This window comes from Gardnerella sp. DNF01205, from assembly GCF_049244135.1.
Taxonomy (GTDB): domain Bacteria; phylum Actinomycetota; class Actinomycetes; order Actinomycetales; family Bifidobacteriaceae; genus Bifidobacterium; species Bifidobacterium leopoldii.
Map to the genome: position 1 here is coordinate 1,383,165 of NZ_CP058378.1, position 57,671 is coordinate 1,440,835.

Below are 57,671 nucleotides of genomic sequence, written 5' to 3' on the forward strand. Positions count from 1 at the left end.
TACGTACTTTACAAACACATAATTTGGCAAAACTTTAGGATTCTTGCCATCCTGCAACTGAGCACTATACTTGTTGCGCATCCAGTTTCTGTAAAGACGGTTGATTTTAGCCAAAACTTTGTTCTGCAAGTCTTGCTTTACAGGTTCGCCAGGCTTCAACTCCTTACCATCATCACCCGTCTTAGGAGCGTTACTTACAAACCAAACATTACGCTTAGTAGCATTTTGCGCTTTAGGCCAGCATTCAGGCATGCTGTCTTCACGATCCTCACCAAGAGCTGCACGGTCGTTGTTTGCAGCAGAAGCATCGTCACTATCTACGGATCTAAACGAAACAGAAGACCTAGACTTACCGTTAATTTTATCCTTGTATTCGTCAAGAATCTTAGAATGGCCGCAAGGATTTACAACGCTAACAATAGGCACTTTAGCAGCAATACTTAAATCAGCATCCTGAAGAGTATTCGAGCGAGGCTCATCACCCCACTTATCCGTCCACTCAGCTTTATAAACAGCAAGATTCTTAAGAGGAGTATTAGAATCGCCATCCGGATCAGTACTCAAATAGCCAGCATCAAACGGATAAGGGTTTGTCCTGGAACCCTTCTTCTGTTTTATTGAACCATACCTATTCCTTGAACCATACTCATCCTTATTAACAGGCGGGAACAAGTTAGGGTCGAAAGCCATTACCTGCTTATACAAGTCAGAACGTTTGCCAACAAAATTCACAAACCCAGCATTATTATCAAGCTTATCAATAATAAGAGGATTAGGAAGCGGCTGATCGTAAGAATAATACTTAGGAGTCTTGTTATTTTCGTCATATTCCTCAGTTTGCAAAGGCTTAAACACGTCTGCTTGCGTAATAACCCTATACCACAAATCCTGAGTTTCGCTCATGTGATACGTTCTATCGTTATATCTAAGCTCAAGCTTATGCCTACCAGGCTCTGAATCCTTCGTATTATGGTCATTCATACCAGGATTACGGAACCACTGATTGCCTCGGGCATAACCGTTATTCGCAGAATAATAATCAGGCAATAAGCGTATATCTTGATTCTCGTTCATAAGACTTGAAGATCCCAAAGGCTTATTGACTATTCCAAGTAACACACTAGAGAATGAAATATGCCTGAGTTCAAGAAAATTACCGTTGTCACTGTTGTACGGTCCTAAACCAGTACCCTTAAGGAAGTGGTATCTAGGAGCCTGAATATCTATGATTCGCGGCGCACCATACCATTGCTGATGCATTACAGTGTACATGTAGTAGTTAGCGTCACGTCCAAAATTAGTCATGGAATATTTACTGGCTTTAGTAACACCAAACGGGTCAGTAGCACCATAAAAACCTCTGCTTTGTTTCTTACCGTAGTAAGATCCTGCAGCGTAGAAGAATGAAAAGTTTTCGCAACCCGTGCCATCACTCACGTTATTAGAAGAGCAATATGAGTCGTTTTTATTCGTAGAAGTTGTAGTAGTGAAGTGAATCTTATACGTATAAGCAATCTCGCCGGACTTAATTTTATTCACAAAACTAAATACGCGCTGCGTGTCACCTTTTATAGATCTATAAAGATTTTGCACGAGAGCAATATAAGCAGGACTATAGCCTCTGCTATAGCTTCCTTCGACTTTAGGAACAACTTTAAGATCGCCTTCATCCAAAGCACCATAGCTACTGGAATTAATGCAGTCCAAACCTGTGCCATCACGGCACCAACCAATAGCGTCAGAACTACTCAAATCCTCAGTTGTTACAGCCTCCGGAAGAATCCTAGAATAATTGCCATTCTTACTGTCGTCAGTGCCGCGCATCTTATTCCAAGCTGCAACTAAATCGTCTCCAGAATCAAAATCGTTACCGTCAGTTTTAATGCTGCATAAACCGTTAGGATTATCCCACGAGAATGAGCAGGTTTCGCGAGGAGGATTATTGTTGCCTTGCTTCTTCTTATACAAAGCAGTAGCTTCCCTGCCGCTGTAAAGAACACGCTGAATATACTGCCTTCCGCCTTCGCTACCCTTGTCTAGAATCTGACCTTTTGGAATCGTAAAGTAATCAAGAGCAGCACCAGCGCCTTGAGTACGGCCGCCAGCGTTAAAAATAACATCCCACACGAAGCCGCCGCCGGAAAGCTTAGGAGTACGCTTTACAAACACGAAATCTGCAGTGTCATCTATAGGCAAGTTAATTCTGTCGACGCCAGAACCCTTATGGTTAAAAGCCATGTTGCGTAAACGGCCCATAATAAAAGTGCCCTTAGGGTATGGAGTGAAGTAAGTTGCGCCGTAATGATCCGTGCCGGAAGGATCTTCAGGCACAGAACCGTTCTCGTAGTGGCCGCGAGGCCTCGTTGCTGCACTAGCAAATGTGTCACTAGATTCCAAGCTGTATCCAAGACTATTAACATCCAAATCGTGACCGTTCGTAGCGCGCAAACCAGCGCCGTCGCCGTCAGTAGTAATGCATGCGCCGCGAGCGTAATCCTTGTTGCACCCAGGTCGATACTCTTCGTAAGATTCACGAGCTGAATAATTAGAATCGCGGCTTTGCGCTTTTGCTTTTTCTTCTTCTACAGCACGATCAAAAAGCGACGATCTTGATTGGGAGCTGAACGGAGAAGCAAACGGCATACTTGTGCCGGAGCCTGAGTAAGAGTCAAAAGATCGAGAGAATGGATTTCTTGGATCCATAAATCCTTGTGAATTGCCAAAACTTTGGGATGCAGAAGACTGAGAGGAAGAAGAATCTTGGTAGGAAGATAAGTCTGTGCCTGTGGATTCAGATGAGTCTGGATTAGAATCTGGATTACTGAAATCAGACTTTAGATCAGTTTTAGGATCAGACTTTGCGGAATTATTAGCGGAATTACTTGCAGAATTATTATTACTATCCAAAGCAACTGCTGTTTCAGCACTCAAGCAAACAGGCAGCAACATTGCTACCGAAAGAAAACACACAAGAACAGTTTTAAGAGCGCTGGCAAAAGAGCTGCTGAACACACGATATGCAGAAACAGACTCGCGTTTAGATGAACGTTTAGTTGAAAGTTCAAGCACACAATTAGCTATACGATTAGCCAAACGCTTAGTCACACTTTTAGCCACACGGCACATATGCTGAGTCGCACGTTTAGCTACACGAGTTGCACATTGAGTCAATTGACCTATGCGAACAAGAACGTTTAGCATAATCGTCCAAATACTCTTCATTGTTTCCACCTGTTTTGCATTGTTTTACACTGCTTTGCGTCGCCAACACGGCACCGCAAGTTTGTTATTAAGTTTTGTTATTAAGTTTTGTTATTAAGTTTTGTTATTAAGTTTTGTTATTAAGTTTTGTTATTACCTATAATCAATCGCTCATAAACCGAGAATTCTTATAAGCCAGTCGAAAGTCTTTTCGCTGTTACCACTCCGCTTGCGTTTTTTGCGCGAACTAGACTTTTTGACTTTCGGTCGTTTTTTCGGGCGATTTTCAATCGCCTTAGCTTCCTCGAGCACAAGATCTGCACTGCTCACTGTGCTGGTCGATGTGCTGTCTGCACTTCTGTAAGCACTACCTACTGCACTGATATTGACATCAGTAGCTGCCGGCGCATCAGCCTCAGCATCACCCACAGCATCAGAGGCAACATCAGAAGCAACATCATCATTACGCTTTTCAGTTTTCTTTTTCTTCTTAACAGGCAAACCAGCCCACCAAATGTAGCCACCAACAATACACAGGCTTCCAAAGCACGCAACAATCCACCATGGAAATCGCGGAACATCAGGCTTTTTACCACGAAGCGCCTTGTCTGCCGCAGGCGTTGGAACCACTCGTTCGCCAGTAACCAAAATGCGTTGCGTGTTGATGCCAAGCGGCGTACAAGTAATCAGCGTCATCAAATCTTTACCAGGAACGGCTGCAATCTTCTTCGTCTCATCAGGGTTTACAACGATCTTGTCAACAACCTTGTAAGTGAGAATCTCGTCGAAAACCTCAATGGTAAAAGTGTCACCTTTTCCAACTTCGTCCAGCCTGGTGAACATTTCCGCACTTGCCAAACCGCGATGTCCTGTAATCACAGATCGCGTTCCCTTGCCGCCAACCGGAAGCGAAGTTCCACGCAAATGACCAAGACCTTTCAGAAGAGTGGCATCTTCTGTGCCGTGATACACAGGCAAATCAAGATCAATTTTTTTGATGCGCAAACGAGCCATAAGCCCGTCATCGTTTACTTTCAATTGATCCCAGTAATCCTGGCTCGCATCGGAAGTAGCTCCGTGAGAAGTTGGTATGTTCGTATTTGCCTCGTAAATAGCACCCGACGAAAGCTTACTGTTATACTCACGAGCGCGACGGAGCTGCTCGTGCGGAGCAGGGACCGCGTGTGTAATAAGCTTTGCATACTCGGCCGCCACTTCCGACATGTGGTACTGGCTTAGCCACATGGCGGCATGCGGGTAAATAAGAGACGCAAACGACGCAAGCAACAGCAAAGCCGGAACTATGCACGATTTAGAAAATCGCCACTTTTTTTGAGCGGATGCTGTTTGGGTTGTTTGAGGCTTAGTAGGCTTAGTAGGCTTAGTGTCGCCGCCATCTGGATAAGCTCGAGCGTCACGATTACCATGTTCATCACGATAATCGCGCCGATCTGGCTTAACCGCCACAATGCGGCTCTCAAAAAACCTAAACATGCTAGTAAATCCTCATGAAAGCGCTCGCGCAGTACGATTTCTGCGCGAGTAACACTTTTCAGCGTTTTTTCGTTACTGGTGCAGACAGCGCGCTGCGCGAGTAACATATAAGCCCACTTTTTCGTTACCAACGCAGTACAGTTTCTGCACCAGTAACACTTGGCAGCTTTATTCGCTAGTCATTTTTGCGAGATACTTGGCTTTCGTCTATGAGTTTTGTCTGGCGTTTGGCTGGCAAATTTCTGTAGTAGCTGTGAGGGTGGGTGTTACTTGTCTTGCAGCGCTCCGCTCTTATACCTTATTTGGACTTAGCATCCAGATAGTTAATTTAGTTTTTTACTTACTTTTTCTGCATAAATAGTATTTATCAGCAAGATTATTACTATCGTTCCGCTTTTATATTGCTCGACCAAGCAACACCCACCCTCACTACTAGTAAAACCGCTAGTGTTTTTTGTGTGGTAGGAGTGCCTAGCGTAGCTTGTGCAGCAGCAATGACGCTAGTGTTCTCTATGCAGTAAATACTCAACGTCAGCAGAGCAATAATGCAAAGCCACTGAAACATTTGACGGGAATTTACATGGGTTTTGTCGCTACATCAGATGTTTTGTAGAACATTCGCCGGAAAATTCCCAGCATTTGCGCGACACCTGACTGTGCAACTAACCGCTCAAACCGGTTGCATAGCTTGTTTCGAAACCAAACTGTGCAACCGGCAAAGCAAATCAGCTGAACAATTGTTCAAGTCGCCCAGCCAGCCGAGCGAGTTTTACTCCTGCTCTTGCTCCTTGCGACGCTTCATTACAATGTAGAAGAACGTGCCGCCCAAACCAAGAACACCGCAAAGCGTCAAAATCACCAAGCCGCGAGCACCAGTCATAGGCAAGTTGCCGAGGATTTTGTCAAGTTCAGTAGCCTGGGAATTAACGATCTCGTGAGCGTTATCATTATTAAGACCTGCTGTTGCCTGTTCTTTGGTTTCTACTTTAACCTCGTAGCAAGTCGGGGTTTCATTCAGCTTGAAGCCGGCAGGAGCCTTGGTCTCAACAACGCAGTAGATCTTGGAAGCAACATCGTTAGTTCCAATGAACAAGTTTGCAGTCGTTTCACCCTTATCATCAGTTGCCTTAAGCTTAATAGCGTTGACATCTTTATCACCTTTATCAAGCTTTCCTTCGATAGTTTCCTTGGTTGCAGTACCTGAAACCTCGGCAAACGTTGTACCTTCTTTAACTGGATAAACAGTGAACTCTGCACCCTTTAATGGCTTCTTGCCAGACTCTTTAGTCTTAGCATCATTAACCTTGGTGATCTTCAAGGTAGCAAAATGCGAAGTGCCGTGAGGATTCTTATCGCATGGCTTATCTGCAGTTGGGACACACGGGTGATCTTGATCACCGTCTTCACCAATCTTGCTATCGTCAATCCAGCCATTAATCGAGTTAGTGACGTTCTTGGTTCCATTAGCAACCTTAGTTTTTAAAGTGACCTTCAAAACGTAAGTATTAGTACCGAAATCTTTGGAGATATCCGCCAACCTTGTATCAGTAAGGCTAAACGTTACCTTATTATCAGCATTCGCAACCGTGTAGTCAGTAGTTACAGCAAGCGGTACATCAGTTGCTTTAGAACCAGCAGGCGTCTTTGGTGTCTTAACGAGCTTAACGTCAGATACGCTATCATACGTCAAACCATTAGGAAGAGCATCGATAAATCCAATCTTCTTATAAGCTTTATTGTCACTAGGAGGCATCAAAGGAATAGAAATATCCCACGGAATAACAGTGTTACTATTTTCATCAACATAAAGCTTGGTTGGAGTCTTTGGTGTCTTAGTAGGAACGTCGTCACTGGTATCATTCTTTGGATACACATTGACGTTGTACAACCATTCCCATGACTTATCAGTCTTGTGAGGCAAAGGCGTTGTGATGAAGAACGGATCAACCTTACCAGTAACAGTTACAGACTTCCACTTTTCTCCATCTTTAATTTGAGCACCTTTTGTGTCAGTTTCTTCAACGTAGTAAAGCGATTCGTCAAGATTATTAAACTCTGCAGAACCATCTTCACCAGTTGTTTTAGCTTCAACTTTAGTCTTAGCAAATTTAGGAGTATTACCTTCGAAGAATGAAGCTGCTTTCTTAGTAGCAGGGTCGAGACTCTGAATCTCTTTGATTTTCTCCCAGCCTTCAGCCTTAGACAAATCAATCTTCTTGGCATTCGCATCAGTTCCTGCCGTAAGCGTGACTTTGTAAAGCGTGAACTCAACGCCCTTAACCGGCTTCTTATCTTTAACAAGATCGCTCTGATCAGAGCCATCAGATTTAGTAGCAGTTGCAGGACCTTGGTACTTGTGAATAGTTATACTCGTTTTTTGTTCTGCAATGTTTGCAGTATTTGCGCCTTCGGCATTCTGATCACCATTCGCCCACGCGATGGATCCTGCGATGCAGCAGGTACCTAGCGTGCAGGCGGCGGCCACGAGTGCCACGGCGCGCTTTAACTTTGAAGTCTGTAGACGCATATTTCCTCTCTTCAATAAGTAAACTCTAATCGTCTTACATCTTTATTTAGGCTCAACAGCAGGTTACAAGCTAAACAAAAGGTTATGACATACTAACAATTGCATTGACGACAGCATCAGTGCAAACACACAGATGCGAACGCAGAAATACAACTGCAACCTTCACCATTCAGCTTTTTTCGCAAATTGTGCGATAACGCTCAACCATGAGTACATATAATATTAATCGATATTTAGACGAAAAATGACGTGCAGTATAACACAGTCAAATGTTTATGTTTCTGAGCATCTACCCCCCCCCCGGTACAAAAATCGTTGAAAAACAACGCATTTGAGGGGTGTCAAATAACCAGTTCTTCTTGTTTTTTGCGTTTTTTATTTTTTCTCAAAACCCAAATCGCGGCGTGTCGCATTGATTCGCTTTTCGCTTAAAGCGTAGCGCTCCAAACACGAGAAACCTACCACACATTCGGAGAATTTAACTTGGTAAACCACTCCAAACACGAGAAACCTACCACACATTCGGAGAATTCAACCTGGCAAACCACTCCAAACACGGGCGCGACGACCTACTTGAGCACAGCATTGTGCGCGCGAAGGCAATTCGGAGCGCCGAGCTTACTCAAGGTTGAAAGCACACTGTGCTTTCAACGCGAGTTTCGTAAGCGAGCGCGTAATCCGCGCAGAACGCCAACTGCGTCAGTAACAAAAAGGGCTTCAAGCCCGAAAGCTTGAAGCCCCATTTATATTAGATTAGTACCGCTCAGCACCCACCAAACGCAACACGCTCAGCACGAACCAAGCAGAATGCCAGCGTCATCACTCAGCTTCGTCGCCATAATCGCTCTGACCACCCTGATCGTCAAGGAAGTCATCTGGATTAAAGTCGTCGCCGAGCTTCATATCACCAAAATCAATGTTGGAGAAGTCAACATCGCCCATATCGCTCTCACCGAAGTTCGAAGGCGTGCTATCTGCACCGCCCAAACCAAAGTTCGGATAAATAGAGTCGCGAACCTGAGGATCCGGCTCCACACTAGCATTGCGGTAACGTGCCAAACCGGTACCAGCTGGGATGAGCTTACCGATAATCACATTCTCCTTCAAGCCCTTAAGGTCATCTTCCTTCTGGCTCAAGGCGGCCTCAGTAAGCACACGCGTAGTCTCCTGGAACGATGCTGCAGAAAGCCAAGAATCCGTAGCCAAAGAAGCCTTGGTAATACCCATAAGCTCTGGTCGACCAGCAGCAGGCTTTCCGCCGTTCTTTACAGCAGCCAAGTTTGCCTCGCGGAACTTTGCTTGATCCACAAGTTCACCTGGAAGAAGATCCGTATCGCCAGAATCGATCACCGTAATGCGGCGAAGCATCTGGTGCACAATAACTTCAATGTGCTTATCGTGAATATCAACACCCTGAGAACGGTACACGTTGTGCACTTCTTCCACGATGTTCACCTGAGCCGCACGCGGACCAAGAATACGCAGAATCTTCTTAGGATCCACAGAACCTTCAATCAGCTGCGTACCAACCTCAACATGGTCGCCATCTTTTACAAGCATTGGCGCACGACGAGTCACTGGGTAAACGATTGGATCAATCGTAGTGTCGTCTGGAGTCAAAGTCACCTGACGGCCGTGATCAGTATCCTCGACCTTCACAACGCCTGGGAACTCAGCGATTGGAGCCTCACCCTTAGGAGTACGAGCCTCGAAAAGCTCCGTAACACGAGGAAGACCCTGAGTAATATCAGAAGCCGAAGCGACGCCACCAGAGTGGAAGGAACGAAGCGTAAGCTGCGTACCAGGTTCACCAATGGACTGTGCTGCAACAATACCAACAGCCTCACCAACATCCACGAGTCGGCTTGTAGCCAAGGACCAGCCGTAGCACTTTGCGCAAACGCCGCGCTTGGATTCGCAAGTAAGCACAGAACGCGCCTTAACTTCCTCAACGCCGTGAGCAACCAAATCACGCAAAACGTCCATAGAAAGCGCGTCGCCACACTTTGCCAAAACTGTCGTACCGTCAGCAGGATCAATTACGTCTGCAGCAAGCAAGCGCGAGTATGGACCACCGTCAGCAGCCTTAACAAGCGTCAAATTGCCGTTTTCGTCGCGATCAGCAATCTTCATCATAAGACCGCGCTTAGTGCCGCAATCTTCTTCACGCACGATTACTTCCTGCGAAACATCCACAAGACGACGAGTCAAGTAGCCAGATTCTGCCGTACGAAGTGCGGTATCTGCCAAGCCCTTACGAGCGCCGTGCTGCGAGATGAAGTACTCCAACACGGAAAGACCATCGCGGTAGTTTGACTTAACAGGTCGAGGAATAATCTCGCCCTTAGGGTTTGCCACGAGACCTCGCATACCAGCAATCTGGCGAATCTGCATCCAGTTACCACGTGCGCCTGACTGAACCATGATGTTCACGTTGTTGTCATCGTGGAAGTTTTCACGCATTGCGTCTGCAACCTTGTCGGTGCATTCAGTCCACAAGTTGATCAACTCTTGACGACGCTCTTCGTCTGTAAGAAGACCCATATCGTATTGAGAGTTGATTTTTGCAGCCTGATCCTCGTAATCTTGCGCAATTTGCTCGCGATTTGGAGGAAGCACAATGTCAGAGAATGCCATCGTTACGCCAGACCAAGGAGCGCGAGTAAAGCCGAGATCCTTCAAAGCGTCGAGTGTTGCTGCAACTTGAGCTGTAGAATAGCGGGTTGCAATATCGTCGACGATCTTAGAAAGTACGCCCTTTGGCACCTGCTCGTTTACGAACGGATAGTCGACTGGCAAAGTTCCGTTGAACAAAATGCGTCCGCAAGAAGTTGCAAACAGTACAGTCCCGTCCTTAAAACGCTCTTCGCGCACAACGTCTGGGCTGCCTGGCTCAGGGTCAACAACCTTAAGCTCAGCAGGCTCCCAATTCTTTGGCAATACGAAGTCTGCAGGAACTCGAATCAGCACCTTAGCTTGCATATCAATCTCATGCTTGTCGAGAGCCATTTCAGCTTCAGCAAGCGAGGAGAAGATTCGGCCTTGACCTTTTGCTCCGTCAATTACGGTAGACAAGTAGTAAAGACCCAGAATCATATCCTGAGAAGGCATAGTCACGGTGTGACCGTCTGCTGGCTTCAAGATATTGTCGGAAGCCATCATCAAAGTGCGCGCTTCCGCTTGAGCTTCTGCAGAAAGCGGAAGATGCACTGCCATCTGGTCACCATCGAAGTCTGCGTTGAATGCAGCACAAGCAAGTGGTGGCAGGTGGATTGCTTTACCTTCAACCAAAATCGGCTCGAATGCCTGAATACCCAAGCGGTGAAGTGTAGGTGCGCGGTTAAGAAGCACAGGATGTTCGGAAATAACTTCTTCCAAAACGCCCCAAACTTCGGAGTCGCCGCGGTCAACCAAACGCTTTGCGCTCTTCATATTCTGAGCGAAGCCCTGATCCACCAAACGCTTAATAACGAACGGCTTGAAAAGCTCCAATGCCATTGGCTTTGGCAAACCGCACTGATGCATGCGAAGGCTTGGACCAACGACGATTACGGAACGACCAGAGTAATCAACACGCTTACCAAGCAAGTTCTGGCGGAATCGGCCTTGCTTACCTTTAAGCATGTCGGAAAGCGACTTTAATGGTCGGTTGGATGCGCCGGTTACTGGGCGTCCGCGGCGACCGTTGTCGAAGAGTGAGTCGACTGCTTCCTGAAGCATGCGCTTTTCGTTATTAAGCATAATCTCAGGAGCACCAAGCTCAATAAGTCGCTTCAAACGGTTGTTACGGTTGATTACACGACGGTACAAATCGTTCAAATCGGAAGTTGCAAAACGACCACCATCGAGCTGAACCATTGGTCGCAAGTCTGGTGGGATTACTGGAATTACGTCCAAAACCATAGCTTCTGGCTTGTTTCCAGTAGTCAAGAACGCGTTTACAACCTTCAGTCGTTTCAAAGCGCGAGCCTTGCGCTGACCGGTTCCGTTGTCAATTTCTGCGCGAAGTTCTTCGGCAGCAGACTTCAAATCGAAATCTTGCAAACGCTTCTTAATAGCTTCAGCACCCATGCAGCCTTCGAAGTAATCGCCATAGCGATCTTCCATCTCGCGCCACAAGTCAACGTCGCCTTCCATATCGCCGGCACGCAAGCCCTTGAAACGATCAAATACGGCGTTCAAACGCTGAATTTGCTCGTCATAGCGAGTACGAATAGCAGACATTTCGCGTTCTGCACTAGCACGCAACTTAGATCTTGCAGCACCTTTGCCTTCGCCAGATTCTTCCAGCTCATGCAAGTCTTCTTCAACTTTCTTAGCGCGCGCTTCAATTTCGTTATCACGACGCTTGCGAAGGTTGCCGATTTCTGTATCGAATTCGTCTTGCAAATCTGGAAGATCTTGGTGACGCTGCTCTTCGTCGACTTTCGTAACCATGTAGGCTGCGAAGTAGATTACTTTTTCAAGATCCTTAGGTGCAATGTCGAGCAAGTAGCCCAAACGGCTTGGCACACCCTTGAAGAACCAAATGTGCGTTACCGGAGCTGCAAGCTCAATATGACCCATGCGTTCGCGGCGAACGCGACTGCGGGTAACTTCTACGCCGCATCGTTCGCACACGATTCCCTTAAAGCGCACGCGCTTATACTTGCCGCATGCGCACTCCCAATCGCGAGTTGGACCGAAGATCTGCTCACCGAACAGACCGTCCTTCTCTGGCTTTAGGGTACGGTAATTAATGGTTTCTGGCTTCTTTACTTCGCCGTGGCTCCAGCTACGGATATCTTCGGCGGTTGCCAGTCCAATCCTCAGTTTGTCAAATGCGTTGACGTCCAGCACTCTTATCGTCCTGTCTCATGAAATTGTTTTTAACGTTTCTTAATTTCTTAAAGTGTGTTCGTTACCGAATCACTGGTATTCAGGTTCAACAGCAATCTGATCTTCCTTGGCGGACGAATCTGGTCGAGCGCCAATATTGAAGCCAAGATCGTCGGAAGATGAAACTGGGTCGTCCTCTTCATCCTTCATGTCGATTGCGACGCCTTCAGCGTTCAACACCTCAACATTAAGCGAAAGCGACTGCATTTCCTTAAGCAACACCTTGAATGATTCAGGAATGCCAGCTGGTGGCAGGTTATCGCCCTTGACGATAGCACCGTACACGCGCACACGACCGTCGACGTCATCAGACTTCGTAGTCATCATTTCGTGCAATGTGTAAGCAGCACCGTAAGCCTCGAGCGCCCACACTTCCATTTCGCCGAAGCGCTGACCGCCGAACTGAGCCTTACCACCCAACGGCTGCTGGGTAATCATGGAGTAAGGACCAGTGGAACGTGCGTGAATCTTATCATCAACCAAGTGATGCAGCTTCAAAATGTACATGTAGCCCACAGAAATTGGCTTCGGGAATGGCTCACCAGTACGACCGTCGAATAAGGTTGCCTTACCGTCAGAGCCAACAAGCTTGTCACCATCGCGATTTGCGAGTGTTGTAGAAAGCAAGCCCTTCAAAGTTTCTGGTCGCACGCCGTCGAATACTGGCGTTGCAACTGGAGTGCATGGATCGCCATGCTCAGCACCTTGCGGCACGTACTTCTTCCAAGCTGCTTCCAAGTCTGGATCCAAGTTAATATCCCAGCCAGCGTGAGCAATCCAACCCAAGTGAAGCTCGAGCACCTGACCCAAGTTCATTCGAGAAGGCACACCCAACGGGTTAAGCATGATGTCAACTGGAGTACCATCAGCCAAGAATGGCATATCTTCTTCTGGCAAAATGCGGGAAATAACACCCTTGTTGCCGTGACGACCGGAAAGCTTATCGCCTTGCGTAATCTTACGATGCTGAGCAATGTAAACGCGAATCATTTGGTTCACGCCGTTTGGAAGCTCGTCACCGTCGTCTTCAGCGTCTTCACGAGTGATTTCCTTAACTGCAATCACAGTACCAGTCTCGCCGTGTGGCACGCGCAAAGAAGTATCGCGCACTTCGCGGCTCTTTTCGCCGAAGATTGCGCGGAGCAAACGCTCTTCTGGAGTAAGCTCGGTTTCGCCCTTAGGAGTTACCTTACCAACCAAAATATCGCCAGCTTCGACTTCAGCGCCAATACGAATAATGCCGCGCTCGTCGAGATTTGCAATCGCATCTTCGCCAACGTTTGGCAAGTCACGAGTAATCTCTTCGGAACCAAGCTTGGTTTCGCGAGCGTCGATTTCGTATTCTTCAATGTGAATAGAAGAAAGCGTATCGTCTTGCACAAGACGCTGGGAAATAATCACAGCATCCTCGTAGTTGTAACCGTTCCAAGGCATGAACGCAACGAGCAAATTCTTACCCAATGCAAGTTCGCCCTTTTCGGTTGCAGGACCGTCTGCCAAAACTGTACCAGTTTCAACGCGCTCACCGTCTTTAATAAGCGGCACTTGGTTGTAGCAAGTAGTCTGGTTAGAACGCTGGAACTTTGAAAGCTTGTAGCTGGACTGAGTTCCATCGTCGTTCATAACGCGAATAATATCTGCAGAAACGTAAGTTACTACGCCCGGCTTTTCAGCCAAGATTACGTCGCCAGAATCAACTGCTGCACGCCATTCAGAACCGGTACCAACAAGTGGTCGCTCCGACTTAATAAGCGGCACAGCCTGACGCTGCATGTTCGTACCCATCAATGCGCGGTGGCCTTCATCGTGCTCCAAGAATGGAATCAAGGAAGCGCCGAGAGAAACCATCTGACGTGGGGAAACGTCCATGTAATCTACAGTGCTTACAGGCACATCGACTGCTTCTTCTTCGTCCACGCGAGCAAGTGCTTGAGTGCCAACGAAGTTGCCGTTTTCGTCGAGTTCCTGGTTTGCTTGAGCAATAACGTGCTCGGCTTCGCGGTCTGCAGTCATGTATTCGACTTCATTAGTTACGTGACCATTCACAACCTTGCGGTATGGGGTTTCGATGAAGCCGAATGGATTGATGCGTCCGAAGGTTGCCAAAGAACCGATAAGACCGATGTTTGGACCTTCTGGGGATTCGATTGGGCACATACGTCCGAAGTGGGATGGGTGCACGTCTCGAACTTCCATAGAAGCGCGATCGCGAGAAAGACCACCAGGACCAAGTGCGGAAAGACGACGCTTGTTCGTAACGCCTGCCAAAGGATTGTTTTGATCCATAAACTGGCTGAGCTGGGAAGTTCCGAAGAATTCCTTAATAGTTGCGTTTACTGGACGAATGTTAATCAAGGACTGAGGAGTAATTGCCTCTGCATCCTGAGTTGTCATACGTTCGCGCACAACACGCTCCATGCGGCTTAAGCCGGTACGAAGCTGATTCTGCACAAGCTCGCCAACCTGACGAATACGACGGTTGCCGAAATGATCGATATCGTCAACGTCAACGCGCAACTGTACGTCTTGACCGTCGCGCTTACCTGGGAAGGTTTTTTCGCCAGAATGCAACGTTACCAAGTACTTAATAGTTGCGATAATATCTTCGCGATTCAAGCTGCGATCGCTGTAATCTGCTTCAATACCGAGCTTGCGGTTGATCTTATAGCGACCAACGCGAGCCAAATCGTAACGCTTTGTGTTGAAGTAGAAGGAATCGAGAAGATTGCGACCAGCTTCTGGAGTTGCAGTATCTGCAGGGCGAATCTTACGATACAAATCGGTAAGTGCATCGTCTTGCGTTTCAATAGGCTCTTTTGCGAGCGCATCCAAAACAAGTGGATAGCCTTGGAAAGCATCTGCAATTTCGTCTTTCGTCATGCCGATTGCCATAAGGAATACGATTGCGGACTGCTTACGCTTACGGTCTACGCGAACGCCTAAAACATCACGCTTGTCAATCTCAAATTCCAACCATGCACCGCGGCTTGGGATAATCTTCGCACCGAAAACATCCTTGTCGGAAGTGCGATCTTGTGTACGATCAAAGTACACGCCTGGAGAGCGCACAAGCTGCGAAACGATTACTCGCTCGGTGCCACCAATAATGAATGTGCCGTGAGGAGTTTGCAATGGGAAATCACCCATGAAAACAGTCTGGCTCTTAATTTCGCCAGTTTCGCCGTTTTCAAACTCAGCATTCACATAAAGTGGAGCAGAATAGGTGTAATCCTTTTCCTTGCACTCGAGCACAGTGTGACGTGGCTCTTCAAAGTATGGATCAGAGAATGTGAGGCTCATCGTCTCAGCAAAGTTCTCAATTGGGGAAATCTCCTGGAAGACTTCGTCGAGACCAGAAACATGAGGCACGGTGTGAGTTCCGTTTGCTTCATCTTCTGCAACGCGCTTCTTCCAGCGTTCAGAGCCGATCAACCAATCGAAGCTGTCGGTTTGCACGCCGAGGAGGTATGGCACATCAATAGGCTCACAAATGGAGCCAAAATTCACACGATCTGACGCTTTATGCAACTTAATATCATGTTCGTCAGCACGTGCGATGACTTTCGTGGTGCTCGTCATAGCTTGTTCAGCAGCCAATGGACGTTCCTTTATCACTCGCTAGTTAACTATTTAATCTTTGAAAAACTAAAGAAAATCGCGGCAAACGAAACTGCCAAATAAGCAAGTTGCGATGCGCGGGCGCCTTCTTCGGTTCCATGAGCATGCCCGCTATATGACACACCTTACACAGTCTGTCTACTCTACCAAAAACTCCGGACTTTTCCCCACTAATAACGAACGCTCGCAATAGTAATGTGCAAGTTGCGAGTAAACTAAATACGTTACGATTACGAAGTTACGTAAAGATACTTAAAAAGCTAAGGAATAGCATGAATAACAGCGAGAATACGCAAGAAGCAGCAGCCAAAACCAAAAAGCAAACCGAAGCACAAACCGAAGCACACAAAGCAGCAGCAAGCCGCGTAGAGCAAATGTACGAGTACGGCTACCGCAAATCAAATTATGCCCCAGACGAGCTTGTAACCGACGCTCACGGAAATCCGATTAGCGTTATGGACGCAATGCTCAGCGCCGACGATGCCGCGCGCGCAGAAACGCACACCCCTCACCTTTGCTTTTACTCCCCTCGTATTCCAGGAAATACAGGTTCCGCAATTCGACTTTGCGCTGTAACTGGCACTATCTTGCACTTGGTTGAGCCGCTTGGTTTTAATTTGCACGATACTAAATTACGTCGCGCAGGCTTGGATTATCACGATATGGCTCACGTTGTTTTGCACCCGAATTTTGAGAATTTAGTTGAGTCAATGCCAAATTCGCGAATTATTGCGTTTACTGCGAATGCTACGAAACTTTACACTGAAATTGAATATAAGCCGAACGATATTCTGCTTTTTGGACCAGAACCAGGAGATATTCCTGATCCAATGGATGTTATGGCTGGTCCACACGTTGCAGAGCAGGTGCGTCTTCCTATGCGCCCGTCACTTCGTAGTTTGAATCTTACAAATTGCGCTTCTATTGCAGTGTATGAAGCGTGGAGGCAACTCGGTTTTACAGGCGGAAAGTAATCACAAAAGCATACGACGTTTACATAATTAAGCATGCAGCAAGATTCACAATCTCTTCCCGAAGAACATCTCACCGAAGAAACTTCTCAGCCATTGCGCGAATTGGCAACACTTACGCGCGATAATGTTGCATTTTTTTGGCATAGTTGTGCACGCGATTTGCCTTGGAGGTTTGGGCACACTACCCCTTGGGGTGTGCTTGTGTGTGAAGTAATGAGCCAGCAAACGCAAATGAGCCGCGTTGTACCCTATTGGCTCACTTGGATGCAAACTTGGCCAGATGCACAATCACTAGCTCACGCTACGAGTGCTGAAATTATTACAGCTTGGGGTCGCCTCGGCTACCCTCGACGCGCGTTACGTTTACAATCTTGTGCTCAAGTTGTAGCAACAACATATCGCAATAAGCTGCCATGCACCTATGAAGAACTTATTGCCTTGCCAGGTGTAGGCGATTACACAGCAAGTGCAATACTCAGCTTTGCTTATGGCAAGCACATTGCGGTGATTGATACAAATATTCGCCGCGTACTTATGCGCGCTTTTACTGGAACTGAATCGCATGGTGGCAGCACAACGCAATCTGACCGCGAGCTTGCTGCAGCAGTATTGCCGGAAGATAATCATGTTACTACTGCCGCTGCTAACGCTACTAACACCACCAACACTACCTGCACTTCATCCGTTTGGAATCAGGCAATTATGGAAATTGGTGCTACCATTTGCACAGCACGATCTCCGCAATGCACTACATGCCCTTTGCAAACATGGTGCCGTTTCAAAGCTGCTGGATTTCCAGGTCTTGGCCGCCATACCCGCCCACAGCAACATTTTGCCGGCACTAATCGGCAAGTGCGCGGCATTATTTTACAGGCATTGCGTGAAGCACATAAAAAACAGCAGGTATTGCAACGTTGCGAGATCAACAATTTATGGTCGAATCAAACGCAACTTGACGAATGCATTGCTTCGCTCGATCATGACAGTCTTATCACTATATTGCCGGATGGCACTTTAGCACTACCTTAAGTAACTAACTAATTACGCTGCTTTTGTAACTCTTTAATTAACAACTTAATTACTTTGTATGTGAGTCTACCTTGTGTAGTGAGTACAGTTCATCTCATCGACTTATGTATTACAATGGTAAATATGTCAATGCCAACTACGTCACCACGTAAACCGCATCGCAATGCGAGTGCAACATCATTTCGCAACCCGATGCGCAAACCCGTGCGTAAGCCCGTACGCAACATGAGTGCAGCAAAACGAAAAATGTATCGTCGCCGCAGAATTGTTGTTGGTATTGCTTTGTTGCTTTTGATTATGCTGGTCATATTTTGCGTTATTAGCTTGAGTAAGGGTATTGCTGCTATTGGTAAAGCGATTGCTGGCCATGAAGTTACTATTGTTCGTCAACCAGTGCCAGACCCTCGTCCTGTTGGCTTAACACCTCATTGCACTGCTAAAGATATTCGTCTTGAGCTTTCTACTAAGTCACAAACTGTTCCCATGGGCGGTAGCGTTGAATTGACAGAACGATTTGTGTACGAAGGAAACTCTTCTTGCCTTATTGACGCATCGGATATGAATGCTGTTTTAACGATTAATAGTAGTGAAGAAGTTACGCAAGGTAAGCAAACAACTAAAGATAATAAAAAGAAAAATAATCAAGACAGCAAAAATAGCAAAGACAGCAAAGACTTTAAAGACTCCAGTAAGAGCGTTGACTACTTATCCCATGCAGTATGGCGTTCAGACGTATGCGATATGCCTTTGAAACCTCTTCTTATGGCAAAAGGCGACCATTTTGAGAAGAAAATTACTTGGAACACTAATTCCACTTCCGGCAAAGGCTGCACCGCTGATGAGGATTTGCCAAAAGTGAATCGCGGAACTTACGTTTTACGCATTGAGCACAAACGAGTACAAGGTTTGCATAGCGAACCTGTGCTAATTAACGTGCAATAATCGCTAGCATACCGTACAAAATGCGCTCGTACTAAAAGCTAGTAACAACTTGCGCATCAAAATTAAAGCCAGACGCGACGCTTGTGCCCGCAAAGCACGAAAGCAAGTCGAAACGTAGCTAATTCTTGAAGCTGTGTACTGGAGCAGGAATACGTCCGCCGCGAGTTACGAAAGCTTCGCAGCTTGTTTGGTTTACTGGCATAATCGGCGCATATCCCATTAATCCGCCGAAGTTCGCCATTTCGCCTACACCTTTTCCAATTACTGGAATAATTCGCACAGCGGTAGTTTTTTGATTAATCATGCCGATTGCAGATTCATCCGCAATCATGCCAGAAATCGTTGCAGCGGAAGTATTTCCAGGAATCGCAATCATGTCAAGACCGACTGAGCAAACGCATGTCATTGCTTCAAGCTTTTCAATAGTCAAGCAGCCAGACTTCGCAGCAGCAATCATATTTGCATCTTCCGAAACGGGTATAAACGCTCCAGAAAGACCGCCAACATAGCTACTTGCCATAATGCCGCCCTTCTTAACTTGATCGTTCAGCATAGCGAGCGCAGCAGTTGTGCCAGGAGCACCAACCTGGTCCAAACCGATTTTCTCAAGCACTTCGCCAACAGAATCGCCAACTGCAGGAGTTGGAGCAAGCGACAAGTCTATAATTCCAAACGGCACACCAAGCCTACGAGAAGCCTCTTGCGCAACCAACTGACCTACACGAGTAATCTTAAACGCAGTGCGCTTAATAGTTTCGCATAGAAAAGCAAAGTCTTTTCCTCTAGCAGCATCGAGTGCACTCGAAACAACGCCAGGACCAGACACGCCAACATTGATCACAGCATCGCCTTCAGTTACACCATGGAAGCCGCCTGCCATGAACGGATTGTCGTCCGGAGCATTGCAAAAAGCCACGAATTTAACACAACCGTAAGAATCGTTTCCAGCTGTAGCTTCAGCGATCTTTTTAATCGTGCGTCCGAGCAGCTCTACGCAATCCATGTCTATACCAGTTCGCGTCGAGCCGACGTTCACAGACGAGCACACAATTTCCGTCTCACTTAAGGCTTGTGGAAGCGACTCAATAAGCATGCGGTCTGCTGCAGTCATCGACTTTGCAGGAAGCGCCGAATACCCACCAATTAAATCAACTCCAACAGTGTGTGCTGCTCTGTCTAATGCGTGCGCAATTTGCACAAAATCTTCAGGCTTTTTACAAGATGACGCTCCAACAAGCGAAATTGGAGTTACGGTAATTCGCTTGTTTACAATTGGAATTCCGTAGTCGCGCGAAATATCGTTGCCGGTTTTTACTAAATCTTTCGCAAGACGTGTGATTTTTGCTTCAACTTTACAACAAACGTCCTGCAAGTTTTCGCAAGCGCAATCTAGCAGGTTGATTCCCATGGTGATTGTGCGAACGTCGAGCTGTTCTTGCTCAATCATCGAATTAGTTTCGCTTACTTCCATCAGGTTGAGCATTGTGTACTTCCTTACGTTTACTTAGATTGCTACGGATTTTAGATTCTGTGCATTGCAGTGAAAATATTGCTACGCTGGCAGCGAATACGCACGCCAATTTCGTCTCCTAGCGTTTCTAATCCTGCAGCAAAGTCGCCAAATTCGCAATCAACAGTAGACACGTCAACAATCGTCATCATGTTGAAGAATCCGTCGACAATTGTTTGAGAAATATTCAAAATATTTACATTATGCTCGGCAGCATGTGAAGTAACTTTTGCAATAATACCAACGGTATCGCAGCCGACAACGGTAATAATCGCCCTGAAAGCATCAGATTGCAACGCTTCTTGCGATTCATTATTTTCTGCAACTGCTGTTGTGTTATTGGCGACCATATTTGCCTCCTGCCGTTTTGAACCCGTACGTTAATGCATAAAGCTTATGCAGTTACACGAATTTGCGGTTATTTGTTTTATATATTGTACGTTTTATGCGCTTTATGCGTAAATATTATGCTGTTTCATATCTTCCGGAAGTGCGTTGCGAAGTGACACAAGCGATCCAGAGCGGAACACGGAACGAATGCCAGCAGCAAGAAGCGGCGCAATTGAAAGAACCGTCATATTATCAAGACGCTTCTCTTCGGGCACAGGAACTGTATCCGTCACAATGATCTCGCGAACCCCAGCAGCTTTTAAGCGCTCAACAGCAGGTCCAGAAAGCAAAGCATGCGTTGCAACCAAAGTAACAGATTTTGCTCCAGCCTCACGCAAAGTGCGTACAGCTTCGCAAATAGTGCCAGCAGTATCAATCATGTCGTCAACAACAATGCAATCGCGTCCTTTAATCTCACCGATAATGCCATGAGCTTCAGCATGATTTGGACGAGTAATATCGCGCGTTTTATGAATAAAAGCAAGAGGTAAATCTCCGAGTTTTGCAGCCCATTGCTCAGAGACTTTGATGCGACCAGCATCAGGAGAAACAATAGTTGCGTTGTCGAGCTTCATAGAGTTTCGCACATAATCAATAAGCACAGGCATCGCAGTCAAATGGTCAACAGGACCATCAAAGAAACCTTGCTCCTGAGTTGCGTGCATGTCGACAGTCAAAATGCGCGTGGCGCCAGCAGCGCGGAATAAGTCAAACATGAGGCGAGCAGTAATAGGCTCACGTCCCTGATGCTTTTTATCCTGACGCGAATATCCAAAGAACGGTGCAACCACGTTAATACTGCGAGCAGATGCGCGTCGCAAAGAATCGACCATAAGCAGCTGTTCCATAATCCAATTGTTAATAGGATTCGTATGTGCCTGAAGCACAAACACATCTGAGCCACGAACAGGCTGAGTAAAGCGCACATACATTTCGCCATTCGCAAAATCGTAGGCAGTAGTCTCAAGCACATCAATACCAAGATACTGTGCAGTCTCATTAGCAAGCTCTGGGTATGCACGACCCGTAACTAACATCATCTGCTTTTTTGGATTGCCTTCAAGAATTATTGACATAATTGCCTTCCCGTTTGCAAACTGGTGTACGCGACATAGTCACTTCCCATTTTAGCAGCCTGTACGCCTCGTACGACACAACAAGCGTTTTATTTTAATGCGTTACTTTAAAAATTACTAAGCGCTACGTTTGCAAAGCAAAATCATCATTACGAAAATAAGCCCGAATCCCACAAAATCTGCCCATGAAAAAACGGCTCCAGTAAACATAACAGCAGTAATTGCAGCAGTAACAGGCTCGCTAGCTCCAAGCAAGGTGCCACGAACTGAACCTACTCGCATAATGCCCTCTAAGAAGAGCCAATATGCTCCAAAAGTTCCAGCAATAACAGTAAAAGTAAAAAGCAGCATAGCGCGCAAATCTAATGCAGGCATTGTTTCCCACGGTCGCACAAACGGAAGCATAATAAAACCAGCAATAATAAACGTAATGCCATTAACAGTCAGATTTCCCCATTTTGCAATCAATTTCACAGGCATAATAGCAAGCGCCGCTGTAGACGCAGCATCTGCAAGACCCCAAAGCAAACCCATAACAGGCAAAGATAGTGAAGAAAGATTACCGCCTGTAGCCATTAAAGCGGTTCCTGCAAAAGCTAGCACAACTCCAATAGTTTCGCGCATAGTTGGCACGCGGCGAGAGCGAAAACACACATAAACCAAAACAAACAGTAAGTTAAGGCTTTGAAGCACAGTAGCAGTGCCAGAATTAGTCCAATCAATAGTCCATAAATACGAAACTTGCGTAAGAAGAACACACACAATTCCCGTAATAGCCATTGAAATCCAAGTACGACCAGTTTTCACAGCACCACTTAACTGCTTAGGAGTGCACACTGCAGCAGTAATGACAAATAACATGCCAGCAGCAATTTGACGAACGCAAGCGATTTGCAAAGGAGATACGTGATACGTCGACATAAGGATTTTCGAAACTGTTGCGTTTGCACCCCAAAATGCGCCACCCAAAAGAGTTAAAAATATTCCTACAAGAATAGCGTTTGTAGAATGATTTAACGCTGGATTAGGTTTATTTGGAGTACCTTCAATTGCTTTTGCTGCAGCTTTTGATGTGTCAAAAGTCTTTGAACCTGTTGATTGCAATTTCGAAGATTGTTGCTTTTTTGTTGAAGAGGAATCAATATTTGATGAATCCAAATCATGCGCACTGCTACGCCAAGAAAACTTAACCATTATTAGATTCACCTCGCATCCCCAAACAAGCAAACATGCAGTAATTATTGCACATCTACTCAACTAATTTGCTGGTAAACAACACTTTAGAGAAACATACTCTATTTGCACACACGAAAGAAATGTATAGTATTAAAAAATTACAATTCAAAATGCGCATATTAAACAATAAAATCAACGCACTAGCCATATGAAGGCGGTAACATGCACAACTACGCATCAAGCAGTAATACTTTTCAACCACACCACATCTTAGTTACTGGCGGCGCAGGCTTTATTGGATCTAATTTTGTGCATTACATAGCTAAACATCATACAACGGTTGCTGTTACGGTACTTGATTTGCTTACCTACGCTGGGAATATGGCAAATCTTTACGACTTACCTCAAGATTTTGCAAACAACCGATACGCTTTTATTCGCGGAGATATTCGAGACGAAAATATAGTTGATCAGCTATTAGATCCGCATAATCCAATTAAAACGGCAGAAGGAACAACACTTCCTGCTATCGACGCAATTGTAAATTTTGCTGCAGAATCACACAACGATAATGCAATCGAGTTTTCTGACCCATTTATAAGCACAAATATTTTAGGAACGCATACGCTCATTAAATTTGCACACAAATATAATATTCGTTTCCATCAAGTAAGTACCGATGAAGTTTACGGGGATTTTCCTATTGACAGCGTGCTTAAATTTGACGAGTCAAGTCCATATTGTCCGTCTAGTCCATATTCTGCAAGCAAAGCTGCAGGCGATCTGTTGGTAAAAGCATGGTGTAGGACTTACGGTTTGCGCGCAACTATTTCGAATAGCAGCAATAATTACGGGCCACGACAGCATATTGAAAAGTTTATTCCTCGCCAAATCACAAATATTATGTGCAATATGCCAGCAAAATTGTACGGCGTAGGAGATTCGATACGCGATTGGATCCACGTTGAAGATAATTGCGACGCAATATGGCATGTTCTAACGCGTGGAACAATCGGTGAAACATATAATATCGGTGCCAACTGTGAAGTTAACAACATAAATATTTTGCGGATTTTGATGCAGTTAATGGGCATGCCGGAAACAAATATAGCGTATGTAAATCCCAGAATAGGCGAGGATAGGCGTTACGCACTAGATACTACGAAAATTCGAACGCAATTAAAATGGGAGCCTAAGTACAACAATCTGAAGCAAGGCTTGCAAGAAACAATATCGTGGTACGACTCTCACGCTGATTTATGGAAGCCTATTAAAGCGCAAGTCGAGCAGCATTATGCTGAATTAGGGCACTGAATTTGGGTGACGAATTTGAGTGACGAAATTGGGTTAAGCATCAATCGGGTTTTCGGCATGAAAAAAGGGCTTCTAGCGATTGGCTAGAAACCCTACTCGCGGAGAATACGAGATTCGAACTCGTGAGGCTGTTACACCAACACGCTTTCCAAGCGTGCGCCATAGACCACTAGGCGAATTCTCCAAATGTTAACTTAACAACCAAATCGCTTGATAAGCAAACAACTTAAATAGAATACCACGAATTTGAGATATTGCAAACTCGCGCGCGCCGAGGCGACTAACCACGACCAAATCCCCGGCAAATGTTTGCGGCGACGAAAGTTGAGACTACTTAAGCAGCGGCTCTACTTGCGATTCATAAGCTCGCAAAGCCATGTCGATTACGTTGTGCATGTCGTAATAGCTGTAAGTGCCCAAGCGACCGCCGAAAACTGTGCGAGGCTCAGCCGCAGCAAGCTCCGCATAGCGCGCATACAATGCTTTATCTGCATCAGTATTCACAGGATAGTAAGGCTCATCGTCGCGAGTTGCAGCGCGAGAATACTCCTGCCACACTACAGTTTCCCCAGCTTTCACGCTCTTTCCAGGCACAAAATCAGCCTCGCCACTAGCCTCTCCGCCAACTTCTTCACGCTCTGGATTAAAGTTCTTAAACTCAATCGCGCGCGTAAATGGCACATCAGCATCCGAATAGTTCATAACTGGGCAGCCAAAATGGTCGCTCTCCTCGTAACGCACTTCCTTAAAGTCCACAGTGCGCCACTTCAACTCGCCGAGCGCATAGTCAAAATACCTATCAACCGGACCGGTATAAACAACCAGCACTCCAGCCTCCGCCAACGCGCGCTTGTTAAACGGCTGCGACTCGTCGAAAAAGTCTACGCCAAGCGAAACGTGAATACGCGGATCGTCAATCATGCGCTGCATCCAAGCTGTGTAGCCGTCCGTTGGCAAGCCTTCCCAAGTGTCTTTAAAATAACGATTATTGTAGTTAAATCGCACAGGCAAGCGTTTAATAATTCCAGCAGGAAGCTCAGAAGGATCCGTTTGCCACTGCTTTGCTGTGTAGTTTTTAATAAACGCTTCATAAAGCGGACGCCCAATTAAGCTAATGCCCTTATCGTTCAAATTTTGCGGATCTTTGCCAGCAAACTCCCCGCTTGGCTTGCAATCAAAGCCTTCGCTTCTTCTGGCGTGTAGTGCGCATGGAAGAATTGGTTAATCGTACCCAAGTTGATTGGCAACGGGTAAACTTCGCCGTCGTGAGTTGCGTACACGCGATGCACGTAGTTAGTAAACGACGTAAAACGGTTCACATAATCCCACACGCGCTTGTTGCTTGTGTGGAAAAGATGCGCACCATACTTATGAATTTCGATTCCCGTTCGCTCGTCAAAATACGAGTAAGCATTGCCGCCAATATGATTACGAACGTCAATAATTTCAACGCGAGCGCCAGTATGCTCCACTGCTTGTTGAGCTACAGTTAAGCCGAACAATCCTGCTCCAACAACTACTAAATCTGGGTAAGTTGCATTTTGGGAGATTGCTGCTTGCGTCATATCATTTACCTTTCGTACTTTTAGTTGGGCTTATTATTCAAACTATGCTCCAACTCAATTCATTCATGCACAATACATTCTAAGAATAGGCTTAAGCGTATATATAATATCTAATATGACTAAGGCAAAGAGTGCAAAAACCCAAGAAATACAAGAAGCGCAAAATACTAGCAGCGCAAATAGCAACAATAGAAGTTGGGAAGTTGTAAATCGTGTTGTTTACCCTGTAAAAGACGCTGAAATTACTATGCCACTTTACGTAATTCCTTGGCATCGCTCGTATTTGCAGCGCACTGTGCTCGATCCTCGTATGAATATGCGCGCAATCGATATAAATAATCTCAATCTTACTGATTTTAAAAAGCTTCTTGCAGACACTAGCAGTCATTTGCCAAATGTTGAAACTCAAGGGTTTGCACTGTTCTTTCGCGCAACTCACTTTGCATTGCATCTGGAAAACATGTGTCTCTTTGCACTTTCTTTAACGCTTTTCCTGCAAGCTATTGGCAGCATTGGACGAGCGTAAAAACTGTTAAGTTCACTGCCAGTGTTGAAGGCACTGGCTACTTGCAACTTATGCGATCGACTGGCCGCGGGCTTACGTATCCTGTGCAAAAGTTTGAGTTTGATTCTAATAAACAGCACCCAAACCAGCCAGCACAAGTTACGCAAGATACACAAATTATTAGCTACGAAATACCGATGACCGGTCTTGCAGACGGTGGATATTTTTGGTTTGAAGCTAAAGCAAGCGATTCTAGCAGTCTAACTGTTAGCAATGCCGAATGGAGTGTTCCTTTTGTAAATAAAGTGCAATTTAGCAACACAAAGCATCAGGAAGATTCAGCTAAGCAATCAAATAGCACTTTTTCTATTGCTATTACTACGTTTAATCGCCCTTCATACTGCCACAATCAGTTGAAGGCAATAGCAGAGAACAAAGCACTTCGTGCGCGACTTGACACAATTTATTGCACAGATCAAGGCACCGATTTAGTTAAAAATCAGCCTGGATTTAATGAAACAAGCGCAAATCTTGGCAACCAGCTCACCTATATTCAGCAGGCTAATTTAGGCGGTTCCGGCGGATTCTCGCGCGGCATGTTTGAAACGCTTAAAGCAGGAAAAAGCAGTTACACAATGCTTCTCGACGACGACGCAATTAGTGAAACAGAGTGTATTCTTCGCGCGCTTCAGTTTGCTGATTACACAATTAAGCCAGCCATTATTGGCGGCGGAATGCTTCACTTGGACAATCGTACCGTCCTTTACACTCAAGGTGAGCGTTTCACGCGCAACAATGTGTGGATGAAGCCTTCACAGAATCTTGATTACAATCATGATTTTGCAGCGATTACTTTGCAAGATTGCCCAGAACGTCACCAGCGAATAGACACTGATTACAACGGTTGGTGGATGAGCCTTATTCCAACTGCGATTATGAAAGAAATCGGTCTTTCGCTACCTGTGTTTATTAAGTTTGACGATACTGAATATTCGATTAGAGCACTTGAGCACGGATACCACACGATTTGCCTGCCAGGAGTGGCAGTTTGGCATCAAGCTTGGCACGATAAGGATCCTTCACGCACTTGGGAAGAGTACTTCTTCCAGCGCAATCGTTGGATTTGTGGATTACTTCATTGCACTCATCCAAGCTTACGTTTCGCGATTGAAATGCTTCGAAGCGACTTGGCTTCCGGCTTAAAACTTGCGTATTCTGCAATGCATTTGCATCATATGGGATTACAGGATATCTTGCGCGGACCGCAATATATTGTTGATTCAATGCCACAAAAGCTTGGCGAGGTTCGTAAAGCGCGCCAAGCGTTTAGCGACACGCAGCCGGTAAACGATAAGGCACTCATTAGTGAGGTTTTGCGCGAACACGTAAGCCCGTTTACTGCACATGACGCTAAGGCTTTGCGTAAAACACAAAAGCACGCAACGATTAAGGCTTTGTTTGCGCACGAAAAGCACGCAAAGAATCCTCGCCCAGAAGTTGCAATCCCAGCTCAAGACGTTTCTTGGCCTTCGTTTGTGGGAGTTAATACCGCAATTGTTACGGCTCCAGATGGCACTACGCTGAATCTTTTCCAACGAGATAGCAAGTTATTCCGTAAAATGTTGCGTGCGGACGCACTTTTGTCGTTAAAAATGTTGCGTAAGTGGAAGAAGCTGTCTAGAGAGTATCGCAGCTACGATATGGCGAACGTTGAAAGTTGGGATAAGATTTTCAACTCAACCAACAACAAGTAAGTAACGGAAGAAACAGCTACAAAACGCCGGAGAAATTACCGGCAAATGTTTCACGAAACTTGCTTAATCGTCATAGCACGATCGCTTAGCAAAGCATAATCACGATTGCGACTATCTCTAATCACAAACGTGCAAGCGTTCTCGTCAACAGCCACAGCTAGCAAATCTGTATAATCATCCTCAGTTGGGCTAGGTGTGCGTAAAGAAGTAAACAGCGTAAACTCGCCATTGTTAAACAAATTTAGCGGCATTTCAAAATACACTGTTTGATGCCCACGCTTTTGCATTTTCAGCACTTTAGAACCAGTATCGTAAGTGATTCCACCACGTCGAACGTCATGCAAAGCGATCGCCAAATAGAAGTCACCCGGCTCGTCATACTGATACTCAACAGCAAAACGGAAAGTATCGCTACTTTTGTAAATCTTGTCTTCCAAAGCATACGTCCTAAGCAACGGGCACTTTGCATTCAAACCTTGAGCATACTGACCCTTGCCCAGCTTTTCGCCAAGCTTATTTTGCTTTTCGCGTTCAGCTTCGATATTTGCCAAAGTATATTGATCTGCCACGGACTCAGTATTGCCAATCGCAGCAACTTCACCATCACTGATCATCATCGCACGTGTGCAATAGCGTTTAACAGCATTCATATCATGCGTAACAAGAATAACTGTTTTAGTAGGATCTTTTCGAATTTCAGTAAAGAAAGAATCGCACTTGCGCTGGAAAGCTTCGTCACCAACAGCCAAAACTTCATCAAGAACTAAAATATCTCCTTGCGCTTTAATTGCCACAGAAAAAGCCAAGCGAACTTGCATACCAGAAGAATAATTCTTTAACTTTTGATCCATAAAATCTTCAAGCTCAGCAAATTCCACAATATCGTCGTACATTGCGTCGATTTCTGCGCGAGTGAAGCCAAGTAAAGCTCCGTTAAGATACACGTTTTCACGGCCGGTAAGTTCCGGATTAAATCCAACACCAAGCTCAATAAACGGCACAAGCTTGCCTTTTACTTTTACACTTCCAGTATTCGGGTAATAGATTTGCGAAATGATTTTTAGTAGCGTTGATTTTCCGCCACCGTTTCGACCGACGATTCCGAAGAATTCACCGCGATGCACTTGAAAGCTTATGTCTTTAAGAACGTTCTGAATTTTATAGCCTTTAATACCTTTTGTAAGATTTATAAACGCTTGCTTTAGACCAGTTGCTTGCTCTGTTGGTAGTTTAAAATACTTGCCTACATGATTGACTGATAGAACAATATCGTCGTCGCTTGCTTCCGCTTCTCGCGCTACATCCGCTTCAGCTTCTCGCGTTGCCGTCACTTCCGCTTCTTCCTGTAATGTATTCATAAATTCCACTTCCCCGTCATAACTGTCGTAAAATTTTCGCAATTTTCAACATCGTCACATAACTTCTACGAAAAGACGACTGTTTCTTCTAAATAGATAAACTCCCAGCCACACTATGAGCACAGTAAGTAAAAGTGGCACACAAGACATCCAAGAGAATCCAAATTCACTCCACACAGTTGGTTGCGTATCTGGAGCCAACATATTGTGACGCATATCTTGAATGCATTGTGCTATAGGATTAAGCAGCTCAAGCTTTGCTAGTGCCGCAAAAATACCACCTTTATTAATCACATAGCTAAGCGGATAAATAATTGGCATGCCGTAAAACAGTAGCTGTTGAACCACTTCCCAAATATGCAAAATATCGCGGAAAAACACGTACATAGTAGACATTATTAACGCCATACCAATTGCAATCGCGTAAATCTGCACCAAACTTATTGGCAACAGAACCACTCTCCAAGTAAAATGCACCCCTCCAATAATTGCAAAAATAAGCACAACTACTAAGTTGATTAAGAAGCTTATTAAAGAACCAACTGTTGCCGAAACCACCACAATGTAGTTTGGAAAATGAATTTTGCGCAACAAATCGCCACGATCTACAAGCGAGCGCAAACCGATCGAAGTTGATTCTTGCACAAACTGCCATGCACTAATACCCAGTAATAACACCACAGGATAAGTCGGTGTGCCATCTGTCATTCGCAAAAACTTGCCAAAAATAAGATACATCACACAAAACATCATCAACGGCTTCAACGCCGACCATGCTACGCCTAAGAAGGAGCCTTGATAGCGCAGCTTAAAATCGGTTTTTACTAAACCACGAAGTACGATATTTGCATAAGCGTACTTGTTTCGACAACGAGTTATGAGATTTTTCACGTTCCCTATAATATCAGTTATATTGTAATTGAATGTGCTTAATCAAATATGATACGAATACACGCAAGTGCTACACATAAGACATTTATGCTAACATCGTACGTATGCCGAAAGTATCGATTATCGTTCCAATTTATAATGTTGAAGCCTTTTTACCAGAATGTTTAGAGTCTATCCAAAATCAAACTTTTACTGATTGGGAATGTTTAATGTTTTCAGATGGGAGCAAAGACGGTTCCATCGATATTATGAAATCTTTTGCTGAAAAAGATAGTCGCTTTGTTGTTATTGAAAAAGAAAACGAGGGCTATGGAGCCACTTGCAATCGCGGTTTGGAGCGTGCTCAAGGCGAGTGGATTAGCATTGTTGAGCCGGATGATTTCATCGATCCGCACATGTATGAGCGTCTTTTAAGCAATACAGATCTTACGAATGAAAAGATCGATATTATTAAAGGCGGATACTGGCTTTTTTACGATGGAAAAGATGGATATAAGGATGCAGTAGACACGCCAAACTTGTGCTATTTTATGCCTAAACACAGGTCTATTTTTAGCTTGAATGAATTTGCTGAGCCTTTCTACCATCATCCTTCTATTTGGTCCGCTATTTACCGCAAAGATTTTCTTAACGGAGATAACAAAAATAATGAAACCATACGTTTTAAGCCGATTCCTGGAGCAGGTTGGACTGATAATCCTTTCTTTGCGCAAACTATGGTTTTAGCAAATAAAATCTGCTGGAATCCTGGAAAGTACTACTATTATCGTCAAACTAATCCTGGCGCTTCTAGTTTATTGAAGGATTTTCATCTTCCGTTTGACCGTTTGCGTGATATGCGCGAGTTTCTCAGTAAGCAGAATATTTCACGCGAAGTTTTACAAGCTTTTTATTCACGCGAATTTGATTACGTTAATTCGTTAATTACTGAGTTTGGTTTTGACGATAAGAATCCGGAAATACGCAAGCTTATTCGCGAAGTTTTTAGTTCTATGGATTCAAAAGAAGTTTTCCTTATGGCTTCACGTTTAAGGCCAGAGTTTATGGATTACTACATGGATTTCTTAGGATCCTCGTACGAAGTTAAAGCACACAAAGCAGAATCTAATCCTGAGCTTTCTCTTGTTATTTTTACGCATAATGCTCATTCTTGGATTGTTGATTCTCTTAAAGCTTGCACTTCTATAAGCAATATTTCTTGCGAATTTATTATTGTAGACTCTCATTCTTTGGACAGCACTCTTAATATTGCTAACAGATTTACAGATAAAGATAAACGCTTTACAATTCTGCAAAATGACAATTTATATACTGTAAAAGATATGCTCTCTAAAGCGGTTGATTACGCTCATGGAGAATACACTATTTTTATGCCTTCAAGCTATATAATCAACGAAAACGTGCTTAGAGCCGCTTTAGATAATATGCTTAAATGCTCTAACAATAAAAATAAGATCATTGATCTTGAGTTCTTTAACAATAAGAGTTTGCATAGCGATTATCTAATTGATTGTTCCATTAAAAATGATATTAAACATAATATTGATCTTTCTGAAGAAAGCTTTATTAGACCTGTAAATAATGATGACACACTGCAAGATACTTATTACGGATCTTACGCTCCTAAAGATATTGCAGAGCTTCTAATAAACAGTTGCTACAACTATGGCTGGCAGAAAGTATGGAGAACTGAATTTCTGAAATCTGCTCACATTGAAGCTGGAGTTAACGATACTCCTGCAACTCTTATGACTTTTAGCACTCGCGCAGCATTAGCAGCTCAAAATATTATATATTGCGATTTGGCTAAATCATACGAAAATGCTTATGGCAGGTTCAGCATTGGAGCTGGAGAAGGATTCGAAAATCTTAATACTAAAACAATTCCAGAAAACTTCTGGCTTTCAATAGAGCATCATACTTCATTCAACGAAGCACCACTTGAAGTTGATTCGGTGTTAGAGGTTGGAAAATGGCTTGAAAGCAAAGGGCTTCTGGAAACATACAATCAGGGATACGCAAATGCTCTTGTGGAAAGCTTCGTTCACGATTGCCATACGCGAGTAACTGCTGAATCGTTAGCAAGCATCGTTCAAGATAAGTTAAAAGAAGTATTAGAGGCTCTAAATTACGAAAGAAGTTCACACAACTTACCAACGTATTTTTACGATGAAAAAGCTTATAACGAATTCCAAAAGTTGCAGCTTAACGCCACTTCTCGCACTTTGTGGCTAAAAGAGCGCATGCTTGATTTTGAGCGCAAAAGCGAATTATGCGAGCAGGAAATTAGTAATATTCGCACTTCTGCACGCTATGTTATTGGCGAAAAAATCGTAAAAACAGCGAAGAAAATAGCCTTCCCGTCTATTATTGCAAAATTGCAGAAAAAGATACGCCTCATGAGAAGAGATAATAAATAATTTAGATTCTCGTAATATACTATACTGTTTGTTGTAGGTAAATCTGTTGGAGATCGTTAGATTATGAATACTTCGTTAAACAATGAGCGTAAAAGTGTTCCAATTTTATACATTGTTGTACCTTGTTTTAACGAGGAAGAAGGCATTTCTAAAACCGCCGAAGTCCTCCAAGCGAAGATGAATTATCTTATGAATCAAAAACTCATTCACTCTTACAGCAAGGTGATTTTTGTAGATGACGGTTCTAAAGATTCAACATGGAATTTAATTGCTTCTTTTAATCGCAAGAACCCTTCACTTTTTGGCGGAGTAAAGCTTGCGCATAACCGCGGTCACCAAAATGCGCTCTACGCAGGGCTTATGTACGCTCGCAAGCAAGGTTGCGACGCTGCTATTTCTATGGATTCTGATTTACAAGATGACGTAAATGCAGTAGACGAAATGCTTAAGAAGTTTGTTGAAGAACATTGTGAGGTTGTTTACGGAGTTCGTTCTTCACGCAAAAAAGACACTTGGTTTAAGCGCAATACAGCTTTGGCTTTTTACAAGGTTTTTGCTTCAATGGGTGCGGAAGTTGTGCCAAATCATGCGGATTATCGCCTAATGAGCGCAATTGCTTTGGATGCTCTTTCCGAATACAGTGAAGTCAACTTATTCTTGCGCGGAATTGTGCCAATGCTTGGATTTAAAACTGGCAAAGTTTATTACGAGCGTGGAGTAAGAACTGCTGGAGTTTCAAAATACCCTTTGCGGAAAATGATTTCTTTCGCTTTAGAGGGTATTACTTCATTCTCCGTTAAGCCGCTTAAATTAGTCACGTATATGGGATTGCTTTCTATTGTTATTGGTTTTGCAATGTTCATATACGTAATTGTGTCTTTATTTACCAATCACACTGCTGTTGGTTGGTCATCGCTTATGTGCTCAATATGGTTTATTGGCGGATTCCTTATGATTTCTATGGGCATACTGGGAAGCTATATTGGCAAAATTTATTTGGAATCTAAGCATCGTCCACGCTACTATATTGAGAAATCTTTGTAAATACAGTCTTTGTAAATATATTTTTATAAATACAATTTCGTGAAGGCACTTTATAAAAGCAATTTTTAAAGAGAGGTTCAAAAAGTATGATTGAGCGTTTTCAGCATGTAAGCGTAATGCTCGGGCGCTTTTTTAGCAATGCTATTGTATGGTGTTCAGCTGTATTTTTCAGCGCGTTAGCATTACTGAGTTTAATTCTTTCTGCTCATCTTTTCCCCGGAGAATACAGACTTGAGTTTTTATGGTTTCAGTCGCCATTTGTACTCATTTTAAGTGCTTTATTATTCTTTATTTTCGTGTTTTTAAAGAAACGGCATGTTTTTGATAAAATCCGTATTCGATATTTTGCTGCAGCAGTTTTTGCTTATGTACTTGTATTGGGATTTTTGTGGATAAAAGTTACTCGTGCTTGGCCTGAATGGGATCCTGCTTATATGTTTAGCGCGGCGCAATATTATGCGGATCCTAATCGAAAACCTATAAATTGTGCTACTGATACGTCAGAATTATCGTGGATTATTTGCCCGGGCGGTTACTTCACTAGATTCCCATTCCAATTCCCTCTTCTTTCTCTTATGCGATTTTTGGTAATCGTCTTTGGCTCTAACGCGTACCTTGCTTTTGAAGTATTGAACGTGTTATGCGCTGCTGTTACTGGAATTCTTATTGCATACTACGTAAATTTGTTGTTCCGTAATAAGAATGTAACTATTCTTTCTTTGCTTTTGTATGCAGCTTTTTTGCCTATGATTTTTTACGCGACTTTTGCGTATGGCAATACTGTTTGCTTACCGTTTGTTTTTGGCGCGCTCATTTTTCATGCTAAAAATATTAAAAGTGGAAGTTGGCTTAATGCGGTTCAGTCGCTGATTTGCATGTTCTTTGCTATATTGCTTAAGTCAACTATGGCTTATTGCTTGATTGGCATGATTGTCGTGTGGATTGTGTCGGCTTTGCGCTCTAAAAAGTGGGAACACGCTGTTTGCGTATTGCTTGCCATTGTGTTCTTTGCTTTAAGTAATGTTGCTGTGGCAAGTTCAGCTAATTCTTTCGGGCATAATGCAAAAGATGGTTTACCTTCTACTGTTTGGCTTGCAATGGCAACAGATCCGTCTCGTAACATAGGTCCAAATAATCCTGGATGGTATAACGGATATCCTACGAGCTTTGACGTTAAAACGTATAACAAAGATAACATTAAAAAGGAATCTACAGCATTATTACGTGATAATCTTAAGCATTTCGCAAATAATCCTGGCGATGCTTTTAGTTTTGTCACTAAAAAATTTGCTGGAGAATGGCTTGAGCCAACTTATGAATCTTTGCTTGCAAGTAGCTGGAAGTGGAATGGTCCAAATAGACCAGTTTTGCTTGATCGCAAAATGAATCCTGTTTTAAGATCGCTTTATTCTGGAAAGCTTAATATTATTACATTTACTTTCTTAGACGCTCTTCAATTTATGCTTGTTGCTTTTACCGCACTATTCTTATGCGTAGCTCTACGAAAGAAGAAGCTGATTTCTTGCGAATATTTTACTCCGCTTGTTATTGTCTTAGGAATGGCTGTTTTGTATCTTGTTTGGGAAGCACAGTCGCAATATATTTTGCCAGCATACTTGCTTATGATTCCATTTGCTGCTCGAGGTTTTGATATGCTACTTTCGCGCTACGAAAATCGTGCTGCAAATAATAGTAATGCAGCAAACCCAAGCAATAATTGATGGCATTGTTTGGTAAATTATGGAAGATGCAATCATTCCCCATGCAGCGTATGTGACGTTTGCTGCCATTGCGCGAGAGGCTCCTACTTGTGCAATTCCGCGATAATAGCTTAAATACGAGCTTGTGCCTAGTAAACCTATTGCAATTATCATTGATATAGTTGCTAAAAGCTTAGAGGACGCAAATATGCTACTCGCTGAAATATTGGCTGTGAAGCATAGCATTAACGCGATTATCGTGTAAGAAATAGCAGATACTGTTTCTCGAATGTGTAAGATTATTTCGTCGTCTACGCTTTGCTTTCTAGCGGCCCAAGCGCATACTACAGCTTCGCTTCCCCAGCCGATTACGCTTAAAAATGCTCCAGCTAACCCTAATAGTGTGTTTGTAATGTTTGCAGAGCTTAGTGTATTTTGCGCATCAGAGCATGAATAATATCCAAGTACTCCTACTGCTATAAGAGCTAAAGTAAAAGCTGCGTATTTTTTTACACTTAAACGTTCTTTTAGCACGATTGCGGAAAGAACTGCTCCAAAAGCAGGGTATAGTGAGGAAATCGCTGCAGCATATCCAGCTCCTATATTGCTTGCTGCTAAAACATATCCGCTCATGCCAATAGGCCCGCCAAGTAAGGATCCGATGATAATAGGCGTGAGAATTTTTGGCTTTTTTAGTATTTCAAAAGTTTTATTCCACTTTTTTCTAACACTTATATAAGTCCATATGAGTATTGCGCATACAATATCGTGAAGTAATGCGCCAATAATTCCTGTGAAGATTACTAGAGCAGTGTTACTTTCGTATGATGCGTTATTTGTAAATACGAATGATGCAGTTAAAAGAGCTAGAAGAGCTGTATCAACTCCCCATAAAAGTCCACTTAGAAACGAATATTTCATAAATACCTACTTGCTTGTTAGAAGATGTTTGTGATTTGTTTCTGCTTGTTTATATGCTGCTTATTTAGCTTTCACTTGTTTGTTATTAGTTTGTCGATTTATTTATTATTTTCATAAGCTTTTAAAGCTTCGTTAATATATCGTTTCGCATAGCTGTAATACGTGTACATGCAAGTTCCTATATTTTCGCCTTCTGCTTGTTTAACAAGTGACCACAAATGCCAGCACCATCCTGCAAATCCTATATAAGCCAATAAATGACGCTTTTCTTGCGTAGATGGAGTATGCGCTAAATAAATAGGCATTGCTTCGCTTATTTCGGTGTTATTGAATTCGTCTGAAACACATAAAGTACCAAAATCTTGAGCGTAATCAGACATTCCAGCATATTCCCAATCGATAAGATGATAGCGATTGTTTTGATCTATTAGAATATTTGCGCCTAGTATGTCATTATGGCAAAGGCAAGTATGCGAGCCGTCTTGAGTAATTACAAAGTTATGAAGCTCGTCAGCTAAAACACTTAGGTCGATGATTTTTGGCGGTATTTCTACATTTCTATCATTAAGTTCTTTCATATAGCGCTGAGATTCTGCGTAAAAATCAAAGTTGCGATGCACGCTTTCGTTACTTTCATGCAAAGAACGAACTAATTTCAAGCTTTCCTGTAATTGGTTAGGATCGTGCATATTTGCAATATGGCAATCTGGCAAAAATCGTGAAATCTTCCAACCTTCTTTAGCGTCTGCTGTAATAAAAGTGCCATCTAAACCAAGTTTTTGAGCCAATTGCAAAGCTTCAGCTTCAGCTTGTCTGTTAATAAGCACGTCTGTTCCAATGCCAGGATGCCTATAAACGTATTCGCTATTGTCAACCGAAAAATGGCAAGATAAATTAGTAAGACCTTTTTTAAGCGGATAAACGTTATGAATATCGGATTTTTTGCAGTTAAGTGTTTGAGTGATATGGTCAAAAATTGCGCTATCAATATTTTCTAGGAAAAGTGGATCAAATTCGCGTAGCTCATCAATAGAATCAAATTCGTGAATAATTGGCGTATCGTACTTGCGTATTTGCATGTCGAGTTCGTCAATGTGTTCAATAAAAATATCTTCCCAAAGTTTTCCTGCAGTTTGTGGCAAATCGTATTCTTCACGAAGAATTTGCATAAATCGTTTAGAAAATGCTTCGTCAAAATATACGTGACCAATCATGTACCAAGCGTTACTTCCGCCAATCGTGACTTTTGTAATGCGATCATGCGCTCCGCAAGTCATGCACCATTCTTTAGTGTATCCTTGCTGGAATTGCGCGGAATAATAAGCTTTCCAAACGTATTTTTCAAATGGATTTTCGTCGAAATAATTGTCGGATGAGCAAATATAAGTGTTCGATAACTGGTTTGCTACTGCCATAATTGAACTGTTGTTATTGCGCGTGCTGTACTCGCTATTGGGCACGATTTTTACGTTAAAAGCGTCTTCTAAGTAGAAAAATTGCTCTTGCTTGTAGCCAACAACAATTGTTATATCGTTAATCCCAGCTTCGTTAAGTTGCTTGATTTGGCGTTCAATAAGAACCTCTCCTCGAACTTTGATTAGTCCTTTAGGTATCTCGTATGAAATAGGAGAAAATCTTGAAGAAAAGCCTGCTGCCATAATAATAGCGTTGCGTACTTTATATGGTTCAAGAGATTTCATGCCTTCTTCAGTGATGCGCAATTCATTTGTTGTTTCAATAAGATTTTTATTTTCTGCGCTTTTTATTGCTGAATTAACAGTTCCGAGTGAAATTCCTGATTGCGAGGCTATGTCTCGCTGGCTTAATTGCGCACTTCTGTTTTTGTTATTTAATAGCGTTGTAAGAAGCTTAAATTCGTTGTGATTGATAGCCATGCGAGCCTCGCTTGTGTTGGTATTTTGTTCATTATACAACAAGCGTTCAAAAATAGCTATTAAATTTTTATTTTGAACAACGCACAGTTAAAGCGACCAAAACTGCACAAGCATGTAAAGAAAAAGCCGTTTTACAACCAAAATCCGACCGAAACTGCGCAAGCATGTAAAGTTTATGTCGCTTTTTAGCGAAAATCCGACCAAAACTTTACAGACGCGTAAAGAATAGGTCGCTTGCAAGCAACAAAACGTATATAATGAGTAACCATATGACTTTTGCTAGTAAAAGTGAGAGAAAGCAACAGAAGGTGTAAGTATGGCGTCTGTATTTCGTAAGCTAATGCGCAAATTTATTGAGCATTGTCCTTCATCAAAACGTTCAATAAAAGATCTTAGAGCGCAAGTTAGCGATTTACAGAACAGCATAGATCGCATGCAATGCGTGTTAGACGAGCAATTGCCACGCATTCTTGAAAACCAACGCAATATGCACGTTGACATACTTACGAATCGAGAGCACGCTTCTCTCTTAGCTTGGGCAAACTATCGCAATGACAACGAAAGCGATTTTGATGCTCGCAAGCGTTTTTACTATAGTCTTCCTCAGGCAACTGGTTCAGTGCGACTTATTCAACGCGGTTGCGCTTCGCTTTTAAATGAATTTGCAACGTTTGCTAAAGAATATAATTTGCAATATTGGGCTGATTTTGGTACTTTGCTTGGCACTATTCGCCATCGCGGATTTATTCCTTGGGATGACGATACAGATTTAGGAATGATGCGAAGCGATGTAGATAGGCTTCTTGAATTGCTTAAAAAAGATGAAAAGTTGTCTAAACGCTATCGCGCAGTGCTTATATTTGACCCTTACGTTTTCTGCAGGCAGCTTAGATTGCGATACAAAAATTCTGAAGACCCCAGCTTCATTGATATTTTCTTCTACGATTACATGCCTAAATACGATGAGCATACTAAGAAAAGGTTTATTGAAATTCGTGAAGAATTAAAAAAAGATTTGAAATCTAAACCTTTTTATAATAAATGGCACGCAAACGGATACTTGGAAGATGGCGAAGAGTTTAGTGGCGAAATAGAAAATACTTTCACCAAATATCAAAATATTGCAAAAAGTGAAAATATTATTGCAGATGACGTTACTAGCAACGAGTGCAATATTATTTACGGGCTTGATAACGTCGATTCTGAATTAATATACACATCGCAATATGAGGATATATTCCCGCTTAGGCAAGAAGAATTTGAAAAATTCGCAATTTTAGTACCTAATAAAGCAGAAAAAATTCTCTTCAATTATTATGGGAATATTTATCAGCTTCCTTCAGATATGGTTTCGCACTTGCAGCATGTAAGCCGTGAGTTGCTTAATAACAAACATACTATTGAAGCAATTGAGCAAGATATTGAAACTAACCCTTATATGCACTGATCATGCTTAAGCTCTGAAATTTAATAAGTATATACATTACATTCATTGTCATTGATCGTAAAATACATAAAGCGGTAAGTATTCGCGCTACTTGCCATGCGTTTGCAATATACTTGCTTTAAAAGTAACAGATTTGAGAACCGATACGCACAATAATGTGGGGTAAATAGTGGCAGCAATAGCGACAAAAAGCGAAATGCATGAAAACAGCACAAACGAAAAAAGTACGCGCATAATGCAGAGTTTTCTACTAAAAATAATGACATCTATACAAAATATGCAAAACTTTTTAAAAACCCACGCATTATTGCGCAAAATATTACCCTTTATAACAATATTTGTAATTACTGGACTTGTTACTATTTTCTTCTTCAGTAATCTATATCTTTCCTATAGTTCTAAAAATTATGCAGAAAAACAACTTGCTCTAGTTAACGCATCAATACCAGACTCCAGCAGCTATAATGCGCAAACAGGCAAAAAAGAAACTAAAGATCAAGCTCATATAGTTGGAAATACAATAAATATTCCAACTTCTGGATCAGATGTAATATTAAGCGACATCAACTCCGCTACTAAAGCTATAAAAATTGAGTTAGAGCAAACAAAACCAGTAACACTAGTTACAGGAACTGTTGAGATCGAAGACTTCGGCATAGCTCCAAACGCGTACACTCTAGCAGACTCTTTCCAAATGTCTACAGGAAAACACAACACTAGAACACTTCGATTTGAAAGCCACGGAGACGCTTATAAAGTTCGCTTACACTTCAACCAAACAGGAGCTCCTTTTACACTCAAAGCTGTAACAGTAAATCCGCCTTTTGCGCTGCACATAAACTTTGGAATGTGGGCAATACTTTTCGTTGCAAGCTCACTTATATTCTTGGTATACAAGAAAAAGTGGTATTTGCTTAACTACGACCGCCACAATCTTGCACAAAATATAGTTTTTTGGGCAGTATGCGCAATGCTTATGGGATTCTCGCTCTACCTGTGCTTTGTTGTATATCACGGCCACGGCATACGAGTGCCATTCCCGTCTGACTTATACGATCGCGTCAACGGAAATCCGTACACTGAGCAGCTTAAAGCTTGGAAATCAAACTCTTTGGCTCTGCTGCAGCAGCCACCTAAAGAATTAGTAGAATCCGCAAACCCGTTTAGTTGGGGTCAACGCATGGACTTGGGTTCTAAAGGAGTATCCATACCTTGGGATGTGGTATTCCACAACAATCATTACTACTGCTACTTTGGCATAGTACCATTCCTGCTCACTTACTTGCCTTTTAATCTGCTCTTCCCACATGCAGTTCCTTCCGCAATATTAGTTGTTACAATATTTGCAGTTGCGATTATTCCGTCTATGTTCGCGCTTCTTAGAGAAGTTGTTGAATTCTTTGCAATACGTACCAATTACTGCCTGTTTTTGCTTTCTGCAGCAGCCTTCCCATTTGGATGCTTAATCTTCTACTTGCAATCTTCAGCATCCCTTTACTATATGCCTCTGCTTAGCGCAATACTGTTCGGGATCTTATTCGTATACGCTTCTCTTAAAGCTGTGCGACTTCACGCAACTCATCCGCGCGCTGGATACACGCTTTTTGCGCTCGCTGGCATAAGTCTTGCTTTACAGTGTGGATCAAGGCCAAACGCGTGCATTCCAGTTGTTGCTTTTATAGCACCGCTGTTTATTGCGCTATTATTTGACGCGAAACGAAGTATTGCAAATCGCGTTGCTGCGGCTTCAAGCTTCCTTGTTCCTGCAATCGTAGGTGTAGCTGGAATATTAGCTTATAACTACTTGCGTTTTAAGTCTTTCTTTAATTTTGGCAATGAAGAGCAACTTACTAATTTCGATTTGCGATTTAATAGTAAATCTTTTGACCCTACTAAGATTCGCGATATTTTCCTTAATTATTTCTTAAAACCTTTTAATATTTCGGAAAATTTCCCATATATCTCTATACCTTGGGCAAATAATCAAGGTTATGGAAATTCTTTCTACACGCATATGATTTTCGGTCTTATGATGATTCCACTCTTCTGGTGGATGTTTACATTAAGACGTAAGTTTATGCAAAAAATTGAGTATATTATGACAGTCGTTGGATTAGTAGCATCCTTCTTGCTGCTGTACCTTAACTACTGTTTAGGCGGCAATTTGTACCGCTACTATTGCGATTCGATTATTATATTCATTTTGATTGCAATAATGAGTATGCTTCACAGAGTTAAGCCTTATAGCAAAGATATTGATATTACTTGTGAAAAAGATTGTGCAATTGCTGAGCAATCGTCTTTGCGTTTGTATATTCCAGCTGTGCTTTGTGCAGCGGTAACTATTGTAATAGTTGGTTTATTAGTATTCAGTAATCATACTGAGCCGTCTGCAGATATACAAAACGTAAACCCTGATTTATTCCTTAAGTGGAGTGATTTATTTACGATTGGTCGCTGATTTGCGCGACGACCTGCCGTAGCGCTTAAAGCGTAGCGCGCGAAGGCGACTCGGAGCGTGAGCTTGCGTTGAAAGCACGGTGTGCTTTCAACGCAAGCTCAGCAGCAAGTACACGCAAAGTGTACGAGCGCTATAAGCGCAAACACAAATTTTCCAGCCTCGTCAAAACCGAAAAATTAAATCAGTTACAAAACTCATAGACGATACTAAAGAATATCGAAAATAAAACTCGCGCAACATGAAACAAAATGTAAAATAAACTATATAAAAAATGGCCAGCATGCTGTTGAGCACACCGGCCACTTTAGCTAGTAGACTTAATTACTTAGCTTGCAATGTAGCCTTCTGGCAATCCTGACGCCAAATACCATTACCGTCATAATGCTCATCTTCAACAGGAGCACCGAGCTTTTCGAAGCCGCCGCGAGCGTAGTAATCTTTACGAAGATTGAACATAAGAACAAACTTCTTATCCTTACCATGCGTCCAAACGTCACCATTTTGGCAACGCTGACGCCACCAGCCAGCACCCATATTCTCCTCTTCGGCAACAGGAGCGCCAAGCCAAGCAGCACCACGATGCCCTTGGTAAGAGTCGCGTAACTCGAACTGAATCACGTACTTAATGTCTTTGCCGTGCGTCCAAACGTCACCGTTCTTGCATTGCTGACGCCACCAGCCAGCACCCATATTCTCCTCATCGGCAACAGGAGCGCCAAGACGACCATAGCCACCATGCTTGTAGTAAGAGTCACGCAATTCATACTGAATCACGTACTTCTTATCTCGACCCTGCGTAAACACGTCGCCATGCTGGCAACGCTGACGCCACCAGCCAGCACCCATATTCTCCTCATCGGCAACAGGAGCGCCAAGACGACCATAGCCACCATGCTTGTAGTAAGAGTCACGCAATTCATACTGAATCACGTACTTCTTATCTCGATCCTGCGTAAACACGTCGCCATGCTGGCAACGCTGACGCCACCAGCCGCCTCCCAAGTTTTCTTCGTCTGCAACAGGAGCACCAAGACGAGCGTAACCGCCGTGACCATAGTAGGAGTCGCGCAATTCGTACTGAAGAATAAAGCTTTTATCTCCGTTGGTCCAAAGATCGCGGCGATTTGCTTTCTTACTTACTTTCCAGCCGTCTCCAACTTCTTGCGAAGAATTTGTGCTGGTGTTAGTAATCGTGTTACCAAACTCAGAAACACCATTGATTTCGCTGCCATCAGCCATGCCAAATGCGTTCAAATCAACGCGACCATCAATTCCGTCAACGCTGCCGTCGGAAGTGTACTGCCATCCGCGCAATGCTGTAGAAATAGGGAAGCCTACACGAGAACCGTAGCTAGCAACCCAGCTTGTACGCTCGTGAATATACTGAGAATTTAATGGTCCTCTCAAATAATTTGTATAAGAGTAAACGCCGAGCTTATGGTAGCCTGCAGAAACTAACTGATTCCACCAGGAAGCAACAATATCCTGGTAAACATATGGGGATGTTGGTGGTTTATGACCACTCCAGCTCCACTTTTCCAAATCGTAATAAACAGGATACGTTAAATCTTGAGGACTTACTCCAGCACCCTGTAAAAGATTTACAATGTCGGCGCCTTCAGCAGCACCATCTTCAGCTTTTTCAGCATAGGAATACATGTAAATGCCGAATGGAATACCAAGACGCTTGCATTCGCTAATATTGCGCAAAGCTTGCTTGTCATATCCATTATCCCAGCCATAGCTAATACGAATAATCGCACCATCTACTCCAGAAGCTTTTACAGCATCCCAATCAATTTCTTTTTGATGCTCAGAAACGTCAATAACCGCCTTAGCGTTATTGACGAACACATCATCATTTCCATCGATAAAAGCCGTAGTACCATCAGCATCGCTCCAATGCGCACCATACTCATTATCAATAAACGAGCTTTGATACACAGTGCCAGAATGTGATTGAATAATAGGCTTAACAACACTTTTGGTATGCACATTAGCACGCACATTTGCATGCACATTAGTATTCACATGTTCAATCGATGAAGATTTTTGCGGCGCAATGACATTCATAGTGAAAGCAGTAGCAGCCGACACTAATCCAGCTAATACACGTACGATAATCTGTCCCACGAGTCCTCCAGACATGTTTTTTACGTGTTTCTCCGCTACTACCATAGCAATAGCACCCTAATAACAAGCATAAATTCAATAGAAATGTGAAAATAATATGCAAAAATATGTGATTTTTACAAAAAACTGAAATAAATAAACCATTAAAAAGAGAATTGCAAAACGTAAAGTAAAAATAAAAATGGAGCGGACGACGGGAATCGGACCCGCGTAATCAGTTTGGAAGACTGAGACTCTACCATTGAGCTACGTCCGCAATTACGCACCATACTTGCACGAAATATTCACGCACAAATATCGACTCGTTCAAGTATACAGATGCTTGTGACATCGACACAAGTGCACAAAACATATTTTTCTTATATTGTATCTTTTCTTATAAGACTTCAAGCATTACAACAGCTGATGCGAAAGCTGAATTATCGTCTAATAATCCGTCATGGCTGAGCGAAATATGCCAACGAATATTAGCTACGTGCTCACTACTATCTACACACTCGCTGGACGCACTGAAAAGCGATTTTACAAGTTGCGAATGCACATCTGAGCTGAGAATAACGCGCGGGCAACCATGGGAATCGTTAAGAATCTCGATACTAGCCCACGGCATGTTATCCAGAGTATATGGATAAGGGTTATTTATTGTGCATAACGCCTCGGACCACGCTTTAATCACAGCTTCTTTGCCAGCCCAACGTGCTGCAATATGTAAAGCTTTCTCATCATTCTTCACTTGCGCACGAAGATCACATTGTCGAAGCTCTCGCACAGAAAACAGCGCACGCCAACCGTTGCCATCCTGCATCTGCTGAGCAAACTGCGCAACGTTTACCAAGTCGTGCCCTATTCCTGCAATCATACACACCTACTTTTAGAATGCGCACATGTTTTACACGCACCTACTTTTATGCGCACCTACTTTTAAATTGCATACTATATATTACTATATAAGCATATTTCGTTAGGTAAAAAGTAAAGGCGGATGCACAACACCCGCCTTTACAAGTAAATTTTTAATTATTACTAAAGAACTTATTATTACAAAATTACTTTATGCGAATTTAATAATTATAAGAACGAGAATAGCTGCTCTGCAAATCATTCACACCGTTAACAAAGGCATCAATCTTGCTGACCACAGTAATTTGAATATAAGCAGCAATAATAATAGTTATAATTCCAAGAACCAATCCTGCAACAGCCATACCGTGACCACGCTTGGCACCTGGAACACCAGCCTTGGTGTTACGCATTGCAAGAACAGCAAAAATAACAGACAGAATACCCAAAACCCACCAAATAATAGTGAATACAGGTACCCAAGCAAATATGGTACCAATAATTCCAAGAACTAATGATGCAACAGCCAAGCCTGAAACAGGAGCCTGCTGAATATACATTGGTTGCTGACCATATGGCTGCTGAGGCTGCTGAGGCTGCTGAGGCTGCTGAGCATAAGGCTGCTGAGCGTAAGGCTGCTGTTGAGCAGGCTGAGCATACGGTTGCTGAGGTTGCTGAGCATAAGACTGCTGAGGCTGCTGAGCGTATGGCTGCTGTTGGACTGGCTGAGTGTAAGTCTGTTGGACTGGCTGAGCTTGAGGAACCGGCTGAGCTTGCGGAACCTGCTGGTTATTTTCGTCCATTTTCCCTCCATCTGCAAAAGCAATACAAGTAATACAATTCCATGTAGCTCATAAAGCTTTCCAAATAATTTCGATTGTCAAACGATAAGACAAACAATGCGATTATACAACACATGTAAGCCATGCAACACATACAACATTAATTAATTAATTAAGCGTCAACACATAACGTACTTGACATTTTTATGTTCTACGCAAAAATACTATATAAAATCTTGTATAAAATATATTTAAATCAACAATTACTTACGTGATTCTTTACTGCAGTAGCAAACGCCGAGAAAATCACGGAAAATGTTTTCCAAAACTACAAAAACGACAGCAAACGCCAGAAAATTACGCACGCTACGACCTGCTTAAGCATGTGCACAAGAAACGCTACAAGCGTGATTAATTCATATGCGAATAAATTACTATAAAACGATAAAATTTTAGATAATTTTAAATAATCCGTCGTTATGACAATATTTTATACATAGAGCACCCCCCCCCCCGGCAGAAAATTTTAAAGTTGTTATATATCTAATAATAAAAAAATTATATAAACTTTAATAAAATACTGTATAATATTATGAATTATGTGTATGCGCATAAATATTTATGCCAGTATTCGTTATGAAAAAAATAACGAATAAGTATAGAAAAAATGGACATAAGTTTAGAATAAAACGCACTCATAGAAGTAAAAGTTAAAACCAAAACAAGGGGAATACTATGGCAAATAACACTCGCAAAAAGCTCTCTAGCAAAAAAGCTACGAGCGCATTTGCAAACACATGCGCATATTACGCAGCAAAAACGAACGCAACTTCCGCGTCTGCTACCATGCGCAAGGTGTCATTGAGCACACTTGCCACAGTTCTTACTGCCGCCACTTGCTTAGGCGGTCAGCCAATCCTCGTATCCTCTAATATTCTTCTTCCTCCAACTACGGCAGCTTTTGCGCAAGAAGTGCGTAGCGCAGACACTACTACTCCTTGGTTGCACACGCCAAATATTCTTGAGTTCCAGAGGTATCGCTTTGCTAACAGCAATGGAAACACTGGTTCAACAGCCGATTTAGGCGAATACGATAACACCACTAAGAAATCGGATATGTACGCACATCTTGAAAAGAACGGAAGCGACCAATACCTAGTCTTCGATGTGTTCTTTAACAACGATGGTAAATCTATGGTCACCCATTCTACACAACACCAATATATGTGGCAGATTCCTTATGCAATTGCAGATTTAAAAGGTGACGGTTCTTACAAAGGTGACACATTAAGCGATGTTTCCTTTGATTTCTATAAACGCAATCAAACTAATCCACAGATGACAAACGCTGTTCTTTCACGCGACATCAGATTGTTCGAAAAAGATAATAATAAATCATTTGTCACTGGTTTCTTAGGAAAGGATAATGATCACAATGGTTCTATCTATTTGTATACCTTAGGTATACGTATGGGAGCTAGCAACAGACAAGATTTGAATGCTACTTTCCACAACAATGCAGGCGACGGCGTCATTAGCAATGCTACAACACTGAAAGGTGTTTACAGTAAGTACAGTTATGGCATTGGTTTAAGAACTATAAACGTCAACTACGCAGTACACATGCATTGCAAAGTAAAATTACGTCAAGGAGTCACTCTTGACGACATTCAAGATGCTTATACATTAGCAAATACGAGTAGTTATGGAACTACTACTAACTCCGCATATACATTTATTTCTGGTCGCGAGCGCTGGAGTGAACCAAATCTTAAGCGCACAAAAAGCGATAAAATCCCTCCAAAGCTGTATTTGAACGGCAAGGAGATTGGCGATAAAGACAACAACAGCATAACCGTATATCAGGGAGATATTCCTACAATCACTTTCGGCACATCAGATGACAGCGGAAAGGTTAATAGCTTCTCAGTTAACGGTCTTCCTAACGGTAAGGGCGATGTCACTGAAAACGGTAATGGCATGGAAGCAACTGAAGCTAAGCATCACAACCATGTTGTTAGTAGAATTAAGTTTGAATATAAGAACGGCAATACGCCAGCAAATACTGACTACACGGTTACTGTCTCTGCAACCGACGCTTCTGGAAACAAAGTAGAAAAGAAAGTTACAGTACATCTTAAGAACCTGAACCAGAAGTACAAGGCTCCAACTGCCGATGCACTTACTGTTGATTGGGGTCATAAGCTGACTGAAAAAGAACTGGAAAATCAGATAAAAGGCAATGATGGAAAAGGTAACAACGGCAATGGTACAGTAACCTTTATTGGTAAGTTACCAAAGACAAATCTGTCCGAAAGCCATTTCAAACATTCTCGTAACACTCTGCAAGTCGCATCAAAAATCATATATGCAGATGGATCCTACCATCTAGTGAACATTCCTGTAATAGTTAGAAAGCCACTCGCTTTTGAGCACGCACCAAAAGGCAGCGAGAACGCTGTAACCGTTGGGGATAAACTTAAACAACCAAGCGATTACATAACACTCGAAAATAATTCTGGCAATAAAGTTAAGCCGCAAAAAGTCGAATGGTACGGCGGAGAGCCTAATTCCAGCACAATTGGCAAATTTAATAACACTGTCAGAGTAAATTACACAGACGGTAGCCGCAAAGACACTACTGTAACATTTAACGTTAAGCCGAAAACACCTGTTATTGAAACGGATTTGAACGGTCGCGCAAAAATTAAAAACCAGAAAGTAGTAGTAAACGTCGGCACTGGGTTTATACCAGACGCCACAAACACGGTTACCTTATACGATGCCAAAGGTAGCGTAATTGGCTCTACTACTGAAATCAAAGACGGTAAAGCAACTATTACTGTAGCTGGTGGCATACCTGCAGGAAACGTGTATGCAGTTACAAGCAGTTCATACAACAATTCTCAGGATAAACATACAAATACCTTCAATTTATCTTCCGATAGAAGTGAAAACCATCAAGCTACAGAAGATAAACAAAAGCCAACACTTACAGCAAACGATGCAACTGCAAAAGTTGGAGAAGACTTAAGCTTTAATCTTGAAGCAAAAGATGATATTAAAATTGACGACTTCAATATTGCAGCTCCGTTAGCGAAACTTGTAAATGGTGATTTTTCACGTTTGAAGATTGATTATCAAGGAACACAAGATAATCCAAAAGATCGCAAAGTAAAAATTACGATACTCGGCATGAAAGCAAGCGAAGTTGGAGAACACAAGCTTAAGTTCTCAGTTACCGATGCTGCTGGAAACAAAACTGAGAAGGAAGTGAAACTAACAGTTAAGCAACCTTACGAGCTAAAAGCAAATCCTATTACCGTTGACTTAGGTCATAAACTTACTAATGATGATGCTAAGAAGATATTTGAAAACAGCAAGAATGTTCCTTCTGGAACAACATACACTTGGGTTACTAAACCTGAAACCAATTCAACTGGGAAAGAAAAGCCTGGCAAAGTAAAAGTCAGCATTCCTGGAGGAGAAACTAAGGAGATTCCTGTAGCTGTAACAGTTCAAGATACAGTGAAACCAGTAATAAAGGTGTACAAGAAAGACCCTGGTGACACTTGGACTGAAGTAACCGAAAAGGTTACTGAAGGCAAAACAAGTTACACAAAGATTGACACGTACCACGGTGACAAGTGCGAACTGAAAATAACTGCAACCGACAACAGTGGCAAAGTTACAGATTTGAATATTAATAGTTTATTAACAGGCTTGACTACATCTGATTTTGCAACAAAGCAAGGCGCTGGTTCCGAAAATGATCCTCGAGCTATAAAGATTGCAGGCAATGTGCCGAATGGCATGGCTGCCGGAGCGTACTCTAGGACTCTTGTAGCAGTTGATGGTTCTGGAAATAAAACTAATCTTCCAATTCGCTTTATTGTGCACACTCAAGCAGATAAGTTTAGCAAGATTACTCCAAAGGATATAACTCATAACATTCCTGCTGACGGCAATAATAACAATCATCCAAAGGCTGAGGATGGTATCTCGGAAACTAGCAAGAAAGATTTGCCAAAAGGTACCACGTATTCTTGGGTTAAAGAACCAGATTGGAATAAGCCTGGCAAAGATACAACTGCTACAATTCGCATAACGTTCCCAGACGGTTCTCACGTAGACGTTTCGCCAAAGCTTACTGTTACGGATACTATTAAGCCTGTTATTGAAAAGCCTGATTTAGGAACAGCATCACATGGAGGCAAAGATCATTACTTACTGAAAGTTCATCGCGGACAGAAGTTTGACCTTACACTGAAAGTTCATGACAACACTGGCAAAATAGTCGGCGCAAGCTTGGATAACAATGTACCTGATTGCGGAATTACTAAAACTAATTTAACAGTTGACAATGCAGGCAACCACAGTGTTAAGAACCCTGCTATTGTGCATATAACTGGCACAGCACCAACCAACGAAGTAGTAGATCAACATTGGAGCCGTACTGTTACTGTAACAGACGAGGCTGGTAATAGATCTGAACTTCCTATTCAGATTGCTGTATATACAAGCGCAGAGGAACACAAAGCCACATCAAAGCAAGTCCGAAAACCGTTTAATACAGCAGTAACTGTTAAAGACATTCAAGATGCAATAACAACTGACTATATAAGTAAAGACCCAACTAAGAAACCGGTAGTTTCTGTGAAAGCTGGCGAAAAATTACCAGATGGTACGACTTCTGGAAACTCTAAGGTTACAGCAATTGTTGCTTATCCAGATGGTTCCACGACGGAAGTTGTAGTTCCTGTCACTATTGCTACTGCTCTTAGCAGAACACATATTCCAAAATCTAACACTGTAGAAAAGTCTTACGGCTCTACTAAGAAGCAAATAGAAGATTCTATAACAAGCACCTCTGATGGCGGCGGAATATCTTGGCCTAATAACAAAATTCCTACAGGAAAGACAACAATTGAGATTTCCGACAAAACCAAGATTCCTAGCGGAACTGAACCTGGCACATATGAAGTTCCTGTAAAGATAACGTATAGCGATGACTCTGTTGGATATGTCACAGTAAAAGTTAAGATTGGCGAACCACAGAGCAAGAGTTACAACCCACAGGGCAATACGCTTACGTTTGCTTACAACTCGAAGCCAAAGACTGACAACATATCCGGTAAAATTACTGGTGTTGGCAAGGATAAAGGCATTAGTCTTAAAGATAAGCAGGGTAAAGATACAGCGCTTCCTACTGGCGCAAATATTGCTATTGACAACCCAAGTAACATTCCAGACGGAACTAAAGCTGGCGATTTCAATATTCCTGTAACAATCACCTATAAGGATGGTTCAGAAGATTATACAGTTGTTAAGGTAACAATTGGCAAGCCACAAAGCGAAACAAATAAGCCAACTGTTACTGATATAACGAAGAAGTATGGCGAAAAGTCTAATGCAGATGAAGTACAGAATCACGTTACTTTTGACGGTAATAAACCTAAACCAACTTCCGTAACTGTTGAAAATGCTAACGATATTCCAGATGGTACAACTCCTGGCGACGTAAATATTAACGTTAGTGTTGAGTATTCTGATGGCTCCAAATCTCACGTTACAGTAAAAGTTACTACTGGAGAGCCTGATACTAAGACTTACGCACCAAGCGCAAGCGAAGTTAAGAAAAACCGTGGTGATAAAATCACCGCTGATGACATTAAGAATGCTGTAAAGACTTCTACAGTTGATGGCAAGACCCCGGATAAGAGCAAAACAAAAGTAGAGCTTGTAAACAAAAACAACTTGCCTGATATGACTAAGACTGGCACAACTAATGTTCCTGTTAAGGTCACATACCCAGATGGGTCAGAAGTTGTTCTTGAAGTTCCAGTGATAGTTAGGGATACTGACAAGGATATTTACACACCAACGTCTTCTACGCTAGAAAAGCCTTACGGCTCAACTATTAGCGAGAAGGATATTACTGATAAGGTGACAGTTCCACACTTTGTTGGAGATGCAACTAAAATCTCTTACAAAGTCAAGGATACTAAGAAGATTCCAGGGGAAAAGTCAAATCCTGGAGTTTACACGGTAACTGTAACAGTAACTTATCCGGACAAAACAAGCGAAGATGTGGACGTAAACGTTACAATCTTGAATAAGGATTCCGACTCTTACGAACCAACCGCTAAAACTCTTACGAAGAAGCACGGCGAAACGATTAGCAATGACGAGATTACTAATCAAGTAAGTGTGCCTAACTATCCAAGTGGTGATAGCAAAAAGCATCTGACTAAGACTGTGGAAACTGGAAAAAAGCTTCCAGATACAAATACTCCAGGCGAAAGCGATGTACCGGTTATTGTTAAATACCCAGATGGTACAACTGACACTGTAAAAGTTCATGTGGTTGTTAAGGATACAGATGCGAATACGCATACTCCACAAGCTGAACCACTTGAAAAGAATATCGACAGCGGAAAGCCAACAGACACTGACATTACAAGCAAAGTAAGCGTTCCTACTTGGCCAGCAGGCGAAAAAAATAAGCTAACTTACTCTATTGCTGAGAAAGATAAGACTCAGATTCCTACTGGAGATAAGGCTGGCAAGTTTGAGGTGCCTGTAACAATTACGTATCCGGATGGATCAAAAACCGTGATCAACGTGCCTGTAATTATTAAGGCTCCAACTGCTACACCGCAAGTTGCGACTGTGCCAAAGGATGCGGAACCTAAGCCAGAAGACATGATTTCCAATAAGGATAAGTTCCCTGATGGAACCACCTTCGAGTGGAATAAAGACAGCAAGCCAGACACCAAGACAGCTGGAAACAAGCAAGGCACTGTTGTTGTAACAGTTCCAGATCAGCCTTCTCAAGAAGTGCCAGTGACTGTAAACGTTGTTGATCCAAGTGCATCTGAAGTCAACGTGCTACAAAAAGGCAAGTTGCCAGAAGCTGAAGATGTTATTAAGGATTCTAGCAATAATAGTAAATTCCCTGATGGCACTCAGTTCGAGTGGAGTAAGGAAGATACACCGGACACTAACAATACTGGCAAAAAGAACAGCAAGATTATTGTTACCCTCCCAGGTCAATCCCCTGTAGAGGTGCCTGTAACGGTTAATGTTTTGCCAACGCCAGAAGCGAATATTGTGAACATTCCACAAAATGGAACAGATTTCCCAATCGCAAGTGATGTTATTAAGGATTCTACCGATAAGAATAAGTTCCCTAAGGGCACTAAGTTCGAGTGGAAAACTAAGCCAGATACTAAACAGTCTGGCAACAACAAGAAAGGCACAATAACCGTCACTGTTCCAGGTGTAAATGGAAAGCCTGGAACTTCTGCTGATGTAGAAGTTACTGTGAACGTAACTCCTGAGCCTAAGGCAAAGGACACCTCCGTTATTCAGAACAGCGATCCTGATCCTAAGAACAGCATTGAGAACAAGGATAAGTTCCCAGACGGAACTACCTTTACTTGGGGTACAGGCAAAGACGGAAAGTCTGGCAAGCCAGACACATCTACAACTGGCGAAAAAACAGTAAACGTTGTGGTAACTGTTCCAGGACAAAAGCCTAAAGAAGTGACTGTAAAAATTACTGTTACAGCATCTCCTGAAGGAAAAGACGTAACCGTGCTGCAAAAGACTGACGGCAAGGATACCACTCCTCAGCCAAAGGATGTTATTAATAATCTACCTAAGGATGCTAGTATTTCTTGGAAGAAAAAGCCTGATACGTCAAAGACTGGCAACCAGCCAGGAATTGTGACTGTTAAGGTGGATGGCGAGCCAGATGTTGACATTCCAGTCAACGTGCTCGTTGTGCCAAATCCAAAAGGCAAGACGGTAAACGTGCAAAAAGACTCCGCTTTGCCGGATCCAAAAGACATGATTGCCAATAATGGTGACTTCCCTGAGAAAACCACATTTACTTGGGCAACTAACGGTAAGCCATCAACGTCTAGTACTGGTGAGCAAACTGGAACTGTTGTTGTAAATATTCCGGATATTACAACTCCTGTGAATGTAACAGTAAAAGTAAACGTTGTGGATAAAGACAAGCCATTTATCAACGATGACAAAGCCGAGAACACACCAGATAAGCCTGATAAGACCACTATTACTGGTAAAACTCAGCCAGGAAACACAGTAACTGTCAAAGACAATGACGGTAATACTGTTGGTACTGGAGATGCCAACAAAGACGGAAACTTCACTATCGAAATCGATAAGAAGGATCCTGGTACAAAACTCGAGCTTGTTCCAAGCAAGGGTAATAACGAAGGCACTCCAGTAGAAGTAAAAGTTACTGCTAAGCCACAAAAGCCAAAGATTACGGTACCAACCGACGATCACAAGAACGGCGGAAACGTAACTGTAACACCGCCACACGGCGATGAAAACGTTGTCAAGATTGTGATTAACGACAAGCCAAATCCGCTTAACGGTCCAGAAAAGCCAGAACAGACAATTATTGTCAAGAAGGGTGATGACGGCACGTGGAAGATTGACGGAGACACTCCAGAAGGTGTAACTGTTGATCCGCAAACTGGCGTTGTTACGATTCCGGCAAAAGACTTGGAAGACGGTAGCACTATTACTGCAGTAGCTAAGAACAAGACGGATAAACCATCTGATCCTGCTACTGCTGTAACCGGCTTTAAGACTCCGCAGATTACCAAGCAAACGCTAAAAGACAATCCATATGATTCTACTAAACAAATCATCACTGGAAAGACGCTTCCAGGCGCGAAGGTAATTGTTACCGACGAAAAGGGCAAGGAAATAGGAAGTGGCGTTGCAGATAAAGATGGCAACTTCACTATTACTATCCCGAAGCAAAAGCCTGGTGCTATCGTCACCCTCACGCCAACCAATGGTAAGGGTGACGGTGCAAAGACGGGTGATAGCGTAAATATTACTATCGGCGGAAATATTACTAAGCCAAAGATTGACACTCCAACCAATGGTGGCGCTAGCGTAACGCCGGATCTCACGGATACTCGTGTCAACAAGGTTGTAATTACCTACACGCCAGAAGGCAGTGAAACAACCGCAACGATTACCGTTGTTGCTGAAGGCGATAAGCATGAGTGGAAGATTGACGGCTCTGCACCTAACGGCGTGACTGTTGATCCGCAAACTGGCGTTGTTACGATTCCAGCAAACAAGATTAAGCACGGTAGCACTATTACTGCGCAATCAGAAGACAGTAGCGATAAGACTGGCAAGAGCAAGTCAGAAGTGGTAACTGCTAAAGTTGGCGAAAAGGAGAAGCCTGCACCAACTCCAACGCCTATCCCAACAGACAGGCCACTTGTGGTAACACCACAAGATGGTGCCGAGCAGGGCTCTGCAACTGTTACACCACCATCTGACGCTGATTCTATGGAGATTACATACACTCCTGAAGGAACTGGAGCGGCTGGTGAAATACCTGGAATCTCTATTCCTGGTTCCCCGTTGGTTCCAACACCAACACCAGTACCTACCCCAACACCTACCCCAACTCCAGCGCCTGATACCACTCCTTCTACACTCGTAACAATCAGAGTGAAGAAAGGAACGGACGGCAAGTGGACATTTGACGGAAAAGCTCCAGAAGGCGTAACAGTTGATCCAACTACTGGTAAAGTAACGATTCCAGCGAATAAGATAAAAGACAATACCCAAATCACTGCGAAATCGAAGAAGGGTGAAACTACTTCTCCAGAAGTAACAGGCACAGCTGGAGCAAACCCAACAGGAAACCCAACGCCGTCTCCTTTGCCGTCTCCTTCACCGCTTCCTGATAAGCTTCCTGACGTTCTTCCTGAGCAACTTCCAGAAGAACCTACTGAGCAAAATCAAAGCGACAAGAAGGAACAAGAGCAAGATTCTAAGGACAATAAGCAGCAAACCCAAACTGCTAAAACTCAAGAATCTAATGAGAATAAGTCTGATTCAGACTCTGTAAAGCAAAATGCAAGCAACGCGAAGAACGTAGCAAATAACGCTCCGGCACGGCACTCATCCGGTAAGGTTACTACTTCAAATCTGAGTAACACTGGAGCCGCTATTGCTGCTGCAGGAGCTGTTGCAGCATTTGCAGTAGCAATAGGTGGAGCGATTGCTGTTATTGCTCGCAAAAGGAAGCGCAAGTAAGGCGTACATGCTGGGAAATAGTCAGCATAAACCACAAAACTAAATAAACCAAATAACTAAATAACTAAATGCTCTGTGGAAGAGAAAATTCGCAAATTGCGATAACTACTCAACCACAGAGCATTTTAATATACAGGTTTTTGCCCACTATTTCGCGTTGACATACTGTAGTGCTCAAAGCGCAGCGAGCGAAGTGCACAACGGTGTAAAGTTTCTGCCGGATTTCGCCTAAAAAACGACCTTTATTTTACACACCTGTAAAATTTAGGTCGGATTTAAGCTAAAATCCGACCTTTTCTTTACATTTGCAACTACTTAGGCTCAGCAGTAGTATCCATTAGCGTTAAGGCGAGCTTCAGGATTAAGCAACATCGCCTTTTCTGCTTCGTGACCGTCGTAGCGAGTGCCATCCGGAAGGCGCGTGCCATCCTTCAGCAAGTGACGATTCTCAACAGGCTCGAACAAAGCAGATCGACCCATCATGCCTTCCTCAAATCGCCTCTGACCTGCAGCCAAACGCGCATTTGCCTTGGTACGCCAATTCTTAAGCGCATCAACACCTGCGCTAGCAGCCACAGCAGCCTCAAAAGCACCAGGGTGAACCAATGCCACAAATCCGCTAACATGACCGAAGCCGAGCGAAGTTGCGAGAGCAGCCTTCACTGCACAAGAACCTGCACCATCGCCAATCCGCATCGGCTCACGCAACCAAACCATGTGGTCGTCGCGCGCAAGCTTAGGATCCACGCAGTCAAGTGATGCGTTTCCAGGAATTACGCCACTTCTAAACAGTTGCGTCAAACCGTTGATTTGGAAGATGCACGCGCCACCCTTTGCGTGCCCGGTCAGCGTCTTTTGGCTGATTACGAACAGTGGATTTCCGTCCGTGCGTCCGATTGCGTGCGCAAGAGTATTGTGCAGCTCGGATTCGTTCGGATCGTTTGCATTCGTAGACGTATCGTGCTTAGAAACCACAGCAATATCGTCCGGAGTAACGCCGAGAGCTGCCAAATCACGCACGAGCTTAGACTTAGCTCCACCCATGCCCGCAGCCAAAGCACCCAAGCCCGGAGCAGGAATAGAAGTGTGAATGCCGTCAGCGTAGGAGTGAATGAAACCAACCACACCAGCAACAGGCAAGCCAAGCTTCAAAGCAATATCGCCACGCGTAACCAAAATCGTACCGCCACCTTGAGCTTCAAGGAAGCCGCCGCGTCTGCGATCGTTTGCGCGAGAGAAGAATCGTGGATCGATGCCCTTCGCATACATTTCTTCGCTATTGGCAGTTGCGTTCATATTGCCGAAGCCAACTACGGATTCCACGCCGATATCGTCAATTGCGCCAGTTACTACGAAGTCAGCTTTGCCGAGAGCAATCTTGTCGACGCCTTCTTCGAGCGAAACAGCTGCAGTTGCGCATGCAGACACCGGCTGAACCATATTTCCGTAGCCGCCGATATAGGTTTGCATTACGTGAGCTGCAACAACGTTTGGAAGCGCCTCTTGCAGTACGTCCGTAGGAATTTCGTGGTTAAGGAAGCGATCCAAGTACAGTTTTCGCATTGAGCTCATGCCACCGAAACCGGTTCCTTGCGTGGAAGCAACCATTGACGGATGCACAGATTGCAAAATCTCCGAAGGTGTGAAACCAGCAGAAATGTAAGCGTCTACAGTTGTGACAATATTCCACAACGCAATCGTGTCAACACTTCCAAC

At 43.2% G+C, this 57,671-nt stretch carries 27 protein-coding genes, 2 tRNA genes and 2 pseudogenes (2 of these 31 cut by a window edge); 11 read left to right on the forward strand and 20 right to left on the reverse strand.

The genetic code is table 11. The features are described 5' to 3' along the window. The 5 genes from HXT47_RS05610 to rpoB all read right to left on the reverse strand — a co-directional run. Positions 1–3,222, reverse strand: partial view of a hypothetical protein gene (locus HXT47_RS05610; RefSeq protein WP_421789003.1) — the 5' portion only. It extends 6,399 nt beyond the left edge of the window; only the first 3,222 of its 9,621 coding nucleotides appear in the window; its start codon is at positions 3,220–3,222; its stop codon lies off the left edge, out of view. Positions 3,223–3,372: 150 nt separating this feature from the next. Continuing rightward, positions 3,373–4,695 carry a class C sortase gene (locus HXT47_RS05615; RefSeq protein WP_421789005.1) on the reverse strand — a complete coding sequence of 441 codons (1,323 nt, stop codon included), beginning with the start codon at positions 4,693–4,695 and terminating at the stop codon, positions 3,373–3,375. 769 nt (positions 4,696–5,464) lie between these two features. After that, positions 5,465–7,222 carry a SpaH/EbpB family LPXTG-anchored major pilin gene (locus HXT47_RS05620; protein WP_421789007.1) on the reverse strand — a complete coding sequence of 586 codons (1,758 nt, stop codon included), beginning with the start codon at positions 7,220–7,222 and terminating at the stop codon, positions 5,465–5,467. 819 nt (positions 7,223–8,041) lie between these two features. After that, the gene (locus HXT47_RS05625; protein WP_004118670.1) at positions 8,042–12,061 is read right to left on the reverse strand and encodes a DNA-directed RNA polymerase subunit beta'; all 4,020 of its coding nucleotides are present in this window, start codon (positions 12,059–12,061) and stop codon (positions 8,042–8,044) included. A 69-nt stretch (positions 12,062–12,130) separates the two neighbouring features. Then, a complete protein-coding gene (gene rpoB, locus HXT47_RS05630; protein WP_032835542.1) occupies positions 12,131–15,679 on the reverse strand; it encodes a DNA-directed RNA polymerase subunit beta in 3,549 nt (1,182 codons plus the stop codon). Positions 15,680–15,990: 311 nt separating this feature from the next. On the opposite strand from rpoB, the gene HXT47_RS05635 reads away from it, so the two are divergent. The 3 genes from HXT47_RS05635 (at position 15,991) to HXT47_RS05645 (ending at position 18,663) form a co-directional block, all read left to right on the forward strand. Beyond that, positions 15,991–16,692, forward strand: coding sequence for a tRNA (cytidine(34)-2'-O)-methyltransferase (locus tag HXT47_RS05635; protein ID WP_421789009.1), 702 nt, complete (start codon positions 15,991–15,993; stop codon positions 16,690–16,692). A gap of 33 nt (positions 16,693–16,725) precedes the next feature. After that, complete coding sequence (locus tag HXT47_RS05640) at positions 16,726–17,721, forward strand: A/G-specific adenine glycosylase (RefSeq protein WP_421789011.1); 996 nt, start codon at positions 16,726–16,728, stop codon at positions 17,719–17,721. Positions 17,722–17,850: 129 nt separating this feature from the next. Next, the gene (locus HXT47_RS05645; RefSeq protein ID WP_064340229.1) at positions 17,851–18,663 is read left to right on the forward strand and encodes a hypothetical protein; all 813 of its coding nucleotides are present in this window, start codon (positions 17,851–17,853) and stop codon (positions 18,661–18,663) included. 118 nt (positions 18,664–18,781) lie between these two features. On the opposite strand, the gene HXT47_RS05650 is transcribed toward HXT47_RS05645, so the two are convergent. The 4 genes from HXT47_RS05650 to HXT47_RS05665 form a co-directional block, all read right to left on the reverse strand. Next, positions 18,782–20,146: a PFL family protein gene (locus tag HXT47_RS05650; RefSeq protein WP_032842559.1), complete on the reverse strand. Its 1,365-nt coding sequence runs from the start codon at positions 20,144–20,146 to the stop codon at positions 18,782–18,784. A gap of 38 nt (positions 20,147–20,184) precedes the next feature. Continuing rightward, positions 20,185–20,523, reverse strand: a complete 339-nt coding sequence (locus HXT47_RS05655) for an ACT domain-containing protein (protein WP_410297537.1) — start codon at positions 20,521–20,523, stop codon at positions 20,185–20,187. 102 nt (positions 20,524–20,625) lie between these two features. Continuing rightward, complete coding sequence (locus HXT47_RS05660; RefSeq protein WP_004107531.1) at positions 20,626–21,639, reverse strand: ribose-phosphate diphosphokinase; 1,014 nt, start codon at positions 21,637–21,639, stop codon at positions 20,626–20,628. A gap of 117 nt (positions 21,640–21,756) precedes the next feature. Then, positions 21,757–22,833, reverse strand: coding sequence for a DMT family transporter (locus tag HXT47_RS05665; protein WP_004118656.1), 1,077 nt, complete (start codon positions 22,831–22,833; stop codon positions 21,757–21,759). Between the two features lie 204 nt (positions 22,834–23,037). Here HXT47_RS05665 and rfbB point away from each other — a divergent pair, with 204 nt between their 5' ends. Continuing rightward, a complete protein-coding gene (gene rfbB / locus HXT47_RS05670) occupies positions 23,038–24,129 on the forward strand; it encodes a dTDP-glucose 4,6-dehydratase (protein ID WP_004118653.1) in 1,092 nt (363 codons plus the stop codon). A 99-nt stretch (positions 24,130–24,228) separates the two neighbouring features. On the opposite strand, the gene HXT47_RS05675 is transcribed toward rfbB, so the two are convergent. After that, a tRNA-Ser gene (locus HXT47_RS05675) sits at positions 24,229–24,313 on the reverse strand. Between the two features lie 146 nt (positions 24,314–24,459). Further along, positions 24,460–25,694: pseudogene (glf, locus tag HXT47_RS05680) on the reverse strand (UDP-galactopyranose mutase). A 115-nt stretch (positions 25,695–25,809) separates the two neighbouring features. Between glf and HXT47_RS05685 the strand changes: the two are divergent. Next, a pseudogene (locus tag HXT47_RS05685) lies at positions 25,810–27,953 on the forward strand (glycosyltransferase). A gap of 50 nt (positions 27,954–28,003) precedes the next feature. Here the strand turns inward: HXT47_RS05685 and HXT47_RS05690 are convergent. Then, positions 28,004–29,311 carry an ABC transporter ATP-binding protein gene (locus HXT47_RS05690; RefSeq protein WP_410299554.1) on the reverse strand — a complete coding sequence of 436 codons (1,308 nt, stop codon included), beginning with the start codon at positions 29,309–29,311 and terminating at the stop codon, positions 28,004–28,006. A gap of 54 nt (positions 29,312–29,365) precedes the next feature. After that, complete coding sequence (locus tag HXT47_RS05695) at positions 29,366–30,202, reverse strand: ABC transporter permease (protein ID WP_004107518.1); 837 nt, start codon at positions 30,200–30,202, stop codon at positions 29,366–29,368. A 104-nt stretch (positions 30,203–30,306) separates the two neighbouring features. Between HXT47_RS05695 and HXT47_RS05700 the strand changes: the two genes are divergently transcribed. The 3 genes from HXT47_RS05700 (at position 30,307) to HXT47_RS05710 (ending at position 35,387) form a co-directional block, all read left to right on the forward strand. Further along, positions 30,307–32,622, forward strand: coding sequence for a glycosyltransferase family 2 protein (locus HXT47_RS05700; protein ID WP_032842560.1), 2,316 nt, complete (start codon positions 30,307–30,309; stop codon positions 32,620–32,622). Between the two features lie 63 nt (positions 32,623–32,685). Continuing rightward, positions 32,686–33,666: a glycosyltransferase gene (locus HXT47_RS05705; RefSeq protein ID WP_032842561.1), complete on the forward strand. Its 981-nt coding sequence runs from the start codon at positions 32,686–32,688 to the stop codon at positions 33,664–33,666. Between the two features lie 296 nt (positions 33,667–33,962). Further along, complete coding sequence (locus tag HXT47_RS05710; RefSeq protein ID WP_410295790.1) at positions 33,963–35,387, forward strand: glycosyltransferase family 39 protein; 1,425 nt, start codon at positions 33,963–33,965, stop codon at positions 35,385–35,387. Here HXT47_RS05710 and HXT47_RS05715 read toward each other — a convergent pair. Both HXT47_RS05715 and HXT47_RS05720 read right to left on the reverse strand, forming a co-directional pair. Then, a complete protein-coding gene (locus tag HXT47_RS05715) occupies positions 35,322–36,287 on the reverse strand; it encodes a DMT family transporter (RefSeq protein WP_032842562.1) in 966 nt (321 codons plus the stop codon). The genes HXT47_RS05710 and HXT47_RS05715 overlap by 66 nt on opposite strands. A gap of 98 nt (positions 36,288–36,385) precedes the next feature. Beyond that, entirely contained in the window at positions 36,386–38,182 is a 1,797-nt protein-coding gene (locus HXT47_RS05720) for a phosphotransferase (RefSeq protein ID WP_004107503.1), read from the reverse strand. 316 nt (positions 38,183–38,498) lie between these two features. Here HXT47_RS05720 and HXT47_RS05725 point away from each other — a divergent pair, with 316 nt between their 5' ends. Together HXT47_RS05725 and HXT47_RS05730 are read left to right on the forward strand one after the other, a co-directional pair. Further along, positions 38,499–39,629 (forward strand): LicD family protein, encoded by a 1,131-nt coding sequence (locus HXT47_RS05725; RefSeq protein ID WP_004107500.1) that lies wholly within the window; start codon positions 38,499–38,501, stop codon positions 39,627–39,629. Positions 39,630–39,888: 259 nt separating this feature from the next. Next, a complete protein-coding gene (locus HXT47_RS05730; RefSeq protein ID WP_410297326.1) occupies positions 39,889–42,090 on the forward strand; it encodes a hypothetical protein in 2,202 nt (733 codons plus the stop codon). 321 nt (positions 42,091–42,411) lie between these two features. Here HXT47_RS05730 and HXT47_RS05735 read toward each other — a convergent pair whose 3' ends face one another. The 4 genes from HXT47_RS05735 to HXT47_RS05750 form a co-directional block, all read right to left on the reverse strand. Then, entirely contained in the window at positions 42,412–44,268 is a 1,857-nt protein-coding gene (locus HXT47_RS05735; RefSeq protein WP_421789015.1) for a GH25 family lysozyme, read from the reverse strand. Between the two features lie 137 nt (positions 44,269–44,405). Next, positions 44,406–44,479 (reverse strand) — tRNA-Gly (locus HXT47_RS05740). Positions 44,480–44,599: 120 nt separating this feature from the next. Then, a complete protein-coding gene (locus HXT47_RS05745) occupies positions 44,600–45,082 on the reverse strand; it encodes a holo-ACP synthase (protein WP_004106305.1) in 483 nt (160 codons plus the stop codon). Between the two features lie 202 nt (positions 45,083–45,284). After that, complete coding sequence (locus HXT47_RS05750) at positions 45,285–45,866, reverse strand: DUF4190 domain-containing protein (protein WP_410297329.1); 582 nt, start codon at positions 45,864–45,866, stop codon at positions 45,285–45,287. Positions 45,867–46,580: 714 nt separating this feature from the next. Here HXT47_RS05750 and HXT47_RS05755 point away from each other — a divergent pair. Next, the gene (locus HXT47_RS05755; RefSeq protein WP_421789017.1) at positions 46,581–55,955 is read left to right on the forward strand and encodes a Rib/alpha-like domain-containing protein; all 9,375 of its coding nucleotides are present in this window, start codon (positions 46,581–46,583) and stop codon (positions 55,953–55,955) included. A 321-nt stretch (positions 55,956–56,276) separates the two neighbouring features. Here the strand turns inward: HXT47_RS05755 and HXT47_RS05760 are convergent, their stop codons facing one another. Further along, positions 56,277–57,671 carry the 3' portion of a fatty acid synthase subunit beta domain-containing protein gene (locus tag HXT47_RS05760; protein ID WP_421789019.1) on the reverse strand. 8,190 nt of this gene lie beyond the right edge of the window, so only the last 1,395 of its 9,585 coding nucleotides appear in the window; its start codon lies off the right edge, out of view; it ends in the stop codon at positions 56,277–56,279.

Coding starts and splice junctions, on each gene's coding strand:
- HXT47_RS05700 (WP_032842560.1), top strand. CDS start 30,307: ATGCCGAAAGTATCGATTATCGTTCCAATTTATAATGTTGAAGCCTTT.
- HXT47_RS05655 (WP_410297537.1), bottom strand. CDS start 20,523: ATGGTCGCCAATAACACAACAGCAGTTGCAGAAAATAATGAATCGCAA.
- HXT47_RS05715 (WP_032842562.1), bottom strand. CDS start 36,287: ATGAAATATTCGTTTCTAAGTGGACTTTTATGGGGAGTTGATACAGCT.
- HXT47_RS05690 (WP_410299554.1), bottom strand. CDS start 29,311: ATGAATACATTACAGGAAGAAGCGGAAGTGACGGCAACGCGAGAAGCT.
- HXT47_RS05650 (WP_032842559.1), bottom strand. CDS start 20,146: ATGCTCAACCTGATGGAAGTAAGCGAAACTAATTCGATGATTGAGCAA.
- HXT47_RS05735 (WP_421789015.1), bottom strand. CDS start 44,268: ATGGTAGTAGCGGAGAAACACGTAAAAAACATGTCTGGAGGACTCGTG.
- HXT47_RS05725 (WP_004107500.1), top strand. CDS start 38,499: ATGGCGTCTGTATTTCGTAAGCTAATGCGCAAATTTATTGAGCATTGT.
- HXT47_RS05640 (WP_421789011.1), top strand. CDS start 16,726: ATGCAGCAAGATTCACAATCTCTTCCCGAAGAACATCTCACCGAAGAA.
- HXT47_RS05750 (WP_410297329.1), bottom strand. CDS start 45,866: ATGGACGAAAATAACCAGCAGGTTCCGCAAGCTCAGCCGGTTCCTCAA.
- HXT47_RS05745 (WP_004106305.1), bottom strand. CDS start 45,082: ATGATTGCAGGAATAGGGCACGACTTGGTAAACGTTGCGCAGTTTGCT.
- HXT47_RS05705 (WP_032842561.1), top strand. CDS start 32,686: ATGAATACTTCGTTAAACAATGAGCGTAAAAGTGTTCCAATTTTATAC.
- rfbB (WP_004118653.1), top strand. CDS start 23,038: ATGCACAACTACGCATCAAGCAGTAATACTTTTCAACCACACCACATC.
- HXT47_RS05720 (WP_004107503.1), bottom strand. CDS start 38,182: ATGGCTATCAATCACAACGAATTTAAGCTTCTTACAACGCTATTAAAT.
- rpoB (WP_032835542.1), bottom strand. CDS start 15,679: ATGACGAGCACCACGAAAGTCATCGCACGTGCTGACGAACATGATATT.
- HXT47_RS05665 (WP_004118656.1), bottom strand. CDS start 22,833: ATGGTTAAGTTTTCTTGGCGTAGCAGTGCGCATGATTTGGATTCATCA.
- HXT47_RS05635 (WP_421789009.1), top strand. CDS start 15,991: ATGAATAACAGCGAGAATACGCAAGAAGCAGCAGCCAAAACCAAAAAG.
- HXT47_RS05730 (WP_410297326.1), top strand. CDS start 39,889: ATGACATCTATACAAAATATGCAAAACTTTTTAAAAACCCACGCATTA.
- HXT47_RS05755 (WP_421789017.1), top strand. CDS start 46,581: ATGGCAAATAACACTCGCAAAAAGCTCTCTAGCAAAAAAGCTACGAGC.
- HXT47_RS05615 (WP_421789005.1), bottom strand. CDS start 4,695: ATGTTTAGGTTTTTTGAGAGCCGCATTGTGGCGGTTAAGCCAGATCGG.
- HXT47_RS05660 (WP_004107531.1), bottom strand. CDS start 21,639: ATGTCAATAATTCTTGAAGGCAATCCAAAAAAGCAGATGATGTTAGTT.
- HXT47_RS05620 (WP_421789007.1), bottom strand. CDS start 7,222: ATGCGTCTACAGACTTCAAAGTTAAAGCGCGCCGTGGCACTCGTGGCC.
- HXT47_RS05645 (WP_064340229.1), top strand. CDS start 17,851: ATGCCAACTACGTCACCACGTAAACCGCATCGCAATGCGAGTGCAACA.